Annotated in this window: 51 protein-coding genes (2 of these 51 cut by a window edge); 24 read left to right on the top strand and 27 right to left on the bottom strand. The window is 34.7% G+C overall.

Going from position 1 to position 57,671, the window contains the following annotated elements; translation table 11 throughout:
* The 14 genes from ABD792_RS14095 to ABD792_RS14030 all read left to right on the top strand — a co-directional run.
* Positions 1-625, top strand: partial view of a hypothetical protein gene (locus ABD792_RS14095; RefSeq protein WP_345006900.1) — the 3' portion only. 116 nt of this gene lie to the left of the window's left edge; 625 of the gene's 741 nt are visible here — the last part of the coding sequence; its start codon lies off the left edge, out of view; it ends in the stop codon at positions 623-625.
* A gap of 381 nt (positions 626-1,006) precedes the next feature.
* Positions 1,007-1,534: a DUF6913 domain-containing protein gene (locus ABD792_RS14090; RefSeq protein ID WP_345006899.1), complete on the top strand. Its 528-nt coding sequence runs from the start codon at positions 1,007-1,009 to the stop codon at positions 1,532-1,534.
* Positions 1,527-2,405, top strand: a complete 879-nt coding sequence (gene dapA, locus ABD792_RS14085) for a 4-hydroxy-tetrahydrodipicolinate synthase (RefSeq protein WP_345006898.1) — start codon at positions 1,527-1,529, stop codon at positions 2,403-2,405. The genes ABD792_RS14090 and dapA overlap by 8 nt, the downstream gene beginning before the upstream one ends.
* A gap of 118 nt (positions 2,406-2,523) precedes the next feature.
* Entirely contained in the window at positions 2,524-3,324 is an 801-nt protein-coding gene (locus ABD792_RS14080) for an outer membrane protein assembly factor BamD (RefSeq protein WP_345006897.1), read from the top strand.
* Positions 3,325-3,337: 13 nt separating this feature from the next.
* Positions 3,338-3,664, top strand: coding sequence for a DNA-directed RNA polymerase subunit omega (locus tag ABD792_RS14075; RefSeq protein ID WP_199115778.1), 327 nt, complete (start codon positions 3,338-3,340; stop codon positions 3,662-3,664).
* A gap of 10 nt (positions 3,665-3,674) precedes the next feature.
* A complete protein-coding gene (gene coaBC, locus ABD792_RS14070; protein WP_345006894.1) occupies positions 3,675-4,883 on the top strand; it encodes a bifunctional phosphopantothenoylcysteine decarboxylase/phosphopantothenate--cysteine ligase CoaBC in 1,209 nt (402 codons plus the stop codon).
* Entirely contained in the window at positions 4,876-5,763 is an 888-nt protein-coding gene (porD, locus tag ABD792_RS14065) for a type IX secretion system protein PorD (protein WP_345006893.1), read from the top strand. Before coaBC ends, porD begins: the two co-directional genes overlap by 8 nt.
* A 64-nt stretch (positions 5,764-5,827) precedes the next feature.
* On the top strand, positions 5,828-7,480 hold the full coding sequence (gene recN, locus ABD792_RS14060; RefSeq protein ID WP_345006892.1) for a DNA repair protein RecN: 1,653 nt from the start codon (positions 5,828-5,830) through the stop codon (positions 7,478-7,480).
* 125 nt (positions 7,481-7,605) lie between these two features.
* Positions 7,606-8,424, top strand: coding sequence for an enoyl-ACP reductase FabI (locus tag ABD792_RS14055; RefSeq protein WP_345006891.1), 819 nt, complete (start codon positions 7,606-7,608; stop codon positions 8,422-8,424).
* A 76-nt stretch (positions 8,425-8,500) separates the two neighbouring features.
* A complete protein-coding gene (locus ABD792_RS14050; RefSeq protein WP_345006890.1) occupies positions 8,501-9,502 on the top strand; it encodes a glycosyltransferase family 2 protein in 1,002 nt (333 codons plus the stop codon).
* 88 nt (positions 9,503-9,590) lie between these two features.
* Complete coding sequence (locus ABD792_RS14045) at positions 9,591-10,466, top strand: CdaR family protein (RefSeq protein ID WP_345006889.1); 876 nt, start codon at positions 9,591-9,593, stop codon at positions 10,464-10,466.
* Complete coding sequence (gene coaE, locus ABD792_RS14040; protein WP_345006887.1) at positions 10,463-11,050, top strand: dephospho-CoA kinase; 588 nt, start codon at positions 10,463-10,465, stop codon at positions 11,048-11,050. The genes ABD792_RS14045 and coaE overlap by 4 nt, the downstream gene beginning before the upstream one ends.
* 78 nt (positions 11,051-11,128) lie before the next feature.
* Complete coding sequence (locus ABD792_RS14035) at positions 11,129-12,700, top strand: sensor histidine kinase (protein WP_345006886.1); 1,572 nt, start codon at positions 11,129-11,131, stop codon at positions 12,698-12,700.
* Between the two features lie 3 nt (positions 12,701-12,703).
* The gene (locus tag ABD792_RS14030) at positions 12,704-13,408 is read left to right on the top strand and encodes a response regulator transcription factor (protein WP_345006885.1); all 705 of its coding nucleotides are present in this window, start codon (positions 12,704-12,706) and stop codon (positions 13,406-13,408) included.
* A gap of 90 nt (positions 13,409-13,498) precedes the next feature.
* Here ABD792_RS14030 and ABD792_RS14025 read toward each other — a convergent pair whose 3' ends face one another.
* From ABD792_RS14025 to ABD792_RS14005, 5 genes are read right to left on the bottom strand one after another with little or no spacing between them, the layout of a single operon-like run.
* Positions 13,499-14,158 carry an alpha/beta hydrolase gene (locus ABD792_RS14025; protein ID WP_345006884.1) on the bottom strand — a complete coding sequence of 220 codons (660 nt, stop codon included), beginning with the start codon at positions 14,156-14,158 and terminating at the stop codon, positions 13,499-13,501.
* A gap of 4 nt (positions 14,159-14,162) precedes the next feature.
* On the bottom strand, positions 14,163-14,492 hold the full coding sequence (locus ABD792_RS14020; RefSeq protein ID WP_345006883.1) for a hypothetical protein: 330 nt from the start codon (positions 14,490-14,492) through the stop codon (positions 14,163-14,165).
* Positions 14,493-14,494: 2 nt separating this feature from the next.
* Positions 14,495-15,754, bottom strand: coding sequence for a dihydroorotase (locus ABD792_RS14015; protein WP_345006882.1), 1,260 nt, complete (start codon positions 15,752-15,754; stop codon positions 14,495-14,497).
* Positions 15,751-17,676 (bottom strand): vWA domain-containing protein, encoded by a 1,926-nt coding sequence (locus tag ABD792_RS14010; protein ID WP_345006881.1) that lies wholly within the window; start codon positions 17,674-17,676, stop codon positions 15,751-15,753. Before ABD792_RS14010 ends, ABD792_RS14015 begins: the two co-directional genes overlap by 4 nt.
* 59 nt (positions 17,677-17,735) lie before the next feature.
* A complete protein-coding gene (locus ABD792_RS14005; RefSeq protein ID WP_345006931.1) occupies positions 17,736-18,743 on the bottom strand; it encodes a glycosyltransferase family 2 protein in 1,008 nt (335 codons plus the stop codon).
* Between the two features lie 101 nt (positions 18,744-18,844).
* Here ABD792_RS14005 and ABD792_RS14000 point away from each other — a divergent pair, with 101 nt between their 5' ends.
* On the top strand, positions 18,845-20,734 hold the full coding sequence (locus tag ABD792_RS14000) for a M61 family metallopeptidase (RefSeq protein WP_345006880.1): 1,890 nt from the start codon (positions 18,845-18,847) through the stop codon (positions 20,732-20,734).
* Positions 20,735-20,816: 82 nt separating this feature from the next.
* On the opposite strand, the gene ABD792_RS13995 is transcribed toward ABD792_RS14000, so the two are convergent.
* The 4 genes from ABD792_RS13995 to ABD792_RS13980 form a co-directional block, all read right to left on the bottom strand.
* Positions 20,817-22,301, bottom strand: coding sequence for a S10 family peptidase (locus ABD792_RS13995; RefSeq protein ID WP_345006879.1), 1,485 nt, complete (start codon positions 22,299-22,301; stop codon positions 20,817-20,819).
* A gap of 86 nt (positions 22,302-22,387) precedes the next feature.
* Positions 22,388-23,152, bottom strand: coding sequence for a TIGR02757 family protein (locus ABD792_RS13990; protein WP_345006878.1), 765 nt, complete (start codon positions 23,150-23,152; stop codon positions 22,388-22,390).
* 2 nt (positions 23,153-23,154) lie between these two features.
* On the bottom strand, positions 23,155-23,817 hold the full coding sequence (locus ABD792_RS13985; RefSeq protein ID WP_345006877.1) for an ABC transporter ATP-binding protein: 663 nt from the start codon (positions 23,815-23,817) through the stop codon (positions 23,155-23,157).
* 52 nt (positions 23,818-23,869) lie between these two features.
* A complete protein-coding gene (locus ABD792_RS13980) occupies positions 23,870-26,305 on the bottom strand; it encodes a DUF5916 domain-containing protein (protein ID WP_345006876.1) in 2,436 nt (811 codons plus the stop codon).
* A 353-nt stretch (positions 26,306-26,658) separates the two neighbouring features.
* On the opposite strand from ABD792_RS13980, the gene folE reads away from it, so the two are divergent.
* Positions 26,659-27,246 (top strand): GTP cyclohydrolase I FolE, encoded by a 588-nt coding sequence (gene folE / locus ABD792_RS13975; protein ID WP_345006875.1) that lies wholly within the window; start codon positions 26,659-26,661, stop codon positions 27,244-27,246.
* Between the two features lie 43 nt (positions 27,247-27,289).
* Positions 27,290-27,568, top strand: a complete 279-nt coding sequence (locus ABD792_RS13970; RefSeq protein ID WP_345006874.1) for a hypothetical protein — start codon at positions 27,290-27,292, stop codon at positions 27,566-27,568.
* Positions 27,569-27,645: 77 nt separating this feature from the next.
* On the opposite strand, the gene ABD792_RS13965 is transcribed toward ABD792_RS13970, so the two are convergent.
* From ABD792_RS13965 to ABD792_RS13945, 5 genes are all read right to left on the bottom strand, one after another.
* Positions 27,646-29,880: a TonB-dependent receptor gene (locus ABD792_RS13965; RefSeq protein WP_345006873.1), complete on the bottom strand. Its 2,235-nt coding sequence runs from the start codon at positions 29,878-29,880 to the stop codon at positions 27,646-27,648.
* A gap of 123 nt (positions 29,881-30,003) precedes the next feature.
* Positions 30,004-30,342 carry a hypothetical protein gene (locus tag ABD792_RS13960; RefSeq protein WP_345006872.1) on the bottom strand — a complete coding sequence of 113 codons (339 nt, stop codon included), beginning with the start codon at positions 30,340-30,342 and terminating at the stop codon, positions 30,004-30,006.
* Entirely contained in the window at positions 30,342-30,836 is a 495-nt protein-coding gene (locus ABD792_RS13955; protein WP_345006871.1) for a DUF6787 family protein, read from the bottom strand. Before ABD792_RS13955 ends, ABD792_RS13960 begins: the two co-directional genes overlap by 1 nt.
* A 37-nt stretch (positions 30,837-30,873) precedes the next feature.
* A complete protein-coding gene (locus ABD792_RS13950; protein ID WP_345006870.1) occupies positions 30,874-31,308 on the bottom strand; it encodes a DUF6146 family protein in 435 nt (144 codons plus the stop codon).
* Between the two features lie 230 nt (positions 31,309-31,538).
* Entirely contained in the window at positions 31,539-33,386 is a 1,848-nt protein-coding gene (locus tag ABD792_RS13945) for a sulfatase-like hydrolase/transferase (protein ID WP_345006869.1), read from the bottom strand.
* Between the two features lie 456 nt (positions 33,387-33,842).
* Here ABD792_RS13945 and ABD792_RS13940 point away from each other — a divergent pair, with 456 nt between their 5' ends.
* Complete coding sequence (locus ABD792_RS13940; protein ID WP_345006868.1) at positions 33,843-35,492, top strand: sulfatase family protein; 1,650 nt, start codon at positions 33,843-33,845, stop codon at positions 35,490-35,492.
* Positions 35,493-35,501: 9 nt separating this feature from the next.
* Positions 35,502-37,787, top strand: a complete 2,286-nt coding sequence (locus tag ABD792_RS13935; RefSeq protein WP_345006867.1) for a glycoside hydrolase family 20 protein — start codon at positions 35,502-35,504, stop codon at positions 37,785-37,787.
* 207 nt (positions 37,788-37,994) lie between these two features.
* Here the strand turns inward: ABD792_RS13935 and ABD792_RS13930 are convergent, their stop codons facing one another.
* The 5 genes from ABD792_RS13930 to ABD792_RS13910 form a co-directional block, all read right to left on the bottom strand.
* Complete coding sequence (locus ABD792_RS13930) at positions 37,995-38,801, bottom strand: helix-turn-helix domain-containing protein (RefSeq protein ID WP_345006866.1); 807 nt, start codon at positions 38,799-38,801, stop codon at positions 37,995-37,997.
* Between the two features lie 2 nt (positions 38,802-38,803).
* Positions 38,804-42,469, bottom strand: coding sequence for a phosphoribosylformylglycinamidine synthase (gene purL / locus ABD792_RS13925; protein WP_345006864.1), 3,666 nt, complete (start codon positions 42,467-42,469; stop codon positions 38,804-38,806).
* A gap of 115 nt (positions 42,470-42,584) precedes the next feature.
* Positions 42,585-43,445 carry a fructosamine kinase family protein gene (locus ABD792_RS13920; RefSeq protein ID WP_345006863.1) on the bottom strand — a complete coding sequence of 287 codons (861 nt, stop codon included), beginning with the start codon at positions 43,443-43,445 and terminating at the stop codon, positions 42,585-42,587.
* An 18-nt stretch (positions 43,446-43,463) separates the two neighbouring features.
* Complete coding sequence (locus tag ABD792_RS13915) at positions 43,464-43,955, bottom strand: flavodoxin family protein (protein ID WP_345006862.1); 492 nt, start codon at positions 43,953-43,955, stop codon at positions 43,464-43,466.
* 40 nt (positions 43,956-43,995) lie between these two features.
* Positions 43,996-45,213, bottom strand: a complete 1,218-nt coding sequence (locus ABD792_RS13910) for an RsmB/NOP family class I SAM-dependent RNA methyltransferase (protein WP_345006861.1) — start codon at positions 45,211-45,213, stop codon at positions 43,996-43,998.
* Positions 45,214-45,332: 119 nt separating this feature from the next.
* Here ABD792_RS13910 and ABD792_RS13905 point away from each other — a divergent pair, with 119 nt between their 5' ends.
* Positions 45,333-46,373, top strand: coding sequence for an oxidoreductase (locus tag ABD792_RS13905; RefSeq protein WP_345006859.1), 1,041 nt, complete (start codon positions 45,333-45,335; stop codon positions 46,371-46,373).
* Positions 46,374-46,383: 10 nt separating this feature from the next.
* Here the strand turns inward: ABD792_RS13905 and ABD792_RS13900 are convergent, their stop codons facing one another.
* The 7 genes from ABD792_RS13900 to ABD792_RS13870 all read right to left on the bottom strand — a co-directional run bounded on the left by ABD792_RS13900 (position 46,384) and on the right by ABD792_RS13870 (position 53,586).
* The gene (locus ABD792_RS13900) at positions 46,384-46,830 is read right to left on the bottom strand and encodes a hypothetical protein (protein WP_345006858.1); all 447 of its coding nucleotides are present in this window, start codon (positions 46,828-46,830) and stop codon (positions 46,384-46,386) included.
* Positions 46,831-46,845: 15 nt separating this feature from the next.
* Entirely contained in the window at positions 46,846-47,346 is a 501-nt protein-coding gene (locus ABD792_RS13895; RefSeq protein ID WP_345006857.1) for a hypothetical protein, read from the bottom strand.
* Between the two features lie 34 nt (positions 47,347-47,380).
* On the bottom strand, positions 47,381-47,923 hold the full coding sequence (locus tag ABD792_RS13890; RefSeq protein WP_345006856.1) for an RNA polymerase sigma factor: 543 nt from the start codon (positions 47,921-47,923) through the stop codon (positions 47,381-47,383).
* A 379-nt stretch (positions 47,924-48,302) separates the two neighbouring features.
* Positions 48,303-50,165, bottom strand: coding sequence for an ABC transporter ATP-binding protein (locus tag ABD792_RS13885; protein ID WP_345006855.1), 1,863 nt, complete (start codon positions 50,163-50,165; stop codon positions 48,303-48,305).
* Between the two features lie 83 nt (positions 50,166-50,248).
* Positions 50,249-51,979, bottom strand: coding sequence for a phospho-sugar mutase (locus ABD792_RS13880; protein ID WP_345006854.1), 1,731 nt, complete (start codon positions 51,977-51,979; stop codon positions 50,249-50,251).
* Between the two features lie 82 nt (positions 51,980-52,061).
* Entirely contained in the window at positions 52,062-53,009 is a 948-nt protein-coding gene (locus ABD792_RS13875) for a glycosyltransferase family 2 protein (protein ID WP_345006852.1), read from the bottom strand.
* A 46-nt stretch (positions 53,010-53,055) separates the two neighbouring features.
* Positions 53,056-53,586, bottom strand: coding sequence for a DUF4199 domain-containing protein (locus ABD792_RS13870; RefSeq protein WP_345006851.1), 531 nt, complete (start codon positions 53,584-53,586; stop codon positions 53,056-53,058).
* Between the two features lie 157 nt (positions 53,587-53,743).
* Between ABD792_RS13870 and ABD792_RS13865 the strand changes: the two genes are divergently transcribed.
* From ABD792_RS13865 to ABD792_RS13850, 4 genes are all read left to right on the top strand, one after another.
* Positions 53,744-53,995, top strand: coding sequence for a type B 50S ribosomal protein L31 (locus ABD792_RS13865; RefSeq protein WP_199114408.1), 252 nt, complete (start codon positions 53,744-53,746; stop codon positions 53,993-53,995).
* A gap of 155 nt (positions 53,996-54,150) precedes the next feature.
* Positions 54,151-55,326, top strand: a complete 1,176-nt coding sequence (locus ABD792_RS13860; protein ID WP_345006850.1) for a GlmU family protein — start codon at positions 54,151-54,153, stop codon at positions 55,324-55,326.
* Between the two features lie 66 nt (positions 55,327-55,392).
* Positions 55,393-56,304 (top strand): TolB family protein, encoded by a 912-nt coding sequence (locus ABD792_RS13855; protein ID WP_345006848.1) that lies wholly within the window; start codon positions 55,393-55,395, stop codon positions 56,302-56,304.
* 192 nt (positions 56,305-56,496) lie between these two features.
* Entirely contained in the window at positions 56,497-57,195 is a 699-nt protein-coding gene (locus ABD792_RS13850) for a lysoplasmalogenase family protein (protein ID WP_345006847.1), read from the top strand.
* Here ABD792_RS13850 and ABD792_RS13845 read toward each other — a convergent pair.
* A protein-coding gene (locus ABD792_RS13845; RefSeq protein WP_345006930.1) for an ABC transporter substrate-binding protein crosses the window boundary here: on the bottom strand, positions 57,182-57,671 show its end. 1,085 nt of this gene lie beyond the right edge of the window; 490 of the gene's 1,575 nt are visible here — the last part of the coding sequence; the start codon falls outside the window, past its right edge; the stop codon is at positions 57,182-57,184. The two genes, ABD792_RS13850 and ABD792_RS13845, sit on opposite strands and share 14 nt — an antisense overlap.

Below are 57,671 nucleotides of genomic sequence, written 5' to 3'. Positions count from 1 at the left end.
AAAATTAACATTTCTTAGTACTATTTTATTGTTCTTTCTAATCAGGCAAAATCGGGTTTGTGCCCTGCTTATTGCTTTTTTTTCGTTTTCTTTTTTAGGAGCGCTATTTTCCATTGTTGGTATGGATGAGGTTTACGAAAGAATCTTTGGTTTAGTAGGTTATTTGTGTTTGGTAGGAATAACAATACCTAAATTTAAACTATACAAATTGGATAAAATTATAAGAGCTTATCTTTTGGTTGTGTTTTTAATAAACACCTATTTTGTATATGTTCTATATGGCGTTTTAAAAGCTGTAATGGTTGATTTGGTCGATGTTACCTTATTTGCAATAAAGAGTATGTCTTTAATAGTTTTGGTATTTGTTGCTTTTGGAGTGTATTTGCATACTGAAACAAAGCAAACCATTACTTTTTTAATGGCTGGGATGAGCTTTGCTTTCTCAACCGTATTGGAGTACATAAACTTTTATTATGTGTATAATTGGGCATTTGTGTTATTAGGTAAAGTGCTATTTGCATTTGGAATCTATTTAATTATATCTTTTATGATTCAACAGAACAAAAAAGTTAAGCAAGAAAGACGTCGTGATAGAATGGCTCGATCCGAGAGTGTTTTTGCTTAATATAAAAAGCACAGGCATGAGTTGCCTTTAATATATTTTTTACTTCTTGGTTTTTTATTTTGTTCATAATTACAATACTTGCTCTTTTGTGGGGCAACCCCAATAGGTGCTGTTTATTGGGCTTTTTAACCAATGAAAGTCTTGTTACAATATCCTTGGAAATTTAGTGCCGAAAGTACTTTAAACGTATCTTTTTTAAGCTATACATGGCTATAGGCCTCTTTTTATTCAGTTTTATAAGGGATCAAGAAGAATAATGTTTTGTTGCATATCCAAAAGAAATAACAAAATATAACAAAATGAATAAATATGTGAAGCCTGTGCATTATGCATATATTTTGAACGTACTTTTGTTACCTTTGCGCAAAGTTTAAAAGCAATATGATTTTTAAAGGGCTTAAAAAAAGATCCAATAAAAGACACTTAAATAAACTCATATCAGAACGCTTTGTTAATGTAGATGATGCTAAAGTAAATAAGTTGGGCGTTATCTTAAATTTAAATGAAATAGATGATATCGAGTTGTTTAGGGGCTTGGCAGCTTATTTAAAAGTTAGACCTAACAAGTTAAAGGTTATTGCGTTTTCCTCCAATGGAAAAGAAAAAGCAAATGCTTGGGATCTTTGTTTTAACCCTAGTGATTTTGGGTGGAATGGGACTGTAAAGAATGTAGAACTAAAATCTTTCTTAGATATCGAGTTTGATGTTTTGATAAGCTATTACACCGAAGAACTATTAGAATTAAAATTGCTAACAGCATTGTCTAAATCCCGATTTAAAGTCGGCATTTTACAAACAGATAAGCGCTTAAACGATTTGATTATAAAAACAGATATTAAAGAATTTAACGTATTTAAAGAAGAACTCTATAAATACCTAACTATATTAAATAAGATTAAAAATGAATAGTAAGTTTCTAGGAACTGGAGTCGCTTTGGTAACACCTTTTAAATCAGACTTAAGTATAGATCATGAAGCATTGGCGAATATCGTTAATTATAATATTGATAATGGAACTGATTACCTTGTAATTTTGGGTACAACAGGAGAAAGTGTAACCGTAACAAAACAGGAGAAAAAAGATATTGTTGAAACAATTTCTAAGGCAAACAATAGCCGTGTGCCAATGGTTTTGGGTATAGGAGGAAATAATACAGCTCAAGTTGTCGAAGAAATTAAAACTACCGATTTAAGTAAAATAGACGCTATTTTATCAGTAGCACCATATTATAGTAAGCCAACACAAGAAGGGTTTTATCAGCATTTTAAAGCTGTTTCGGAAACGTCCCCAGTACCTGTAATTTTGTATAATGTTCCAGGACGTACAGCTAAAAACATGGAGCCTTCAACAACTTTACGCCTGGCAAACGATTTTGAAAATGTTATTGCAATTAAGGAAGCAGGAAATAATGTAGCCCAATATTTGCAGTTACTAAAACATAAACCAGATGATTTTTTAATCATTTCTGGAGATGATGATTTAGCTCTTGGTGTTGTTTTAGCAGGTGGTGCAGGTGTAATCTCAGTAATTGGTCAAGCTTTCCCTAAAGAATTTTCAGAGATGATCCGTTTAGGGCTGCAAGGCAATGCGAAAGAAGCGTACAAGCTACATTTTAGACTAATGGATGTAATTGGCTATATTTTTGAAGAAAATAACCCTTCAGGAATTAAAGCCGTTTTTGAAGCTTTAAATAAGTGTAATAGTGCCGTTCGTTTACCTCTTGTCCAAGCTTCTGGTGAATTAAAAGAAAAGATCAAAGCTTTTGTAAAACAGTTTTAAGGAGTGTTAAATATTACTTAAACCTTATGGATGCTATGTTTTAGCAATTACCTTAGCATTAAAATAATATTTTTAAAATCCATAATAATAACTTAATTTTGCATCCTGTTTAAAACCTATGAAGAAGTTTTTCTACGTATTATTAGCCTGTGCTATTTTAAGCGCTTGTAGTGAGTATCAAAAAGTACTAAAGGCCGAAGATATTGCTCCAAAGTTTAAAATGGGAGAAGATCTTTATAACCAAGGTAAATTTGCTAAGGCCAACAGATTGTTTGCTCAAATAGTACCTAATTATAGAGGGAAGCCACAAGCCGAAAAATTAATGTACTTGTATTCTAATTCTTTTTACCAAATGAAGGATTATTATACAGCAGCATATCAGTTTGAACGTTTTGTTTCCAGTTACCCAAAAAGTGAAAAGCTTGAGGAGGCCTCTTTTTTTAGTGCCAAGAGTTACTACATGTTGTCGCCAGCTTATACCAAAGACCAAAAGTCAACTAAAGAAGCGATCGGAAAGCTGCAACTATTCATAAACTTATTTCCCGAATCAGAGTATGCAAGTGAAGCTAACAAATTGGTTAGGGAATTAGACTTTAAACTTGAAAAGAAAGCCTATAGTATCGCTAAGCAATACAATCATATTTCAGATTATCAGGCTTCTATAAAATCATTTGATAATTTTGTATTCGAATTTCCAGGCTCTACTTTACGTGAAGATGCCCTATTTTTTAGGTTAGATTCTGCTTATAAGCTAGCTATAAACAGTATAGAATATAAAAAGCGGGTACGTTTGGAAAAAGCGAAAGAATATTATAATGCATTTAAAAAAGCCTATTCAGATTCTAAATATTTAGAAGACGTAAATGCAATGGCTAACGAAATAGACGATGCGTTAAAGAGTTATAGCACTAAAAGTTAAATAATTTATTATAATGGATTTAAAAAAGACCAATGCGCCGGTTAATACCATAACGTATGATAGAAATCAAATTGATGAGCCAACAGAAAACATTTATGAGGCTATTTCAATTATTTCAAGACGTGCAGAGCAAATTAATACAGAGATCAAGAAAGAACTTATTGATAAGTTAGAAGAATTTGCTACTTACAACGATAGTCTTGAAGAGATCTTTGAAAATAAAGAGCAAATAGAGGTTTCTAAGTTTTATGAAAAATTGCCTAAACCTCATGCGTTAGCTGTACAAGAATGGTTAACGGATAAAGTATATTTTAGAAATACTGAGGAAGACGCTCAGTAAAAAAGTTAAAATGTCTATACTAAGCGGCAAGAACATACTATTAGGCATTAGTGCTGGTATTGCCGCTTATAAAACGGCTTCCCTAGTAAGATTATTTATAAAAGCGGGTGCTCAGGTAAGAGTAATCATGACACCCTCTGCTAAAGAATTTATTACACCTTTAACCTTATCAACCCTTTCAAAACATCCGGTTTATTCCTCTTTTACAAACGAAGATGATAATGTCGTTTGGGTCAATCACGTAGATTTAGGTTTGTGGGCAGATCTTTTTATTATTGCTCCAGCAACAGCTAACACTTTATCAAAAATGGCAAATGGGGTATGTGACAATTTATTATTGGCCACTTATTTATCCGCCAAATGTCCTGTGTATTTTGCGCCAGCTATGGATTTAGATATGTACAAGCACGGGAGTACCCATAAATCTTTTGAGGTTTTAAAAAGTTATGGCAATACCATGATTCCTGCAACCAGTGGCGAATTGGCCAGTGGCTTAGTAGGTGAGGGCAGAATGGCAGAACCAGAAGCTATTGTTAATTTTATAGAAACAGATATTTTAAGCACTTTACCACTTAAAGGTAAAAAAGTACTAATTACAGCTGGCCCAACTTACGAAGCTATAGATCCCGTACGTTTTATTGGAAACCATTCCAGTGGTAAAATGGGTTTCGAAATAGCCAAGGCAGCAGCCAACAATGGTGCTGAGGTTGTTTTGATTTCGGGACCAACGCACCAAACGGTAGCACATAACCTAATTAATGTAATTCCAGTTGTAAGTGCTCAAGAGATGTACGAAGCAGTTCATCAATATTTCGGAACAGCAGATATTGCAATATGTTCTGCTGCTGTTGCAGATTATAGACCTAAAGAAATTGCTTCCCAGAAAATAAAAAAGCAGGAAAGTACGTTAACTATAGAGCTAGAAAAAACAAATGACATTTTAGCTTCACTGGGAGCCATTAAAAAGAAACAATTTTTAGTTGGCTTTGCATTAGAGACAAATAATGAACTGGAGAATGCAAAAGAGAAATTAAAAAGGAAGAATTTAAATTTAATTGTTTTAAATTCGTTAAATGATAAAGGAGCAGGATTTAAGAAGGATACTAATAAGGTGACTTTTATTGATAGTGATGATGTTATAACTAATCACGAATTAAAGTCTAAAAGAGATGTGGCCAAGGATTTAATAAATAAAATTATTGAACAGATTAATGCGTAGTATTTTAGTAATCGTAATATTATGCTTGGGTAATTTAGTCAATTCTCAAGAGCTTAACTGTAATGTCGTTGTTAACGCACGTCAGACAGGGAATGAGAACCAGTCTATTTTTAAAACCTTGGAAAAGCAGTTGACAGAATTTGTTAACAATACAAAATGGACCAACAGAGCGTTTGGAGTTCAGGAACGTATTGATTGCAGTATGGTAATTACTATTACAGATTACAGCGGAGAGGCTTTTCAAGGATCAATTCAGGTGCAGTCTTCACGTCCGGTTTTTGGATCTTCGTTTACAACACCTGTTTACAATTTTAATGATAAAGATTTTGCCTTCCGCTATTTAGAATTTCAGAATTTAATTTTTAATCCTACACAATACGAATCAAATTTGGTGTCTGTTTTGGCTTTCCATGTTTATATGATATTAGGTTTGGATGCTGATACATTTTCGGAAAATGGAGGCGCTCCTTATTATAAAATTGCGCAAACCATTACCAATTATTCACAACAAGATAACTACTTAGGCTGGAAGCCAGAAGATGGCCTGCAAAGTCGATTTACATTAATAGATAATATGTTATCCCCAACTTTTGTAACGTTTAGGGAAGTGATGTATTCTTACCATCGTGAAGGTTTGGATGTAATGGCAGATAACGCTAAAAAGGGAAAAGAGCAAATAGCTGAAACCCTAAAAAAATTTCAGGCAATGAACAGTCGTAGGCCTAACTCGTTTTTGCTCCGTACATTTTTTGATGCAAAAGCCGATGAAATAGAACAAATATTCAGCGATGGCCCTAATGTTAATATTGCCAGTGTTAAAGAAGTACTCCAAAAAGTGGCTCCCATGCATGCAGGTAAATGGAGGAATATTACGTTCTAATACCTTCTTTAATCAAATCACATTCATTATATTTAATTTCATTATTTAAACATTTGTAATAGTTTTGCTAACATCACTTTCAATCAAAAATTACGCACTAATTGACAAGCTTCAAGTTGATTTTAACAATGGCTTTTCAATTATAACAGGAGAAACAGGGGCAGGTAAATCTATTCTATTGGGCGGTCTATCTTTAATTCTTGGTAAGCGTGCCGATTTGAGTAGTTTGAAGGATACATCTCAAAAATGTATTATAGAAGCCGTTTTTAATATTACAAATTACAATCTTAAAGCTCTTTTCGAATCTCAAGATTTTGATTATGAAGATATAACTATTGTTAGAAGGGAAATATTACCTTCGGGTAAGTCCAGAGCGTTTGTAAACGATTCGCCAGTAAACTTAGCAGGTTTGCAGGTGTTAGGAGAACGTTTAATAGATATTCATTCGCAGCATCAAACCTTAGAGCTCACAAGTAACGATTTTCAATTTCAGGTTATTGATGCTTTAGCTAATAATGAAGAAACTATTGTAAACTATAAAATTGAATTAAAGCAATATAAGAAACTTCAAAAAGAACTTCAGGAGCTGTTGAACTTTCAGGCTGAAGCGATAAAAGAACATGATTATAATTCATTTTTACTAAATGAATTGGTTGAAGCAAATTTACAGGAAGGCGAGCAAGAAAGCCTTGAAGAAGAATATGAAACATTAAGCAATATAGAAGGAATAAAAGAAAGACTTTCGGAAGCTTATTATTTGTTGAATGATGAACAAGTGGGGGTGCTAGCAACGCTTTCCACGTTAAAGAACAACCTACAAAGATTAGCCAGTTTATCTACTAAATACAACGATTTGTGTAGACGCGTTGATAGCACCCTAATAGAGTTAGACGATGTATTTCGTGAAGTAGATATATTGCAAGATACTGTGGAAGCAGATCCTAACAGATTGGAGGTTGTAGATGCAAAATTAAAATTGCTTCATAATTTAATGCAAAAGCACTTGGTTGCCAATGTTTCAGAATTAATAGAAGTTAAAGACGCTTTAGAAGAAAAGGTAGAAGCTACAGAAAATATTGAAGGGGCTATACATAAGAAAGAGCAACAAATAGAAATTAAAGTTAATAAGCTCAATGCTATTTCAAAAGACATTAATAAGAAGCGTATAGAAGTTGTACCACAACTAAAAACACAGCTCGAAGCCATTCTAAATAGTTTAGGTATGCCAAATGCGCAATTTACAATAAACCTTGACCACGGGAAACAGTTTTTTTCTAATGGTAAAGACGAATTATCTTTTCTGTTTTCGGCAAACAAAGGCGGACAGTTTAATGAGCTTAAAAAAGCCGCTTCAGGGGGTGAGCTGTCCAGGATTATGTTGGCTATAAAATCGGTTTTATCTAAATATGTTCAGTTGCCAACTATTATGTTCGATGAGATCGATACCGGAGTTTCAGGAGAGATTTCCAATAAAATGGGAGATATAATGTTGCAAATGAGTAAAACAATGCAAGTGTTTTCGATAACACATTTACCGCAAATTGCAGCCAAGGGGCATACACATTATAAAGTTTTTAAAGAAGATGTTGAAGAAGTCACTCAAACCAATCTGGTGAAACTAAATCATGATGAGCGTATTGTTGAGATAGCTAAAATGCTTGGTGGTGTGGAAATGTCGACCTCTGCAATAGCACATGCCAAAGAATTACTCAATTAAAAATTACCAAAGTTTAAAGTTTAAAGTTTAAAGTTTAGTATTTTTGAACCGTTAAAACTGTAAATGTGTTTTTATAAGTAACGAACACACTTGCATATAGAGATTAAACATATAAACTAAAAAGTATGTCATACAATTTATTAAAAGGAAAAAAAGGAATTATTTTTGGGGCATTAGATTCTAACTCTATTGCTTGGAAAACGGCTGAACGTGTTCATGAGGAAGGCGGTCAATTTGTTTTAACTAATGCTCCTGTAGCGATGCGTATGGGGCAAATAAACGAGTTAGCAGAGAAAACTGGCTCTCAAATTATTCCAGCCGATGCTACTTCTGAGGCCGATTTACAGAATTTGGTAGAGAAATCAATGGAAATCCTTGGAGGTAAAATAGATTTTGTATTGCATTCTATTGGGATGTCTATAAATGTTAGAAAAGGAAAACATTACACAGATCAGAATTACGATTGGACACAAAAAGGAACAGATGTTTCAGCAATGTCTTTTCATAAAGTAATGCAGACACTTTATAAGGCTGATGCCATGAACGAATGGGGCAGTATCGTGGCTTTATCCTATATGGCTGCGCAACGTGTATTTCCCGATTATAACGATATGGCAGATAATAAAGCGTATTTAGAAAGTATTGCTCGTAGCTTTGGTTATTTCTTTGGAAGAGACAAGAAAGTTCGTGTAAATACTATTTCACAATCACCAACGCCTACGACAGCTGGAAGCGGCGTTAAAGGTTTTGACGGCTTTATAGCATATGCAGATAAAATGTCGCCATTAGGTAATGCAACGGCATTAGATTGTGCAAACTATACAGTTACATTATTTAGTGATTTAACAAAGCGTGTTACACTCCAAAATCTTTATAACGACGGAGGGTTCAGTAATATGGGGGTAAGCGATGCCGTTATGGAAGCCTTTGTGAATAAGGATTAAAACTGTTAATAAATTATTATAACGAAGCCACCTTTTAAAAGGTGGCTTTTCTATTAGGATTGGTTACATTTGTGATATGCAATTACAGTTTTCTTTTATTATTCCCGTCTATAATCGTCCCGATGAGATTCAGGAGCTTTTACAAAGTTTTGAAGACTTAAAGACAGATCAAGCATTCGAAATTGTTATTGTAGAAGATGGCTCTACCATTTCTTCAAAAAGTATAGTTGAACAGTTTGAAAGCAGACTGGATATAGCTTATTATTTTAAAGAGAATTCTGGTCCAGGAGACTCCAGAAATTATGGAATGAAAAAGGCAAAAGGGAATTACTTTATAATATTAGACTCAGATTGTATTTTGCCACAGGGGTATTTACAAGCCGTTGTTACAGGTTTAACTGCTGGTTATGTAGATTGTTTTGGTGGACCAGATGCAGCACACCAATCATTTACAAAACTCCAGAAAGCTATTAATTTTGCAATGACCTCATTTATAACAACTGGAGGTATACGTGGCAGTAAGAGTAGCGTTAATAGATTTCAACCCCGAAGCTTTAATATGGGGATTTCTAAAAAGGCTTTTATCGCATCAAATGGATTTGGTAAAATACACCCCGGTGAAGACCCAGATTTGTCCATTCGCCTTTGGAACTTAGGGTTTGAGACTAAATTAATACCAGAAGCTTTCGTGTTCCATAAGCGTCGTATCTCTTGGAATAAATTTTACAAACAAGTGTATAAGTTTGGAATGGTAAGACCCATTTTAAATAAGTGGCACCCAGCAACAAGTAAAATCACTTATTGGTTTCCAAGCTTATTTTGTTTGGGGGCTATTACTTCTTTGCTATTGTTTTTATTTGGAGTTAATTGGGTGTTGCAAACCTATTTATTGTATTGTATTTTTACTTTCCTTGTCGCATGTGTAACAACAAAGAGCTTACATGTTGCATTACTTGCGATGGTAGCTGTTGGAGTACAGTTCTTTGGGTATGGTTATGGGTTTTTAAAATCTACTTTAGCTGTTGGGGTTTTAAATAAAAAGCCGCAAGATCATTTTCCTGAATTATTTTTTGAATGAAATGATAAAAAAGGTAAAATCAGAATTACTTAAATCCTTAGAGAGCAAAAAAATAAATGTATTCGTTTTATTTTTATTGTTGTCTTTCATGATTTTAATCTTTACTAAACTGTCTAAGCAGTACACCAATACTATAACATTTTCTATCAATAAAGTCAATGTGCCTAAGGAGATAGTTATTTTAAACGACTCAAGTACGGTACTCAACTTAACCCTAAAAACACATGGGTTTAGATGGCTCAATTATTATATTTCAAAACCAGAGATCGAGATTGATTTTGCAAGTGATGCATATAAAAGGGATTCTGTTTTTATATGGAGTAAATCCAAGGCCTATTTAAATAACACACAGTTCGATAAAAATGTTGAGTTACTTAATATGTCACCCGATACTTTGCGATTTAGATATGATGTGAATTTAGTAAGGAAAGTACCAGTAAAACTAAATGCCGATATTGATTTTACCCCTGGCTATAATGTTGCAACAGCGTTTCGACTAATGCCAGATTCTGTCCAAATAATTGGGCCACACACATTAGTTTCCAACATAGGATTTTTAGAAACAGAACCTTTGAGTTTAACAGAGGTTAGAACAGATATATCTAAAAGTATAAAATTAAAATTACCAGTAAACCATAACGAATTAAAATTTTCTAATGCTGAGGTTATTTTAAAGGGGAAAGTAGAAAAGTTTACTGAAGGCACTTTAAAAATACCAGTTGACATTATAAATATTCCTGACCAGATTAAATTGAAATATTTCCCAAAAACAGTTAATGTTACCTATTATGTTAGTTTAAGTAACTTTAGTGAAATTAAACCAAAAGATTTCAAAGTTAGTTGTGATTATAATAAGATTATTGATAATCAAACGTTTTTAATACCAGAATTGAAGAAAATGTCAGAACTGGTAAAAAGTGCCAAAATAAATCAACAGCATATAGAATTTATAATAACAGAATGATTGTAGTTGGTCTTACAGGTGGTATAGGAAGTGGTAAAACAACTGTTGCTAAGCAGTTTGAGGAGTTGGGAGTGCCCATATATATAGCCGATAAAGAGGCAAAAAGCTTAATGCGTACATCAAAGGTTGTTAAACGAAAACTTATTGAACTATTTGGAGAAAAAGCTTATATAGATGGGCATCTAAATAAAAGTTTTATTGCCGATACCATATTTAACAATGCCTCTTATTTAAAACAGATGAATGCAATAATTCATCCCAAAGTAGCTCAACATTTTAAAAAATGGATAGCCAAGCAAAATGCAGCGTATGTTATTAAAGAAGTCGCTATCTTGTTTGAAAACGATAGCTACAAGCAGTGTGATTACATAATAACGGTAACCACTCCTAAAACATTAAGAATACAGCGTTTACTTGAGCGCGATGACACAACTTTAGAGAAAATAGAAGCCATTATGAAAAATCAATGGCCCGATGAAAAAAAGATGAAACATTCCCATTTTGTAATCAATAACATAGATTTGGAAGACACAAAAAGACAAGTACACCAAATAAATAGGGATATTCTTAAAAAAATACAGTAAATGTTAAATTTTAACATATTTGTTAATGTAAGGTTAAATGGCAACTGAGCTAAATGTTAAAATGTTAATTTTGGTCAGATGAGCAAAAAGATATTTGTCCTATTAGTTATTTTAATGAGTTTGTCACTTATAGGAATCATATTTGTGCAGGCTTATTACATAAAAGATTCGGTTGAGAATGAGAAAAAGCGTTTTGAGTTTAACGTCAATAAAGCATTAAGTTACGTTTCGAATACTATTGAAAAGGAAGAACTGAACAAATATTTTGAGCGGTACCAAAGTTTAGACAAAGAGAAAAGAAAGGATACTGCTTCCATTTCTCAATTGTTCATTTATCAAAAAAATAATAACACAAAAGAGACACTAATTTATAAGCAATCTATTAGAGAAGAGGATTATAAGTTGTCGTCGTCTTTGCTTGACATTGGGTTGGATAGCTTAATGGTTCAAGAGATTATAGGAAGTTCCAGCTCCGAAATATATAGTAATATAGATTTTTCGGAAAAAGATTTGAATAAGTCTCCTATTGTACAGCTGGCTAATAGTGTTGACATGTCTGAAGCAGAGCGAAATTTTTTAGACAAGAATTTGAAAGCAGCTTTAAGTAAAATACCAGTGCATAAACGTGTTTCAGAATTTGAAATAAAAGAATTGTTATCAAGGAAATTAAATGAGGATGGTATTGATTTGGACTATGAGTTTGCTGTTTATAGTAATGATTTGGCTACCAAAGTGCAAAGTGAGCGGTTTGAATACGATAAGGCATCCACATTTAGTATTCCTATTTTTTATGATGAAAATAACAGGAGTCGTTATAAATTATTGGTGAATTTTGCAGATGACGGTAAGTTTATCCTATCGTCTATAATGGGCATGATAATGATGTCGATTATTTTTACATCAATTATCATTATAGCGTACACTAGTGCTTTGTTCCAGTTGGTGAAACAGCGAAAAATATCGCAGATAAAAACAGATTTCATTAATAACATGACGCATGAATTTAAAACGCCTATTGCTACTATAAATTTGGCATTAGATGCTATTAAGAATCCAAAGATAATAGAGGACAAAGATAAGGTAAAGCGTTACCTTAATATGATACGTGAGGAAAATAAACGCATGCATGCACAGGTAGAAAATGTCCTTAGGATATCTAAACTGGAAAAAAATGAACTAAACATAGGGAAAGACCGTGTTGACTTACATGATTTGATAGTTGATGCCATTGCACATGTAGAACTTTTGGTAGAGGATAGGGATGGGTATATTAAAACCTATTTTGAAGCTGAAAACTCTTCAGTTTTAGCCAACGAAACGCATTTTACCAATGTAATAGTCAATGTTTTGGATAATGCAATAAAGTATTCTCCCAATACACCTAAAATTGAGGTATATACAGAAAATGTAGGTACAAATATTCTATTAAAAATAAAAGACCATGGTAGTGGTATGAGCAAGGCAGCTGCCAAACGGGTGTTCGAAAAATTTTATAGAGAGCATACCGGTAATATACACAACGTTAAAGGACACGGACTAGGCTTAGCTTATGTAAAGCGCATAGTGGAAGACCATCAAGGTTATGTGTCTGTAGAAAGCGAAAAAGATAATGGAAGTACATTTACAATCAAACTTCCCATAATAACTTAAGATATGGAAGCACAAAACAAGAAAATTTTATTAGTTGAAGATGATCCTAATTTTGGAACAGTTCTAAAAGATTATTTGGTAATGAACGATTACAATGTTGTTCATGCAAAAAATGGTATGGAAGGTTTTGAAAAGTTTAAAAAGGACGATTTCGATTTATGTATTCTTGATGTTATGATGCCCTATAAAGATGGCTTTACATTAGCCAAAGAGATACGCGAAAAAAACACAGATGTTCCCATAGTGTTTTTAACAGCCAAAGCTATGAAAGAGGACGTTTTAAAAGGCTACAAGGTTGGAGCAGACGATTATTTGAACAAGCCTTTTGATAGCGAAGTATTGTTAATGAAAATTAAAGCCATAATGCAGCGTAAGGCAACTGAAACGATTTCCGACAGTAAACAATTTGAGTTTAAAATAGGAGATTTCGATTTGAATTCAAAGCTACGTTTCTTACGTTATAAAGGCGGGGAGCCCATAAAATTATCACCCAAGGAAAATGAATTATTGCGTTTGTTAGCGCTTCATGAAAACGATTTAATGCCACGCGAATTGGCACTTACTAAAATATGGCGCGATGATAATTATTTTACTTCTCGTAGCATGGATGTCTATATAGCCAAGTTGCGCAAGTATTTAAAACTGGATGAAAAGGTTGAAATATTGAATATCCATGGTGAAGGCTTTAGATTGGTAGTTAACGATTAGTAAGAGAAAAGCATAAGCTAAGAAAGAACCAACTAAATACTCAGTCTGGTTCTTTTTTTATGCGCTATTTAGATTGGTCAATAATAGAAACTAGAGAATACGTCTCGTTAACCAATCTTTGAATTCATAAAAGTTTTGAGGAGCTACACCATGACCTACTGGGAATTCAGAATAGTTATGTTTAATTTTTAGGTCACTTAAAAAAGGCGATGTTTTTCTGGCCCAATCAACAGGAATGACTTGATCGACACTACCGTGGGAGCAATAAAAATCCAAATTAGAAAAATCCTTTTCATTTAAATTTTCAGGAAGAATATCATGGTATATATAGCCACTTAGCGCAATTATATTTTTAACTTTCTCTGGATAATTTAAAGCAACTGCATAGCTTAATATGGCTCCTTGGCTAAACCCAAGTAGCGAGATATTTTCTTTATCTATTGGATATGTCTCGGTAACTTCGTCGATAAACCTGGCTATTAAATCACGAGATGCCGTGGCTTGCTCGTTATCGTTCCATTTTCTTTGGTCGGCATCAAAATTAATGGCATACCAAGCATTGCCATAAGGATGCATGGGGTAGGGGGCTCTTACCGAAATAATAAAAAGTTCTTCGGGCAATTCGCTTGCAAACGAAAATAAATCATTTTCATCACTACCATAACCGTGAAACATAATAAGCAATGGTGCTTTTTCCTGTAAAATTGATGGCCTCGTGATGTGGTACAATGAAAGGTCTGTATTTATCATAATCCTATCGTCCTATATTAGCAAACCATTCTTGAAATTTTTCACCAACATAAGGTATTAGGGTTGCTTTACTTTGTAAGATATTAATAAAAGAAAACAACCAGGCTATTGCAGATATAAGCCATAAGATGTACCCTAGTGTACCATTTATGTATTTGTCGGTTATTTGGGCTATAAATAGCATAATAATTAGTCCTAACATTTGTCGGTTATAAAAAGAAGTGAATGCATTTTTTTTATCAGCATTCATAACCACAGATATTATTAATCCCACAAATGTAATATGACTAACAATGGCTAAGGTTCTTCCATTTTTTATGGTTGTACTGTCCATTTTTATGGTTGTTTTAAAGCAATTTTGTTATTCGAAATGATTCCATAAACATGTCCTGTCAAAGATTCATTCTCAAAAATAGCATTATGCGATTTAGAATTGATATGCCCTTTAGAGAAAGTATACGCTCCTTCAGGGTTAAAAAGGGTGATGTTTAGGGCTTTCCCTATATTAATTGGTAAGGAGTCTACTCCAAAACGTGTTTTACCTTGTGTTAAAAGTTCAATGGTTTTATCTAAGGTAAATTTGGTTTTTAGTGCACCAAAAGCACTTTCCAGCCCAATAGAGCCATAAGCAGCATGATCGAATTCTATCTTTTTATGTTCAATATCAATGGGGTTATGGTCACTTGTAACCATGTCTATTGTCCCATCTTCAAGGCCTTCCATCAAGGCTTCAATATCCTTTTGTGTGCGCAATGGAGGTAATACTTTGTAGTGGGTGTTAAACCCATTAAGTACATTGTCCGTAAAATATAAATTATGAATGGCAACACTGCAACTTACATCGAGACCTTTTCTTTTGCCTTCTCTAATCAACGCTACCGACTCTGCTGTCGATATAGTTGGTATATGTAATTTTCCACCCGTATATTCCAGTAAAAACAAGTCACGAGCAACCTGCATGGATTCAGCTAAAGTTGGTATACCCTTTAAACCAAGGGTTGTACTTGTTACATTTTCGTTCATGACACCATGTCCAGCAATTTTATTTTCTTGTGGAAACGAGCATACTAAACCGTTAAAATTACCAGCATATTGTAAAGCTATTTTCAAGAGGTTGGGATTGGATACAGGCTTTTTGTAATCATAAAAAGCAACAGCTCCAGCTGTACTCATATCATAAAGTTCGGCTAAATCCTCTCCTTTACTGCCACAAGTAAGCGCTCCAATTGGTAAAAGATTAACGGCATGCCCATTAGCTTTTGAATTTACAAAAGTAATATCAGAATTGGAGTCAATTACTGGGTAAGAATTGGCATTCATGCCTACAGTAGTAAATCCAGAAGCCGCAGCTGTATTAAGACCATTTGCTATGGTTTCTCGTTCTTCAAAACCTGGCTCCCCAAAGCATACGCTACTATCAAACCATCCTTGCGATATATGTAAATTATCTAATTGAATTTCTTGGAAACCTTTAGCGTTTTCAATGGAATTGGCAATTTTTGAGATGATGCCGTCTTCAATTAATAGATCTTGTGTTTTGTTGTGAAATTCACTACTGGGATCAATAATTGTAGCAGATTTTATAAGTATGTTCATTTAAAATATTTTAAGATGAGCATTTCAATTATCAATAAAATTAATGCAAAAATAACAAACCATTTCCACAGGGCATTAATTTTTGCATCACTTTTTATAGTATTAAAAACATCGGTAATAGAATCACCAACACTAGCTTGTTCTAAATTAGAGATATCCCTGTAAATCAAGTTACTTTCGCTTCTGTCGTAGTTATAGCTTACGTTTTTAACGGTCTTGTTTTCGTTCTTTATTTCGTAAATTCCAGAAACAGAAGGGCTTTCGGAGGTATTAATGACAACTTTGTTATTAAAGTATTGCTGTTTTGGTATAATACGATCAGTTTTATTTACCAATGTTAAAATGTCATCTTGCTTAAGTTGGGTTGCTACATCATAAGTGTTTTGTTTACCTATCGTGTAGTATATCTTTGGTGTTTTAAAGCTAGAGCGGCCTATATTGTATAAGGTTGGAACAATTAAAGGCGAGTTTTTTAAATTGGAATTTGCAGAATTCAATGCAGCCGTAAAAAGATACATGTTGTTGCTTTTTAATAAAAAGGCTTGTCCATCCTCGTATCCCAGAGCAGGGCTTTCTAAGCTACCCGAAATAGTATAAAAGCTATTTACTTTTGGGTATTGGAAATTCTTGACTTGTTTTTCAAAAACACCGTTGTTGTACAAAGGATGTGAGAAGTTGATTGTAGTTATATGTTTTTCAGTTTCCACAAAAGATTTAAATGCAGTACTGTAATTGGATAACAATGCATTGTAAGAGGTCTGGTTAATAGCTTTTGATGGGATTATAATTATATAGCCACCTTGGTTACTAAAAAGCTTTAGTGCCGAAATGAGTGCGTTTGGGATAGTTTCCAACTCATTCAAGATAATTAGATGTAGCTTGTCTAATGTATTATAGTTTAGCCGTTCCTCTAAAGTCGAGATATAATTAAATTCATCGGCTGTATAAATACGCTTCAAAAAAGAATCGTCGGAAGCATTTATGCTCAATACATTTATTTTAGTGTTATTGTCGATATTAAAAAAAAAGTTGTTGTCAAAAGTAAGGTTAACATCGTCTATTGCTATTCGTCCACTTATAGTGCCTTTTAGGGGAAGCGAGAAGTTTGTTTGGGTATTTTTCTCAATAGATATTGATGTTTTGGCTATTAGAGTATCATTATTGAATAAAGATATCGGTAAGTTCTCAATTGGGTCACCGCTGTTTTTTATATCCACCTTAAGCTCTGTGCTTGTAGCGGTTATTTTGGAAATATATACACTATCTATAGAAACATTGTTGTTGTTTACAGGTCGTAGTTTAACCATGTGCAATTTCTCTAGAGAATCTGCTAGAGGTTTAAAATCTGATATGTCCTGTTGGAAATCAGATATAAAGACTAAGTTTTTTAAGGTATTCTTTCTTTTACTAAAAAGGGTTTTGGCTTTTAATATGGCGGCTTGATTGGTTAATGAACTTGAAGTATACTCTAATTGTAACAACTCATTCTTAATAGCCTTAATAGAGGCGTTTTTGTATGTGTCATTATTAGTAATTAATGAAATGGTTTCATTATTGGGTACATTACTAATAATGTCCTGAACAGCACGTTTTAAAAGTTCTCCTTGGTTACCTTTAGCCTGCATGCTATAAGAATTATCAAGATAAATAACCGTTTCCTTTTCGGTATTATAAGTACCCTGTTTAGTGGTATAAGGTTGTGCAAATGCTAAAATAACAGCAGTAAACAGAAAGAGTCTAATGGTTAAAATAAGCCATTTTTTTATTTGTGAACTTTTACGCGTTTTCAATGTCGCTGCCTCTAAAAAAGCGACGTTGGTGAAAGCGACTTTTTGAAATTTCCGTAATTGGAATAGGTGGACAATAATAGGGATTAACAGTAAAAATAAAGCGTAAAGAAGTTCGGGGTGTTTAAACTGCATGCCTTTTATTTGTTATAAATATATAAAATGATATTTATTATTTGTTGTACAAAGCGAAGTTAACAAAAGAATACATAATCTTCTACAGGTTTCATATCAATTTGTTTAAGGTAAGCCCTAATTTCCTTTTGGGCCTTTTTGTTAGCTACTGTTATGATGCTTTGCGCATTTGTTAGCTGTTTTAAGTAGTTAAAAGCCCTAAGTTTTGTTCCGTATATGTCGCGACCAATCTTATTGGGGTTGTCACATATCCATTCAAAAGGAATGCCTTTTCTTGTTAAAATTTTAGCGATGAGTTTGCCTTTTGTTCCCGCTCCCCATATTACAAGTGTTCTTTTGGGATCGTAATCTACGTCCAAAAAATAATGGAGTTTTAGTGTGGTAAAATGGTTTTGTGCGTAATGTATATGCGTTCTGGAAGTACGTGTGTTGTAGTCTCTCCAGTAATGCAGTACATCGTTACAAGGAATACACTTATATTGGTGTTTATAAAACCGGAATGTTAAATCGTAATCTTCGGGATATCGGTTGGGGTTGAATGCATCACAAGCTATTAAATCATCTCGGTAAACCATCCAACACGGAGAAGGAATAACGCACTCTTTATATATTTCAGAATAATTACTACCGATTTCGGTTAATGTATTAAGCCATTGTTCGTAACTTTTATAACCTTCTTTAACTCCTCCATCACAAAAATATTTTACCAAGCCAACAGCAACATGTTGTTTGCCATAATTTAAAAGATTTGTTGCTAAAACCTTTAGTTTATTTGGGGGCATAATATCATCACTGTCCATCCTTGTAATAAAGTCGCCCTTGCTTAGCTTAAAAGCAAGCTTAAGAGCTTCTATAATGCCATTACCTTCATTTTTTATCAGTTTTATTCTATTGTCATTTTTAGCAAAACGTTTAACTACTTCATAGCTGCTATCGGTAGAATGATCGTCCACTATCAATAATTCCCAATGGGTATAAGATTGTTTTAAAATGGAATCCAAACATTCGGCTAGATAAGCTTCTGTATTTTTAAATGGTGTTAGTATACTTATTAAGGGCTTTTGCATTTTGCGAATATACATAATTCATCTTTTAACAGAACCTTAAGAAAAAGGCAGGTAACATAATAGTATTTTCGGCATTTACAAACAGAATATATAATTAGAAGATGAAAATTAACAGGTTTACTGTATTATTAGCAGGTGTTTTAATAGTAAGTTGTAATGTAACGAGGACTAAAAACGATTTGGCCACAAGCTTACCAATAGAAACGACCATACGTTTAGATCAAGTGAATGATGATAAAGCCCCCGTTACGATTAACCCAGGACGGTTTACGGTAGAAACGGTAACATATTATTTGCCAAAAGTGGTGCAAGGTACTTATTCGGTAAGTGATTTTGGTAAGTATATAGAGGGCTTTAAAGCTTACGATTATAAAGGAAATGAAATGGAAGTGGTTAAGGGGAGCACTAATTCCTGGACTATTACTAATGCCAAGAAGTTAGATAAAATAACCTATTTGGTTAATGACACCTACGATTTAGAAGTTGAAGGAGGTATTGGAGGAGAACAGCCATTCTCTCCAGCAGGAACTAATATCGAACCAAATAATTATGTGCTTAATCTGCACGGATTTATAGGGTATTTTGATGTTTTAAAGAACAATCAATATAAATTGGACGTAACTGCTCCCAGTAACTTTGCTAGAACATCAGCTTTACAAAATATAGGAACAAAAGAAAGTGACGACGGGAAATACACGACTAGTAGTTATTTTGCTACCCGTTATTTTGAAATTACCGATAACCCAATGATGTATGGTAATTTGGATGTTGAAGAATTTAAAGTTGGTGATATTAAAATAGTATTGAGTGTTTACTCGCCAAATAAAGTCCATTCGGCTAAATCACTAAAAGAAACCATTTTTAAAATGATGCAGGCCCAAAAGAATTATTTGGGAGCCGTAAATACAACACCGCGATATGATATATATTTATATCTGTCGGAAGGAAAAGAAGATTCACCCAAGGGATTTGGTGCTTTAGAACACCATACATCTACAGTAGTCGTTATGCCAGAATCTATGTCTAAGGAAGCTTTAGATGAAGGAATGATAGATGTGGTTTCTCATGAGTTCTTTCATATTGTAACACCTTTAAGCGTACATTCTGAAGATGTGCATTATTTCGATTACAATAAGCCTACATTCTCAAAACACTTATGGATGTACGAGGGGGTAACCGAATATTTTGCAACATTATTTCAAGTCAATCAAGGACTGATATCCGATGAAGCATTTTACACTAAGCTTATGGAAAAAATCCAATACTCCCTTGATATGGACGATACTATGAGTTTTACCGAAATGAGTGAGCGTATTTTGGAAGAACCCTATGCTTCCCAATATATTAATGTTTACCAAAAAGGAGCTCTAATAGGCATGTGTATAGATATCTTGATGCGAGAGGAGAGTAACGAGAGTAGAGGTATTTTATCACTTATGAAGGAATTGTCAAATAAATATGGAAAGAATAAGCCATTTGAAGATGACAAGATAATTGATGAAATTGTAGCAATGACTTATCCGTCTTTAAGAACTTTTTTCGACACGCACGTTATAGGAACTACACCAATTGATTATGACGAATTTTTTAATAAGGTAGGTTTGAAAACTGCAGAAGCCAAAGTAAAAACGAATTTTGTTCAAAATGCAGGCGTTTTAATTATAGGAGCCAACCCTAATTATGGAACTGTATTTTTTACTGATATGGTAGCTGATAATAGTTTTTGGGCCGAGCAAGGCGTAAAATCTGGTGATATTATTAAAACCGTTAATGGTACAGAACTTACTATGCAAAATGTAAACGAGCTTTTAACAGAGATGTTTATGTGGAAACCAGGTAAAGAGATAGAAGTTAAGCTTAATAGAAAAGGCGAGGAGGTTGTTATTAAAACAATTACAACCCAACCTTATACCAAAGGAGAAAGTATTCAAGTAAATGAAAACGCAAGTGAAGCACAAATAAAATTACGTGAAGCTTGGCTAAAAGGTTAAGAGTAAATATACAATAATAAAAACGCCTGTTGTACGTTACTACAACAGGCGTTTTTATTGATTAATATTATAGTGATTAAGTTTAGTATTTAGCCGATTTTCCATTAGATAAAGAATTTTTTATGAAGGTTCTTAGGTCATCGTTTGCAGTTACCAAGTCCTCTTGTCTAAGGTACATCATATGACCGCTTCTGTAACCTTTAAACGTAAAGCGGTCTTTCATTTTCCCACTCGGATCAATTTGCCACATAGTATATTTTGCTCCAAAATAGGTAGTAGCTCCATCATAATAACCCGACTGAATCAGCACTTTTAAATAAGGATTCACAGCCATTGCTTGTCTCAACTGATCTCTGGTATTATCATTTCTTCTATCCCAGGGGTGTACATTACCAAACATGTTATACTTTATATCGGTTTTAAAGTTGAGGTGTTTTTTAATATAATAGTTGATGGCAGGGGTGAAGGAGTGCATCCATGAAGTTAATTCTGGACTATAATCTGGGCTGTCACCAGCTTCTCTTTTGTCAATCCCCAAATATCTGGAGTCTAACCTACCTATGGTATGACCTGTTTTGTTTCTTAATAATTCTTTCCAAAAGAAACTGGTGGGAACATCTAAGTTATTTTGTAAGATAGCTGTTTTGCTCAATCCAGAGTAATAACTCATTTTTTGAGCAACTTCTTGCTTTTCATTGTTAGAAATAAATCCACCTTTAGCTATTGCGGGCATTAATGTATTGATTGTATAATCTTCGACTTCGGGTAATATGTCGAGTAAATCTTGTTGCTGTAACTCATTTGGCAATGCTTTTTGATACCAAGCTGCAGCAGTAAAGTAGGGGAGGTTTAAAGTAGAATATATAGGTTGGCTTGTGCTATAGAGTTTATAATCGGCGGGAGATACTAGAATAACACCGTTTAAGTACATCCATTGGCTACTTTGTAATTCATTAGCGAGCCCCATTACGCGCGTACCACCATAACTTTCCCCAATAATGTATTTAGGAGATTTCCATCTATTATTTCTGGTAATAAAGGTGTTTATCCATTCTGCTAAATATTTAATATCTGCATTGATACCAAAAAAAGTTTCTCTTTCTGGTAGCTTTCCTTCCTTGTTAGGAAGCATTCTTGAATAACCAGTATTCACAGGGTTTACATACACAATATCGGCTATATCCAATATAGAATTTGGATTGTCTTTTACACCATAGGGTTGAATGGGATATCCTTCCTTATCAATATTTAAAATTTTAGGGCCTGTATAAGCAATGTGCATCCATACGGAAGCAGAACCTGGCCCTCCATTAAAAGAGATGATAAGAGGTCTATTATCTTTGTTTTTAACGTTACTACGTTGGTAATAAGTATAAAATAGACTAGCAATAGGTTCGCCGTTTCCATTCCATACTGGCTGTGTACCCGTTGTAGCTGTGTACGATAAATTGATGCCTTTTATGGTTACACTGTGCGAAGTTAAAACAGTAGTATCGGCTGGTATTTTTCTATTTTGTGCATGGGTAATAGCACTAATTAGACAGAGAAAAGCGAGTAGTTTTTTCATTGATAATGGTATAAAATTAGTTTTTAACGGACTAATTTACTATTTTGAGTTTGTGGCGTAAAAGAATTAACATACGTTAACACTCTTTAAAATCCTTCAAAAACACCTAAACCAAACAAGGCAAAATCATATTTAACAGGGTCTTTCGAATCTAGATTACGTAAACTGGTGTCTAATTCTAAAAGTGCTTTTGCATCATTTTGTTTTCTGGTAAGTAGACCAAGCTTTCTTGCCACATTGCCAGAATGTACGTCTAACGGACAGGACAATTGACTTGGAGAAAGTTCATTCCAAACGCCAAAATCGACACCTGTTTGGTCATTTCTAACCATCCAACGCAAAAACATGTTGATACGTTTTGCTGCCGAATTTTTTAATGGATCACTAACATGCTTTTGGGTTCTTGGCAAATGTTCAATTTCGAAGAATATAGTTTTAAACTTGGAAATGGCCATTTGCAATGAATTGGTTTTTGCATGTTTAACAAAAACGGCTTCTAAACCATTATGATTTTTATAAACGTGTTGTAGCGAAGTAATGAATTGTATACAGTCATCTCCGTTAAATGTTCTGTGTACAAAAGATAAAAGACGTTCCAGGTCGGTTTCTTTATGATGCATTACAAAATCAAAAGGAGCATTGTCCATTAACTTCATTAAACGCTTAGCATTTTTTATAATACTCTTACGGTTACCCCAAGCAATGGTTGACGTTAAAAAACCAGCAATTTCAATATCTTCTTTTATACTGTATTGGTGTGGTACTTGAATAGGGTCGCTTTCAATAAACTTTCGATTGTTATATTGAAGTACTTTCTCATCTAGAAAATCCTTTAGGTCCTTTTGTATCAAAGTTAATCAATAATTTTACCGTCAACCATTGTAAGCTTTCTATCGGCTAGATTGGCCAGTTCTTCGTTATGCGTAACTATAACAAAGGTCTGCCCAAATTCGTCACGAAGTTTAAAAAAGAGGCTATGCAGTATTTCGGCCGATTCACTATCAAGGTTACCAGAGGGCTCATCAGCAAAAATTAAATCAGGGTTATTGATTAGTGCTCTTGCAACAGCAGTACGTTGTTGTTCGCCTCCCGATAATTCATTGGGTTTGTGGTGGTAGCGGTGTGATAAACCTAAGAAATCCAATAATTCTTTTGCTCTTTTTTCGGCATCAGCCTTTTTTGTTCCTTTGATGAATGCAGGTAGACATACATTTTCTAAAGCCGTAAATTCTGGAAGCAATTGGTGAAACTGGAAAATGAAACCAATATGCTCATTTCTAAATTTAGCGACAGCCCTTTCTTTGAGATCATTTATACTATAGTTGTTAATGTTTAGCTCAAAAGGTTCTTTTTTAGAAGCGTTATCTAAAGTGCCCAATATTTGTAGCAAAGTAGTTTTTCCTGCTCCAGAAGCACCTACTATCGAAACGATTTCTCCTTTTTTAACATGAATGTCAACACCTCTTAAAACGTGTAAATCGTTATAATATTTATGAATATTTTTTGCTTGAATCATTATCTTTTTTTCGAACAATGAAAGTAATACTTTGTGATCTATTGTACAAACTTTAACTGTTTTTGTGTTGCAACGATTTCTTAAAGTTATTGTAATTTATATAGTAAACGAAGCGCATGGAGAAAACTTGCCGCATAGGCTCATTTAAAATGTTTTTTAAACTAACTAAATAATCATCTTTAGAAGCTGTTGTATTACTTAACAACTGATTTCTGTATAAGGCAACAAGTTGACTTCCGGGAGCAAAATCCCAAGTATATTTTAAATCCAAATTCCAAATATTAAAGTTTCTGTTAGGATCGTTAATGTCATTTACAGTGTAATTATCATTGGTAGATAAAGTTCCGTCTTCTTGAAGTCTAAACAAACTAGGATCATAGGTTGCTGTACTCCAATAATTTCTAAACGATAAAGAAAGCCCATGCTTTGTGTTGAAATGATATTTTCCAGAAATAGTGTTTTCAATCGAATTTTGATTGTATTCACCAAAAATAATATCGTCATTTATTTTGGACACATAACCTCGACCACCTTCTTTGGTATTATAATCAAAACCGTAAGTAAAAATAAGTTTATCACTTAAACGTAACCTTGGACTAATTTCAAAACCATATCCTATAAAATCCCTTTCATGGTCAAATAAAGTTTCAAATCGTATACGACTATCAATTGCAAAGGTTTTGTTATAATTTGTAGAAATCCAAAACATTGTTTCCAATAGGTTTTTGTATATAAAAGCTTTGTTTTCTCTAGATTCATTATAGTCGTATTGTTTGCCAATTTCAATATTTATATCGGCTCCAAAAGCAAATAGTTTTCTCGTTTGGGCGAAAAAATCGACCATAAAATTATTTCCATTATAAGTATCGGGCTTATACCTTCTTTTGTAAGTTGAAGTAGCATTAATACTAAAATTATTGAATATTTTGGTTGGTTTGAATATTTCGTATGAAAATTTGCCCGTAAAATGGCTATAGTTATTTTGGAAATTGATTCCCAGGTCATTGATATCGTATGTTCTATTAACAAGTTCGTGTTCAATTCCATATTGAAAATTACCACTAATCTTGCCGATTTCAATCTTGGAACTATAACCATTTTGAGAATCTCCAATATCACTTAAGCGACTCATTTTAAACTGCGTCTCTATGCCAAATGTATTTTTTTTATTCCTTATATTGGTTAGTAATGCTGTAACATTGGCATCTCTAAAATTTCCTTTTCTAGTTACATTGGTATTTACGATACTTACAGAAGAATTTCTGTTAAATTGTTGATCTAAGACCACAACATTATAGTTCGCAAAGGGTTCAATAACCTCTATTCTACTATTTTTAGATATTGTATCTTGAATTTCTGCATTGGTCTTCTCTGTGAACGCGTTAAAAAAAGCAATGCCTAGCCCGCTTTTTGTCCGTCCGGATAGTTTGACTGCATTCAACATTTTTATGTTTTCTGAGGCACTGATGATTATTTCATCCTCTTTAAGAGAATTTTTTACGTTTTGATAGGCTACAGGTTTACTGCCAATACGCCTGGAGTAGAAGAGATCTCCTTTTGAAAAAAGATTAACACCTTCCTTAAAAAACTGGCGTTGTTCGGCGAACTGCTGTTCGAATGGCCCTAAGTTAAGCTGCACATCGTCAAAACCAGCTTGACTAAAATCGGGAATTAAGGTAGCGTCAATTGTAAAGTTTTCATTTATGCCATATTTGACATCCAAACCTAAACTGAAATCGTTATTGGTTTCATTATTAAAATGATTAACGAGGTAAGAGGCGAATGGATTAAAACTAAGTCGTGTGGGAGGTTTTATGTTTTTAATCCCTTTTATTTCACCGTGGTACAGTCCTTCGTATCCGGTGGTGGTATCTATAGGATTCCATGAATATTGCGCTTTGGTTTTTCTAAAGTATCTATGAAAGTTTACACCCCAGGTTTGTATGGCTTCATTTGAGAAGCGTAAAGCTGCATACGGTATTTTAATTTCAACTATCCAACCATTTTCTGCAATAGTTACAGCACTTTTCCATACAGCGTTCCACTCAAAATCATCTTTGCCTCCAGTAGTAGCTATGGCATCTGCTTGGACACCAGAGCTAAACACAATAAACTTAGTGTCGTTTTGTGAATCATTATTAGGGTTGAGGGTGACTCCAAAATAATCAGACTGACCAAAATCATCCCTACTTGTAAGCTGTTTCATAATGTTATTGGGGGCATCTTGTAAGTAGGCAGAAATATAAATGGCATCATCATCATAGGTCATCTTAATTTCATTTTTTTGATGTGCCTTTTCATTGATTCCCATATCTGGCTGAAATTGTATAAAATTAGTAGCTTCGTTGGCATTTTTCCAAGCCATATCATCAAGAATGCCGTCAATTTTTGGGGCTATATCGGTTCTAAAAACAATTAACTCTTTCTTTTCTTGAGCAAATGTTAAAAACATGTTGAATATTGAAATAAAGAAAATGAGTTTTTTCACTTGGTTTAAGTTAGAGTTAATATGAAAAAATCAGTTTTATATAAAGGAGAAAGCATTTGTGTTAGTTTACAATAGTTTAAGCTTTTTTATATTTTAAAAGAGTAAGCTCATAGTATGTTGGATATGTGTTAACATTTATAAGATTACCTATATGTTTTTGGAAGATACAATATGTTTTTGTTTAATAAGCATAAATATAACCTTATAATATTTTTGTAAAACGAATACATATCATTTTTAGTTTTCATAGCTATATGTTGAAATAACTTTTAAAATGTTAACGTTTTACAAGTTTAAAACGGAAAGTAGACTAATAATTTTTGATTATTTTTATAACTATAAATTTAAGTTAGATGCCATATAAAAAGTTAGAAGAATACAATATTCAGGTTACGGACGATGTTAAAAACCGCTATAAGAGTATTATTGAAGAATTGGGAGAAGATACGACTCGGGATGGATTATTAAAAACACCTGAGCGGGCAGCAAAGGCTATGTTGTTTTTAACCCAAGGATATCATCAAGACCCCGTTGAGGTACTTAAAAGCGCTATGTTTAAAGAGTCTTATAATGAAATGGTAATTGTTAAGGATATAGAGCTGTACTCGCTTTGTGAGCACCATATGCTCCCGTTCTTTGGTAAAGCACATATTGCATATATACCTAATGGAAATATAGTTGGGTTAAGCAAACTGCCTAGGGTGGTCGATATTTTTGCAAGGCGATTGCAAGTTCAGGAACGTCTTACAGAAGGTGTGTTAGACTGTATAAACGATACCTTAAAGCCTCAAGGTGTTGCTGTTGTAATTGAAGCTTACCACATGTGCATGATGATGCGTGGTGTACAAAAGCAAAATTCGGTAACGACCACCTCGGGATTTAGAGGACAATTTGAAAAAATTGAAACAAGAAACGAGTTTCTAAAGTTGATAGGAAAGTAAATAGTCCTATAGTATTCATAATGATTTTACAATTGGCTATTCTATGAACAAGTATAAAAAGTTAGTGCTTTGTCTTTTTTTGGATGCAATAGGATATGTATCCTTTTTAATTCCAGGAGTTGGAGAATTTTCAGATGTAGTTTGGGCTCCGGTATCGGCTTGGCTAATGACTAAGCTCTATAAGGGCAGAGCAGGGAAAATAGCAGCAGTTGTTTCTTTTGTAGAAGAGCTAATGCCAGGTGTAGATGTTGTGCCAACCTTTACGTTAATGTGGTTGTATGTTTATGTCTTTAATGCTAAATCCATAGCAGAAAATAGCTAACGAGAGCCATTTGTAAATAAAAAGGTTGCGTATGATGACTCCATACGCAACCAAACAATCTTCTCTTTACGTTGCTTTTACAGTTTGTAGGTTATACCTATATTGATGTTTCTTCCCATATTAAAGATACCATCAGTTTTTAAGCGAGATAAATGACTTATGTATGTTTTGTTGGCAAGGTTGTTACCTGTTAACATTACAGTTAATTCACGTTTTAAACACATAAAGGATCCTCCTAAACCAGCATTTAGTAAGTTATAACCAGGGGTGTTATCCTCAAAATCACCGACCTTATTCTGTTCAAATACAGATTTAAGCTTAACAAAGACGTAGCCTTTGTGTAACCACTTGTTATTTAGTTCTACTTTAACCATATTATTTAAGCTATTGGCTGGAATTAAAGGTAGATATAAACCATTGGTTTGTTTTCCGGTAACCGTTTCAAAACTTGTTTCAAAGTGTAACCAATCTAGAGGGTGAGGATGTAAATGAAATCCAAATTCCCCACCGTAAAGTTTAGCATCTTCTTGGGAGTACGTAAAAACAGGAGTATTGTCTATTTCTGTTCCGTTGGGAGCAAGGAATATATAATTATTTACTGTATTGTAAAATCCGTTAACAAAAAATTCTAGATGTTGACTTTTGTATTCTAATGAAACATCCGTTTGAAAGTTTTGCTCATTTTTTAAATTGCTATTTCCAATTTCATAGCGGTTGGCACCTTCATGTGTGCCGTCAGAAGCTAATTCAGACAAATTTGGAGCCCTAAAACCACTGGCTAGATTAATTCTACTAGTAATATTTTGGGTAATATTTGTTTTAAATCCTATGGCACCGTTAAAACTATTATAGTTTCTATTCAGTGTGTTATTGATTTCTATATTCCTATGGTCGAAACGAGCACCTAATTGAATATCTGCATTTTTAAAATGAATATGGGATGTTCCTAAAATCCCAATATCATTAGTTATCGCATTGGGAATTAGGGTTTCTTCTCCATAATTTGTATTTACCTGGTTCATACCCTGGATGCCTATTATGGTTTCAAACTTTCCTAGTTTTGGCAAGTTGTATTTAACATCATAATTTATGGTTTTTAGTTTCATGTGTAAAGCAGCTTCCAGAATATCGTCATCATGGAGTTCTTCCTCATGATCTTCTTCCTCATGGTCTTCTTCGTGTTCGTCGTGATGGTGCTCTTCAAACTCTTTACGATCATTATATATATAGCCTAAGTTAATATTTAAGCTTGAAGTATTAAAAAAGAGTTTAGTTTTAGAACTAAATACATGATTTGTTACCTCTTGGAAGGGTAATAGTGGTGACTTGTTGGTGGATTGCTCACCTATGCCTTCTGGGATACCTGGTTTTAAATTATTGACATTATATCGAAATTCTGTTTTAAACCCTTTAGACTGGTAGCCTAATCCAGCCTTAAAGTCTTGCTCTCTAAATCGGGTATTGGTAACACGGTATGATTTGGTTTTGTAATCGGAATGCTCAGCAAGACTTCCTCTAAATAGAAATTTAAAATGATCGTTGGATTGCTTATAACCTGCACTCGTAGAGTAACCATTTGTATTACTAATATAATTGGCATTAATATCGCCCGAATTGGTGTTTTGTTGAGCAAAACGCTCGGGGTTTAAGTATAAAACTCCTCCAAGTGCATCACTACCGTAGAGTAGTGAAGCAGGCCCTTTTATAACTTCTACACTTTCTATGCCCGCATCGTTAACTCCTAATCCGTGTTCATCTCCAAATTGTTGGTTTTCCAATCGAACACCTTGCGTGTATACTAAAACTCTATTAGAACTAAGTCCCCTAATTACAGGTTTTCCAATACTTAAGCCAGTAGAAATGCTTTCTACCCCAGCAATATTGCTGATACCATCTGCAAGGGTTATAGCGCCATTAGATTTTAGATCACTTACGTTTGCCTGTTCCACTTTCATAACATTTTCACTTTGTAGTTTGTGAAATGGTGTAGAAATAATAACACTTTCAATTTCTATGGCAGAAGGTGTTAATGATATGGTAAGGGGGGCATTTGAAGGTATTGTCGTTCTTAAAGAAAAGGTTTCGTATCCTAAGGCAGAAACAATCAAGGTGTAGTTGCCTGAGGGCAGACCACTTATGTTGAAAGAACCGTCTTCGTCTGTATAAGTCCCTTTTTCTAAATCAGGGAGGTAAACATTTACAAAAGCTAGACCTTTTTGGGAAGTCGTCTCGACCACGCTTCCTTCTAGTATATTTTGGGCTTGTACACTAGCTATGCTTAGGCATAGCAGCATATTTATTATTAATTTCATATTTCTGTTTATATAAAAAGTACTGGAAATTATAGGTATTTCATTCATATATTGAAAACCTATAATTTCTGTTTATAATTGATTTTAAGGGCTGAATGATTTCTTATTTCTTCAGCGGGTGCACTATAAAATTAATGTTGTAGGAGGACCTCGAAGAGCGGTGTGCCTTGATTGGTATTCACTTAAAAAAGTATAATGTGATTCTATTTTTAAAGTAGGCTCTTCAACCGAAAACAACTCAATGCTATATAACGAAAAAGTATAGCTGTTGCTTAATTTAAACTTATAAAAAGCACAATCTACATCTACCTTGTGCAGGTGTGTTGTAGATTCACCTAAGCAGACTTCGTGCTTGTGGTGCGAAAAAATATGAGCAAACTTTATGGTAGCTGGAAGCAACAGAGTTACTGCCAATAAGAAGGTAAAAGATTTAAAAACTATATGTGTTCTTAATTCTTTCATTAATCAATAAAACGCTTAAAGCCTAAACGACGGAGCATCTTTTTCTCAAAGTCCCAAAAGAACTTAAATTGACCAAATAACCATCCCATTAATACCAAAGTAATTTGGTAAAAAACAAATCCAATTACTATATATAGACCCCAATAAATAGCTAGAGGTAAGTTGTCTTTTGTTATTCCAGCCAATTTTATAATGGGACGGCTTACAAAAACAGAAGAAGAGCCAGTAAAGGCAAAGACTAGAAAAATAGTTATAAGTTCCCAACGATACGTTACTTGCCATTTCTTTTCTAGTTTGTTGAAGATGGTAAGCACCAGTTTTAGTAGCGCAAAAAATAAAATTACTGTTAAAATGTAAATGTAACTACTATAAACAGGGGCAATAAATACACTAGATAATTTATATGCCGAATAAATCAATGCTATAAGCCCAATAACAGGGAAGAGCAATTGCCAGTTTTTATGTATCTCCCAACGTTCTTTTAATCTTCTCACAGAAATAATTTAAAATGCAAAAATAGCCAAAAGAGATTTAAATCCTAGGAATAAAACCAGCTAATCGTTGATTATAGGTTAATTGAAAGTATATAAAATAATTGTATAGTTTATAGTTAACGTCGTATCCATAATCAATATGGGGTTGATAGTCTATTTGCATTTCATATAGATTAGGGTTAAAGCGATTTGGACTTAAAACCCTTCTGTTCCATTCGTTTACGTAAAACATGTTTCTATTTTCCATAAACTGTTGGGAGTAGTAACCTTCAGGTCTTGCTCTACTAGCCAACCAGAAATTAAACCCTGGTTCTATAATAATAATCTCGTATTCAATCTCATCGTTTGCAATGCGTACCGTATCATTGACGGCCTCTTGTTTTGCGACATGGTCTTTAGTTGCCATAGTCTTGGAGCTATTGCAACCTATAAGAATGCCTACAGTTAATACTAAATAAACTAAAGTTTTCATACGTTTTAATTTTAGAAGTACTTTTATCATTAGACGTATATAAGCTATTGAAATTTCAATAAACTAAAAATATTTAAGTCTAATAACTTATTTCGTATTTAGTATCAAAAATCATTCCTTAATTGCTTAATTATCAATTAAATGAAAAGTTTGTAGTCAAAAAAAATTCTCGATACTCTTCCCTATGAAATAGTTTGTTTCAAGAAATTCTTTTGTTTTGATAAACAGAATTATTCTATAATAATTTCATCTATAAAAAACCAAGCAGGAAATCCATCACCAGGATGCCCTTTGGGACAGGAGCCAATACCTTGTATTTTAATTTTTAAAAATCTACTTTTTTTATCGATAGACATTGTAAATAAATCAACAAACTTGTTTTTGTTAGAGCTATTGGAAGGGAGAAGGCCTTTTTGTGGCTGTCCAAATGTTTTGCCATCATCAGAAAAATGTAATTCAACAGACTTAGGGCTAAATATCCAATTTCCAGGTTCATGCATATAACCAACACTAATTCGGGAAAGCTTCTTTATAGCCTTTAAATCAATAATAAATTCTAAATTTTTACCTTCTTGCCCTATCCATTGTCCAGAAGCATAATCGTTATAGCCCCGTTTGCCATCAAGCAATACATCAAGGTTTTTGTATTTGTTATGCAGGGGCGTTGTGGCATTTATGTTGGCTTCGCTACCTAAATGTATAACTTTTTGCATTTTTTTGGGAATGTCATTTTTGGCTCCGTGTTCCCAGGAAAGGTATAGATCAATTAGTTCTTTTACTACATCGGGGTGCTTTTCGGCTAAATTTACCATCTCGGAGACATCATTGCCTAAATTAGACAAAAATAAAGCATCGCTTTCCATGTTTAGTTCTCCTTTGTGAGAGGTGTCTTTTGGATAACCAATAAGTTTCCAATTTCCTTTTCTAACAACCCACTGGTTTCCATATTTCCAGAAAGCATTGGTTCTGGGAGATGATGTGTTTGGGTTTTGAAGCATTTTAGACATATCGATACCGTCTAAATTAGGTGCCAGTTTCTTCAAGTTACATAACTTAGCTAAAGTTGGCATCCAGTCAATATTTACAAGAAATTGATCATTTACTATATTCTCAGGAAGGTGGTCTTTCCAACTGATGATGGTTGGAAGTCGTATGCCACCTTCAAATAGACTACTTTTAGCCCCTCTGTAAGGACCAGAATCGCCACCACCACCAAAAGCTCTTATCTCGGTAGAATACCCATTGTCTGATTGGTACACAATAATAGTATTCTCTAAAAGTTTTAGTGATTTTAATTTATCTATTAAGAAGCCAATACGCTCATCGATGGTTGAAATAAATGCTCCGTAATCACCTCTTGGTTTTTCTACGTCTTTATAGTAGTCACGCCATTTTTGTGTTGGTTGGTAAGGGTAATGTGGCATATTAATGGCATAATACATAAAGAACGGTTCATTTTTGTTCTTTTCAACAAAATCCAAAGCTCTATTTGATGCTAAATCAGGAAAGTATTGACCATCATAAAACACTTCCTTGCCGTTTTCGTAAAGATCGTGTATGTTAGGGCCTTCCCAGTAAAAATAATGTGAATAGTTATCAATACAACCACGAAGGTGTCCAAACGAATAATCAAAGCCCTGAGCATTGGGGCCAGACGCTTCGCTCATACCCAAATGCCATTTTCCTATATGCCCTGTCTTATAACCGTTGTCCTTAAATAATTCAGCCAATGTATACTGTGCTTCTGGCAGACCATGAGACCCGGGTGTTGCCGATGTATTTCCTGTTACTCCAGCATTTTGGGGATATTTACCGGTTAATAAAGCAGCTCTGGAAGGTGCACATACAGGAGCGGCTACATAAGCTTGGGTAAAACGTGTCCCCATTTTGGCTAATCTGTCGAGGTTAGGTGTGTAAATATCTTCGGAACCATAACTTCCCAAATCAACAGAACCTTGGTCATCTGTGTAGATTACAATTACATTGGGTCTTGTATTGGTTTGCGAATAAAACTGAAAGCTTAATAAGAAAACAAGAATATTAAAAATGTTTTTTAGCGTATTGGAAAAACTATTCATTTTAATAGGTTTAGTGTTTTAAAAACTAATTAAAAGTATTATCTACTGCAATTTAAAAATTTAATGCTTGCTTCTTTATTGTTTTTAGACTAATAGCAGTGATTGGCTCACGAATAGCAGATTTTAATTAAAAAGAATTCCTCGACGCTCAGGGTCGTGCTTTCCGTTGAAATTGTTATTCCCGTTTTAACGGGATTGGCCTTGTGAGGTCAAAATGAAACGAGCGAAACCTGTACAGAGCATCTCGACAAGCTCGATACAGGCTCATTCTAAGTATACCCCTATGGCTCTGACCAGGGATAGTTCGTTTCAAGAAATTCTTTATTCAAAGATTGCGTTTTATCATTTAAAAAAAGTGAAAATATTCAAGTTTAGGCAAAAATAATACATAGTTGTTATTAAATTATTGGATATATTGCAGGGTTACTATTAAACATAAATAACTAAGTTATATCTATGAAACAAATGCCTTTTAAACGTTTTAGAAAAATAATTGTTACAATAAAGTCTGGTTCGCGTATAATAGCGTTGGCTTGCCTGATAGGAATGATGTTGATGGGATGCAAAAATAAGGATGACAGGCAAGAAAGCGTAGAAAAATATAAACAACCAAACATTGTGTTTATTATGAGCGATGACCATGCTTATCAAGCAATAAGTGCCTACGGACACGGACTCAATAATACACCCAATATTGATAGAATAGCTAAAGAAGGAGCTATTTTTAATAAAGGGTTCGTTACCAATTCCATTTGCGCACCAAGTAGAGCTGTTATGCTAACAGGAAAACATAGTCATATTAATGGAAAAGTGGATAACATTCAAGAATTTAATTGGGATCAAGAAAATTTTGCAAAGTCGCTTCAAAAGTCGGGATACCAAACAGCTATGGTTGGAAAGATTCATTTAGATGGTTTACCGCAGGGATTCCATTATTCTAATGTTTTACCGGGACAAGGCCAATACTATAATCCAGATTTTATCGAAAATGGAGTCAAAAAAAGATACCAAGGTTATGTAACCTCGGTTACAACAGATATTGCTTTAGATTGGCTTAATAACAAGCGAGAAAAAGACAAACCTTTTTTATTGTTGTATCACCAAAAAGCACCACATAGAACCTGGATGCCAGAACCTAAATACTTTGATCTTTTTAAGAATAAGGATTTTACGCCGCCAGCTAATTTTTTTGATGACTATAAAGGTAGAGAAGCAGCTGCAAAACATGAAATGGGAATTTATAAGCATATGGATGTGGTTTACGATTTAAAAATGTTGGACAAAGAAGGTGAAATAAAGACTAGATATCGAAACGCTTTCCAAGGTCAGTATAACCGAATGGATTCCATCCAGAAGTTGGCTTGGGACGCCCATTATGATCCGATTATTTCCGATTTTAAAGCGCAAAAGCTAGAAGGTGAAGCTTTGGCCTTATGGAAATACAATCGCTATATGGAGGATTATTTAAGTACCATACAGTCGGTTGATGATGGTGTAGGCGAGATACTCGATTATTTGAAAGCTAACGGGTTAGAAGAAAATACAATAGTTGTTTATACATCCGATCAAGGCTTTTATTTAGGAGAGCATGGTTGGTTTGACAAACGTTTTATGTACGAAGAGTCGTTTAGAACACCGTTGTTAATGAAATACCCAAGAGAGATCAAACCGGGTACGGTAATTAATGAAATGGTACAGAACTTAGATTTTGCGCCTACTTTTTTAGATTATGCAGGTGTAGATATTGCGTCGGATATTCAGGGAGAATCGTTTAGAGAATTGGTAAAAGGAGAGACCTCCGACTGGCGTGATGCTATTTATTATGGGTATTATGAGTTTCCGGGTGAGCACCATGTAAAAAGACATTACGGTGTTAGAACAGACCGTTATAAACTAATTCACTTTTATTACGATATTGATACCTGGGAATTATACGATTTGGATAAAGACCCTTCCGAAATGCATAATGTCTATGATGATCCTGATTATCTGGAAGTTCGCAAGACTATGCATAAGAAGTTAGAAGCTATACGCATAAAATATAAGGATAGTGATGCCTTAGATCAGGCCAATTTAGAACGTTATTTGAAGGCAAAAGGCGTTTAAAATTTTAAGATGAATTGTATTAAAATATGTTTTGCAGGTGTTTTATTTCTAATAATATCCTGTAAAAATAATGTTCAGTTACAAAGTGGTGTTATACCACAGCCTTATTCTGTTCAATATGAGAAGGGGTACTTTCATATAAATGAAGAAACCGTTATCGTCGTTGACGATACCGTTAAAGGAAAAAAAATAGTAGAAGAACTAACCGCGTTTTTACAATCAAACTTTAATTTAAGGTTAAGTGTTGGATCTGAAGCCAATGTTAATACGATCCAGCTCATTTTACAGGAATCAGGAAACACCAACGGGGGGTATCAGCTTGAGGTATCTAGCAGAGGTATAGTAATTTCAAGTGGAGCATATCGGGGTTTGTTTTATGGCATTCAAACCTTAAAACAGTTATTGTCTCCCAAAATAGTTTTAAAGGAGCCTATACTTCAATTGGTAAAGATCAATGATAGTCCGGAGTTTTCTTGGCGAGGTATGATGCTGGATGTATCCCGGCACTTTTTTCCAAAGGATTCCGTGAAAAAGGTAATAGATATAATGGCCATGCATAAAATGAATAAGTTTCATTGGCATTTGGTAGATGGTATTGGTTGGAGAATTCAGATAGATGCCTATCCGGAATTAACAAACAAGGGAGCATGGCGAAAAGTAAAACCCAATAAGAAACCATGGGAGGATTTTGAATCTTGTTATAGGGATGATGAAGCATCAGTATATGGAGGGTATTATACTAAAGAAGATATCAGGGAAATAGTGGCTTACGCTTCCGATAGGTACATTGATGTAATTCCGGAAATAGAAATGCCCGGACATTCTGAAGCGGCTTTACAGTGTTATCCAGAACTCACCTGTGTTGGAGCAGAAGGAGCAGGTGTTTACTGTGCGGGAAACGATAAGACCTTTGCGTTTTTGCAGAATATTTTAACGGAGGTTATAGAGTTGTTTCCATACCAATATGTCCATATTGGAGGTGACGAGGTAGGAAAGGGAACCTGGCTTCAGTGCACGCGATGCATACAAAGAATGGAAGAGGAAAATTTGAGTAATGGTGAAGCATTACAGAGTTATTTTGTAAAAAGAATGGAGGCCTATATTCATTCAAAACAAAGAAAATTAATAGGTTGGGATGAGATTCTTGAAGGAGGATTACCGCCTAGGGCCACCGTTATGTCTTGGCGAGGCGTTACTGGGGGAATTGAAGCAGCGAATGATGGTCATGATGTGGTGATGTCACCGGGATCCCCCTGTTATTTTGACCACAGTCAGGGCAAAAGTGAATTCGAACCTCCGTCTTGGGGAGGCTATAATAACCTGTTGAAAGTGTATGATTTCAATCCAGTTCCTGAAGCTATTTCTAAAGATAAGAAGCATCATATTTTGGGAGGGCAAGCGAACTTATGGACTGAGCAAATTAAAGATATGAAACACCTTCAATATATGATGCTGCCAAGAGTTTGTGCACTTTCTGAAGCCCTTTGGTGTTCTTCCGACAAAAAGGATAAAGAACAATTTATAAAGAAAATGGATATTCATTTTGACCGATTGAAAGAATTAGGGTATAACTATGCTGAAAGTGCTTTAACCCCCGATTATAATGTTGGTTTTGATAAGGATACAGGGGATTTTAGGCTTACTTTAACCAATGAATTAAACCTTTATGAAATACGATATACCTTGGATGGATCACAACCTAATGCAGATTCACAATTATACGATGCCCCTATTCTATATCGTAGTCCTGTTAACTTATATGCCTTGTGTTTTAGACAAGGCAAACCAGTCGGTTACCCATTAAAGCGTATGTTTTCTACGGGCTTTGGTGATAAATGCCAGATTAAATACTTAAACCCATATAATGAAACTTACAGTGGTGGAGGGGACAAGGCCTTATTTGATAATAAATTTGCTATTGCTCGTGGTGATGACCCTAGTTGGCAGGGAATTTCTGGAAAAGATTTCGATATTATTATTGAATTAGGGAATTTGACCTACATGTCGTACATAAGCATGAACTTTTTTCAGCATATAGGAGCTACATCTGTAATGCTGCCAACACAAGTGCTGGTGTCTGTTTCGAGCGACGGAAAGAACTATACTACTGTGTTAGATGAATCGATAAGCACCGATAAGAGTAGAGATCCAATTATAAAGCGTATAGAAACCGAATTCAAAAAGCAACCAGTAGCCTTTATAAAGATCGTAGCTAAGAATAGGGGAGAGCTGCCTGATTGGCATATAAGAAAGGGAGATGCTTGGTTGTTTTTAGACGAAGTATCCATAAAATAAAAGCCCAGAAAGTTTTATGTTTTTGAGATAAAAAGAGTCTAAAACTCTGGGGATAATTTGGGTAAAAAAAGAGGCGATAGCAACGCCTCTTTTTCTAAATTGATTAATAGCATTCTAATGTTTCTCCCATTAAAATTATCTCTATTCAAATTTAATGCTCTTTTGATGAGTTTTCATGTAAAAAATCGTCAAAATGTAAAATTGATATTAAAAATCGATTTTTTTATACAGAATTTCTCTCATGTTTGAATGCTTATCTCGAAAGAATTGTTTGGGGGTTTGACCTGTAAATTCTTTAATATTTTTAGAAAAATGAGAGTAGTCGTAATACTTGTAATTTTCTATTAGAGGTAGAATGTTGGTTGTTGCGTTTTGTTCGATATGCCTAATAATATAATTGACCCTAATGAGTCTTAAGAATTTATTGGCGGTCATACCAGTAATCTTTTTGAAATGCCTGTTAAGCGTAGAATGCGAAACATGGAAATGCTCTATTAAATCGGTAACATTCAACATGCCGTTGTTTTTTAAGATATACTCAAGGATTGTTGAAATGGCAGTTGGTTTCGACCATTTGGAGTAATAAGTACTTAGATGCTTATCCAATACCTTAATATGATCATTGACATTAGTACAATCTTGTAGTTCCAATAAAAGCTTATGGCATATTTCTTTAGGAATAACTTGCTCCAGATTGATACGGGTATCGGATTTGGATAGGTCACTTCCTGTAATTTTATGGAACTTATCGGGGGCAAGACGAATAGCCAGAAAAGTATCTCCTTTTCTGGCTGATAGTTCGTAATAGCTTGAAGAAGAATTTAAAAAGTATTTAGATAAATAGCGTTCTCCTTTCTCGTCTTTAATTTTAAAATCACCAGATAAAATAAAGACCAAATAATTATAGCCTGTAGAAGCAACTATGGAAGCGTCATCCAGTCGATAGTTAACCTTTACAATATTTAAAAATAAAGGGTGGTTTTTTATTAAATTGGAGACAACTAACTTTGGCAAAACTATTGGTGTTTTTCAATCCACTTCCTTGCATTTACAAAAGCTTCAAGCCAAGGTGATGCTTCATCATTTCTGTCATCGGGATAATAAGCCCAGTTCCACTGAAAAGTAGAGCGTTCAATGTGGGGCATAGTTACTAAATGTCTGCCTGTTTTATCACATAGCATGGCTGTATTATAGTCGGAACCATTGGGGTTATGTGGGTATCCTTCATAACCATATTTAGCAACAATCTTATATTGGTCTTCGGCATGTGGTAGGTTAAATTTACCTTCGCCATGACTAATCCAAACCCCTAGTGTGCTACCAGAAAGTGATGAAAGCATTACCGAATTATTCTCTTGAATCTTTACAGAGGTAAAGTTGCTTTCGTGTTTGTGGGAATCGTTATGGAGCATCTTTCCGTGAACTTCATGATCTGGGGTGATTTCTTCCAATTCCATAAATAACTGACAGCCGTTGCATATACCAACAGATAAGGTGTCTTCTCTATTGAAGAAATCTTGAATAGCCTTGTTTGCCTTTTCATTATATTTTATGGCTCCTGCCCAACCCTTAGCAGATCCGAGTACATCTGAGTTGCTAAATCCTCCAACTGCACCTAAAAACTGAATATCTTCAAGTGTTTCACGACCAGAAATTAAATCCGTCATATGTACATCTTTCACATCAAAACCAGCTAGATACATGGCATTTGCCATTTCGCGCTCACTATTGCTTCCTTTCTCTCTAAGGATGGCAGCTCTAGGGCGTGGTTTGCTATCGTCTATTACGGGAAGCTTACCTGAAAAATGTTTAGGAAAACTGTAATTTAAAGGCTGAACTTTATAGTTTTCATAGCGCGTTTTGGCCAGGTCATTGGCTGTTTGCTTTTGATCTAGTAAGAACGAAGTTTTATACCAGACATCTCTTAGTTCGGAAACATTTAGGGTAAACACATCAGTATCATTCGTAATGTTTAAAGACGTGCTTTCAGTAACTTTACCAATTTTATGGAATGCTATATTTGATGCAGAAAGGACATCTTCTATAGAGTTATCTGCTGCCTGAATAACAATACCAGTGTTTTCAGCAAATAGTAGTTTTAGAGTATCTGGCTCATTTATGCCAGAAAGGTCGAGTTCTGCTCCAAGCTCATTGTCAGCAAAGCACATTTCCAACAAAGTGGTAATCAAACCACCTGAAGCTACATCGTGACCTGCAACAATTTTATCATTTTGAATTAAAGTTTGAATGGTATTAAATACAGTTTTCACATAAACGGCATCTTTAACCGTAGGGGCTTCATTTCCTATTTTGTTAAGGATTTGAGCAAACGAACTACCTCCTAACTTAAAGTTGTCTTGGGAAATGTTGATATAATATATAGCGCCTTTATTTCTCTTAAATACAGGCTCAACAACTTTTGAAATATCAGTACAATTAGCGGCTGCAGAAATGATAACGGTTCCAGGAGCAATAACCTCTTCGTTAGGGTATTTTTGCTTCATAGAAAGAGAATCTTTCCCAGTTGGTACGTTAATGCCCAAATCGATAGCAAATTCAGATACTGCTTCTACAGCTTCATATAGACGTGCATCTTCACCTTCATTTTTGCAAGGCCACATCCAGTTGGCCGATAGGGACACATTTTTTAAACCTTCTTTTAGAGGAGCCCAAATGATGTTAGTCAACGCTTCGGTAATACTATTTCTACTTCCGGCTACCGGATCGATTAATCCCGAAATAGGTGAGTGGCCAATAGAGGTGGCAATACCTTCCTTGCCTTTATAATCCAAAGCCATAACACCAACATTGTTTAAAGGCAATTGCAAAGGTCCTGCACACTGTTGCTTGGCGACTTTACCACCAACGCAACGATCTACTTTGTTGGTTAACCAATCTTTACAGGCTACGGCTTCTAACTGTAGTACCTGTTCCAAATAGCTGTTAAACTTATCTGATGTATAGTTAAGGTCTTTATAGTTTACACTAACTGTTTTATCGTTCATAATTGTTTTGGGAGAACTACCAAACATATCTTCCAATGCTAAGTCCATAGGCGTGTTGCCTTTGGTTTTAGACTGAAAAGTAAAGCGGTTGTCGCCAGTTACATCTCCTACAGTATAGATAGGAGAGCGTTCACGTTCTGCAATGCGCTCCAGAGTATCTATATGCGTGTCGGCAATTACCAATCCCATACGTTCTTGCGATTCATTGCCTATAATTTCTTTGTCGGAAAGTGTGGGGTCACCAACAGGGAGTTTATCCAGATCGATATTGCCTCCTGTTTCTTCTACTAGTTCTGATAAACAGTTTAGATGTCCACCAGCGCCATGATCATGGATGGAAACGATAAAGTTCTCATCGCTTTCCACCATGCCCCGAATGGCATTAGCAGCACGCTTTTGCATTTCGGGATTGGAACGCTGAACGGCATTTAATTCGATTCCTGAGGCAAATTCTCCTGTGTCGGCCGACGAAACTGCAGCGCCTCCCATACCAATACGGTAATTCTCACCACCAAGGATAACAATTTTATCGCCTTGTTTTGGCGTGTCTTTTAAGGCTTGCTCTTTTTTGCCGTAGCCTATACCTCCGGCTAGCATGATAACTTTGTCAAAACCAAGTTTACGCGCCTCTTCTTCGTGTTCAAAGGTTAATACCGACCCACAAATAAGTGGTTGACCAAATTTATTACCAAAATCGGAGGCACCATTAGAGGCTTTAATTAAAATGTCCATTGGAGTTTGGTATAGCCAATCGCGTTCGGCAAAGGCCTTTTCCCATGGTCTGGTTTCCTCCAGTCGGGAATATGAGGTCATATAAACCGCTGTACCCGCTAACGGGATGGCTCCTTTTCCTCCTGCCAAGCGGTCACGTATCTCACCACCAGAACCAGTAGCGGCACCGTTAAAGGGTTCTACTGTTGTTGGGAAGTTATGAGTTTCTGCTTTTAACGAGATAACCGATTCAAAACCCTGTGTAGTATAATAGTCGGGAACATCGGCACGTTTTGGTGCAAATTGTTCTACTTTAGGTCCTTTTATAAAGGCTACATTGTCTTTATAGGCAGACACAATATCGTTTGGGTGTTGCTTTGATGTTTCCTTAATAAGTTTAAATAAAGACGATGGTTTCTCTTCGCCATCAATAATAAAGGTCCCGTTGAATATTTTATGGCGGCAATGTTCGGAGTTTACCTGTGAAAAACCAAAAACTTCTGAGTCGGTTAAAGGCCTTCCAATCTTTTTAGAAACGTCTTCCAGATAAGCTATTTCCTCGTCGTTAAGTGCTAAACCTTCCTTTTGGTTATAAGCCGCAATATCTTCTATGTTAAGGATGGCTTCTGGTTGTATGTCGATGGTAAAGGTATCCTGATCCAGTCCCTTGAATTTTTGGGAGATCATGGGATCATACGCTTTAAAATCTTCAGCAACAGCTTGGAACTCTTCTATTCTTATGATATCTGAAATCCCCATATTTTGGGTAATTTCAACAGCATTGGTACTCCAAGGCGTAATCATGGCTGCTCTGGGACCAACAAAAAAAGCATCTAGGGATGCTTGCTCTATTTTGGGTTGATTTCCGAATAACCAGTTAAGTTTGGAAATACTCTCAGTTGATAATTCTTTTGTTGTTTGAACGGCAAATACCTTGCCGGTTACGTTTCCAAAGAAATGAATCATTATGTACGATTTGTGTTGTGTTTAACAAAGTGCAAAAATACACTTTTTTATGCATTTAAGCTTGCTTTTTTTATGAAAGGATAGGCTCTTATTAACAGTATTTTTAACAAGTGTTTTAAAAATATTTTTTAAGAATCTTTATAACAGAATGATAATAGGATGTACCGAATAGGTTAAGGTGTACCAACAGGTAATACAGTTGGTAAATATCTATGCGGGATTGGGTGTTGGCATCTAGTTTATGGACTTGAAAATAGGTGTCATAAAAAGTAGGGGCAAAGCCGCCAAAAAGTTTGGACATGGCGATATCCACTTCGTTATGGCCGTAATAAGCTGCTGGATCGATAAGGTAAGGACTGCCGTCGGTTGCAATGATGTAATTACCGCTCCAAAGGTCGCCGTGAAGTAATACGGGTTTTATCTCAGAAAACAAGAGCTGTAGTGATGCCTGTATGGTTTCTTGTGAGGGACATTCGCTCTCTGAAAGTAAATGATGCTGTTTAGCCAATTTCAATTGGGGCAGGAGTCTTTCGCAGGTATAAAAATGGATCCATGATTGATGTCGGGTGTTGCTTTGATGAAGGCTCCCAATAGCATTGTCCTGTTCCAGACCAAAGTTAGCGGCGGTATGTTTGTGTAGGGCAGCAAGTTGAAGGCCAAGATTTTCGAAGTCTTTGGGAGAAGCAGATTTATTTTCAATATACTCCAAAAGGAGAAATGAAGTGCCATTAAATGTATCGCAAGCCAAAACTTTTGGTGTTTTAATAGTATTGGTACTGCTTATTAAATTTAGAGCATATGCTTCGGATTGAAACATATGTGCTGCGTTCGTGGCCATATTGACCTTTAGAAAATGGGCATTAGCAGATGTCTCTACTTTATAGGTATGTGAGATGTCTCCTCCAGAAATAGGTTTGATACTTAGTATCTGTTGGTTTATAATATGACTTAACCATTCCTTGAATTTTGAATCCATAGGTTAAATATAAAGCATTTATTTACCAACAAGTTTGATGAAATCGGCAATTTTTCGTTTGCTGCTTTCCCCAGTAATTGTGTGGATGTTTCCAATGTATTCCATGCCTAAATATTTTGCTGTTTCTAAAAAAGGAAGCCAAAAATAAGATCCTAGATTTTCACCTGTTGAACAACTAATTACAGCCATTTTCTTGCCTCGTAATTTTCTTCCTAGCTCTTTTTCCCTAGTTAATAAATCGGTAAAGCGGTCGAAGAACACTTTCATAATTCCACTCATTGCATACCAATAAACAGGGGTTGCAAAGATTAATGTGTCATATTTTTCGATAACTTCTTTCATTAAGGACAGGTAATCATCGTTTTTATTTTCATGATGATAGTCGTAATAGCTGAAATTAAAATCTTGCAAATTGATTAGATCCCATTTTGATTGTGCAATCAACTCTTTGGTAAACGTTGCTGTATCACCATCATTTCTTGAGCTTCCTACAATTACAACTTTTTTCATGTGGCAGTTTTCATCTAATATAGCAGGTTTCTCTACAATATTACGCTTTATTCTTCTCCAAAAGTGCCATATAGAAACCATCAAACCCCGATTGGTGCGCCAATATTTTTTTATCTTTTACTAGGATAAAGTCCTTACCGACTTCAGAGCTTAAAAATGTTTTTACCTGTTCTTGATTTTCTGATGGCAGAATAGAGCATGTGGCATATACCAACTGGCCACCAGCTTTGAGCATTCTTGAATATTGTTGTAGAATGTCTTGTTGCGTGCGCTTTATTTGTTCAATAAACTCCGGTTGCAACTTCCATTTGGCATCGGGATTTCTACGTAAAACACCCAAACCAGAACAAGGTGCGTCAATTAGCACACGATCGGCTTTATTGTATAATTTCTTAATAGTTTTTGTCGATTCTATAAGACGGGGTTCTATATTATGGGAGCCGTTGCGCTTGGCACGACGTTTCAATTCGTTTAGTTTGTTTGCGTAGATATCCAAGGCGATTATCTGTCCCTTATTTTCCATAAGAGAAGCAATATGAAGTGTTTTGCCGCCAGCACCGGCACAGGTATCGACCACACGCATACCCGGTTTTACATTTAAGAATTCGGCAACCAACTGAGATGAAGCATCTTGTACTTCGAAGTGCCCATTTTTAAAAGGTTCAGTGGTAAATACATTGGAACGTTCCTTTAATTTAAGTGCATCTGGATAGTCTGGTAAAACTTCTGTTTGGATGTTTAAATCGTTGAGTTGAGCTTGTAGTTTTTGTTTGGATGTTTTTAATGTATTTACTCTTAAAATAACATCGGCTTGTTCGTTTAATGCAGCAATTTCTTTGGTCCAAGTGTCCTTACCCAATTCTTCTTCTCCCAATGCATCCATCCAATCGGGAATGGATTCCTTGAATTTTCTGATTTTAGAAAGCTCATCAAACCTACCTTTTATTTTTCTTGCTGGTGTGTTTTCAAAATATTTCCAATCGGGTAATTTTATGCCTTTTAGTATAGCCCATACAGCAAACATACGCCATAGGTTATCGCGATTGTAAGGTGCTTTTACTTCGGCTATTTCTGCATACAAGCGTTTCCATCTTACGATGTCGTATGTGGTTTCGGCAACAAAAGCTCGGTCTCGGCTGCCCCAGCGTTTATCGCGTTTCAATAGTTGTTGAATAACCTTGTCGGCATAATTGCCCTCATTAAAAATAAGGGTAAGTCCGTCAATAACAGCAAAGCATAAATTTCTGTGTAATCGCATGGTATAAAATTAAGCATGCAAAGTTACATTTAAAATGTCGATTTGTTAGCTTATTTGAAAAAGTTTAAATAAGGACGGTTTATTAATTAGGCTTTTCTATTTTTATGAAAAATTTTAACGTGAGACATTTAATATTCCTTTGTATTGGCATGTTGTTTTTTTCTTGTAAAAAGACAGACAAATTTGTGCCCAGAGACTTTTCATCTATTACAATCGAACCTATCTATACAGATTCTTTAATTAGCATTCGGGCCATTGACATCTTGGATGATGGTAGTTTGGCATTTGCAGCTAACAACGGTACTTTTGGTCTGTATAATCCGTCCAAGGAAGTGTGGCGTACTTCCATTCAGGAGCACGACAGTTTAAGATTGCATTTTAGAGCCATTGCGCATACTACTACCGATTTTTTTATGCTTAGTATTGAGTCGCCGGCATTGTTATATAAAACGGGAGCAAGAGGTAATATGGAATTGGTGTATAAAGAAGAAGGGGAGTTTGTTTTTTACGATGCCATGGCTTTTTGGAACGACACTGAAGGTATTGCCATAGGTGATAGTTTTGATGGGTGTTTGTCTATAATCGTGACCAAAGATAGCGGACGAACCTGGACAAAGTTAGCTTGTGATGTTTTACCCGAAGCAGAAGAAGGAGAAGCTGCTTTTGCAGCCAGTAACACTAATATAAAAGTATTAGGCAATAAGGCTTGGATTGGAACCTCTAGTGGTAATATTTATTATTCCAACGACAAAGGACGTTCATGGCAAAGTATAAAAACACCGATAGTACAGACCCAAAAAACAGAAGGTATTTATTCAATTGATTTTTACGACGAGCTAAATGGTTTTGGAATTGGCGGGGATTATACTAAACCAGATGGTAATACATCCAACAAAATACGAACGCAAGATGGTGGTATAACTTGGCAATTGGTTGCACAAGCTCAGGAACCAGGTTATCGCAGTTGTGTTCAGTACATACCTAATAGTAAAGGCAAAGAATTAGTAGCAACTGGATTCAAGGGAATCGATTTTTCTAACGATTCAGGGAATACATGGAAACACTTAAGTGATGAAGGGTTTTATACAATCCGTTTTTTAAACGACAGTACGGCCTATGCTGCAGGTAAAGGGCGCATTGCAAAGTTGTTATTTAAGTGATTTAGGTTAATCATTTTTTGGAAGGATTGTGCCGTCTATTTTTAAACTCTTCAAAGAGTTTTCGTGTAAAATCTTCTTCGGCCACTTTAAGCAAAAGTATTTTTTTGGGAGAAATAATGTTTTTCAACTTATTGTTTAGCTGAATTTGCTCACGATGTAATTTGTTTTCTGCATCATCAAGTCTGTCCAATAACTCTTGTGCTTTAGCATCTGTAAGCGTTTCAAGGCTATCCTTTATTTCATGGCGTATTTTACGTAGCGTATGGTATTTTAATTTTACGGTATTTTCGTCGTACGCATTGTATACGGGCCAAAACTTTTGGGCTTCACCTTCTGTTAGGTTTAGCCTTTCGGTTAAAAAGGAAACTTTAAGTGCTTTAATACGATCTCTTTTGGATTGTGCATGGCTACCTACTGTAAATAGTAGTGTTAATGTTAGTATTATAAGTAGTCTCATGATCAAGGTATTTTATTATTCAATAATAAGGTTTTCAATATTTAAATGATTCAATAAATAGGTTTCTAATGTTTCCTCGTTAAAAGTATAGTTTACAATATCTACTGATTCTAAATCTTCTTCACTAAATAGGGAGGCTATTTCATAGGTTTCTAAATTTTCATTAACAATGTAGTTCTCAACGGTTTCGATGTCCAATGAATCCCATGTTATTTTTGTATTTAAAAGAGGGGAATTAAGTAATAGTGCCAAACAAGCTGCTGCACTAGCAGCATAAAGAAGGCTTTTTCTATTGAAAAGTTGAATGATTTTTGGATTATTGTTAGTTGAGGAAATCTTATCCATGATATGATCCTCTATAGCATCCAGATAGCCTTCGGGTACTTTAAATCCATGTCTTTTTACGGTTTGCTTGAGTTTTATTTCGTTTAAAAGATGTTCTTCAAAAGCATCAAAGTAACCTTCGGGAAGATTAAAACCAGGAGATTTTATATTATGTAGTTCATGTTTTTTCATACTATTTATTAAGACTGTTCAATTGTGTAAAGGTTTAATCTTTAGTTAAATAGGTTTCTATTTTTTTTACGGCAATATGGTAAGAAGCCTTTAGGGCACCTTCGCTTTTCTCTAGGATTTCAGCCATGTCTTTGTATTTTAAATCTTCAAAATATTTCATGTTAAAGACCAATTGTTGCTTTTGTGGCAAGGAGGCAATAGCTTCTTGCAGTTTCATTTGAATGTCATTGCCCTCAAAATAAACATCAGAAGTTAAATTGGTTATGGCCAATTGCTGAACTTCGTTATTTGTTATTTGCAATCGTTTAGCGTTGTTATTGATGAATGTTATGGCTTCGTTGGTTGCTATACGGTACATCCATGAAAACAACTTGCTGTCACCTTTAAAGCTATGGATATTTTTATAAACCTTAATAAATGTGTTTTGAAGAACATCATCGGCATCGTCATGTAACTTTACAATGTTACGTATATGCCAATACAAACGTTCCTTATAAAGTGAAACTAAAGCTTTAAAAGCTTCCTCTTTATTACTTTCCGATTTTAGGCTTTCTACTAACTGTACTTCTTCTATCACAAAAGTAGTTTAATATTTAGACTATTAAATATATTAAAAGTTTAAGTGTTAGATGCTTTTTTTTAAATATGAACAGCAATATATTGTTATGATGCTTTTAAGAAGTAGAATTGTAGAAGTCGTTAATTGCTAATTAATAGAATTTTAAGAATTTAAGTTGAGTGTTCAAGGGAATTAAAATTTTTAAAACATCGATGAAATGCATTTAAACACGATAAAAAACATATTTTTCTTGTTTACTGTGCTTTTTTGTAGTATGTTTGCTTCAGAAACCTACTTATGATGTTAGTCGTCCCCAAGTCTAACAGTGAATAAAAAAAGGATAGAAACCCCAAATCTCTATCCTTTTTTATTTTATACCTTTTCAAGTAGTAAGCACTTATGAAAAACTTTGCATGTCTACCAGTTTTTGGTAGACGCCTTTTAGAGCCATAAGCTCGTCGTGTTTACCTCGTTCAACGATCTCTCCTTTGTTTAGTACGATAATTTCGTCGGCGTTTTGAATGGTCGATAATCTATGTGCAATGACAATAGACGTTCTGTTTTTCATCATATTTTCCAATGCCACCTGAACCAAACGCTCACTTTCGGTATCAAGTGCCGAAGTTGCCTCGTCTAAGATCATAATAGGGGGGCTTTTAAGAACGGCACGCGCAATACTTAAACGTTGTTTTTGTCCTCCAGACAATTTAGTACCCGCATCACCAACATTGCTATTAATGGTGTTGGGAAGTTCTTTAACAAATTCCCATGCATTGGCTACTTTTAAGGCTTCAATGATTTGTGCATCGGTAGCCTTGTCATTACCTAATTTTAAATTGTTTTTAATACTGTCGTTAAACAAAATGGCATCTTGGGTAACAATACCCAATTGTTGACGAAGGGATTTGGTTGTTAAATCCCGAATATCGATATTGTCAATTAAAATAGCTCCTTTGTTTACGTCGTAAAACCGTGTTACCAGATTAGCAATGGTAGATTTGCCGCTACCGGATTGACCTACCAACGCTACAGTCTTTCCTTTGGGAATGGTTAGCGAGAAGTCTTTTAGCACATATTTGTCTTCGTATTTAAAGGAAATATTGTCAAAGACAATGTTAGTATCGAAACCAGTTTTAACAATGGCATTTGCTTTGTCTTTCAACGGATTTGGTGTATCGATAATCTCCTGAATACGCTCGGCTGCTGCACCGCCTTTTTTAATGTTATATAAGCCTCTGGAAATGGCTTTGGCAGGTGTTAGGATGTTATACGATAATCCCATATAGACTAAAAACGTACTACCATCTAACATGGAATTAGCGTCTCCTTGAAGTACTAAATTGCCTCCATACCATAAAATAACCGAGATCATACATATACCCAAGAATTCACTGGTAGGAGAAGCTAAATTTTGCCGGTTCATTAACTTATTTGAAAACCGGTAAAACCTCGAGGTGGATTCCTGAAAATTAGCATTGAATTTTTCCTCGGCGCTAAATCCTTTTATGATACGTAAACCAGATAAGGTCTCTTCTAAAGTCGATAAGAAAATTCCTTGTTCTCTCTGTACACGGTCCGATTTTCGCTTTAAACTTTTCCCTATTCGCGAGATGATGGCCCCCATAACAGGTATGAAAACAAACACAAACAGTGTGAGTTGCGGACTTATTATAAGCATAGCTGTGATGGTGAAGATAATAGTTAGTGGCTCTCTTATAATAAGTTCGAGTACAGATAAAAAGGAATACTGTAGATCTAAAACATCACTGGTTACCCGAGATAAAATATCGCCTTTTCTTTGCTCGGATAAATAGGATAGAGGTAACTCTACGGTTTTTTTGTAAACCTTATTTCTTATATCCCTTATAACACCATTACGCAGAAATACCAGAAAATAGTTTGCTAAATACCCCGAGATGTTTTTAAGCAAAAACATAATGATAATTAGTCCGATAACAAACATCAATGCTTTAGATTTGTCGCCTCCTGTAAACTCATACATGTAATAAGCTAGTAGGTTTTCGGTATAATGTCCAATTTCAGTCAACCCTTCATATAAAGGTTTTACTGGCACCGCGTCTACAATAACTTCCTTTGTACAAGGATCGACGCTCTTTTCAAAGATCACATCAAGCATGGGCTTTAATGCAACGAACGAGAGGGTGCCAAATAAAGCGAAAAACACATTGGAAATAATATGACCAAAGGCAAAGCGCTTGTATGGCTTAGCGTACCGTAAAATATTTAAAAAGTGATTCATTTAGGGATATCGGTAATTGGTTTAAGGGTTTTATAAAGCTTTAGAGGCGCTAAATTTAGCGCCTCTTCTTTTTTTATCTTCCATTAGTTGAGCTTCATATCTTTTAAAATAGCGTCTATTTTAGAATTCAGTAGGGTTTCTGTTTCTTTAAAAGCATTGGCAGATGTTAAAGGGGTATTTACGCTGATATAGAATTTTATTTTGGGCTCTGTACCACTGGGGCGCAATGCCACTTGTGTACCGTCTTCGGTGTAATAGATCAATACATTCGATTTTGGAATATCAATATTTTGTTCTTCACCTGTAAGCATATACTTTGCTATCGATGACTGGTAGTCTTCTATTTTAACAACTTTCGAACCGTTTACTTCCGTAAGAGGGTTTTCACGAGCATCGATCATCATTTGGGCTATTTCCTGAGCACCTTCTATGCCTTTTTTGGTTAAGGAAACCAAATGTTCTTTATAAAAACCGTATTTTGTATATAATGCAATAAGGTCTTCGTAGAACGAACTACCATTGGCCTTAGCTTGAGCAGCTATTTCACAAGCTAAGAGGGTAGAGGTTACGGCATCTTTATCACGCACAAAATCACCTACCATATAGCCAAAACTTTCTTCTCCACCACCTACAAAATTAAGCTCGGGGAAATCCTTAATTAATTTGGCAATCCATTTAAATCCGGTTAATACAATTTTACTTTCTACTTTATAGTCTTTAGCCAATTTATTTAGCATAGGGGTAGATACTATAGTAGATGCTATAAATTCTTCACCTTTTATTTTTCCTTCATTTTGCCATTGCCTTAAAAGAAAATCGGTCATCATTAACATGGTTTGGTTACCGTTAAGTAATTGTAGCTTGTTTTCGGAATTACGTACGGCAATCCCCAAGCGATCACAGTCAGGATCTGTACCTATAACGATGTCTGCATTTACTTTTTCGGCTAATTCCAAAGCCATTTTTAAAGCAGCTGGTTCTTCAGGGTTAGGAGAAGCTACGGTAGGAAAATCACCGTTAGGAACTTCTTGTTCTTTTACAATGTGTACATTTTTATACCCAGCACGTTTTAAGGTTTCGGGAACTGCAGTAATAGAAGTACCATGAAGTGAAGTAAAAACAATACTTAGGTCATCTTTTGCTGCTTCTGGTGTGTTAAAACTACCATTACTTACTGATGTGTCAATAAAGGCATCATCGACATCTTTACCGATATAGTGGATCAGGTCGTTGTTTGCTTTAAATTTGATATCACTATAATCCAAATCGTTAATCATTTGGATAACGGCATCATCGTGGGGAGGGACGAGTTGCCCACCGTCTTCCCAATATACTTTATAGCCATTGTATTCTGGCGGATTATGGGAAGCGGTTAAAACAATACCACAATGACAATTTAAATGTCTAACAGCAAAAGATAGCTCAGGAGTTGGACGTAAATCTTCAAATAAATACACTTCAATATTATTTGCCGAAAATACATCGGCCACAACTTTTGCTAAAGTTTTACTATTGTGCCTACAATCGTATGCTATAACAGCTTTGGGAGTCTCGTTAGGAAAAGATTTATGTAAATAATCGCTTAGTCCCTGAGTGCTCTTTCCAAGGGTGTACTTGTTAATCCTATTAGTTCCAACACCCATAATACCACGCATGCCTCCAGTTCCAAATTCCAAGTCTTTGTAAAAACTTTCTTGAATATCTTTCGGGTTGTTCGCTATACTCTCCTTTATAAATGCTTGTGTTTCTTCATCAAAAGCGGGGGTTAGCCATGTATTGATCCTGTCTAAAATTTTTGGTTCGATATAAATCATAGTGTTGTTGTATATAAAGTACAAAAATAAGCAATTACCTATTTGTTAAAATTTAAATAAGGCTTAATTTACTGTAAAAAGATTATAAATTTAATTTATCCTTAATCAAATAGCGTTTTTTGTCTTGTCTTGATCGCAAAATAATTTCACCTAAAAAACCAGCTACGAAAAATTGAGTACCAATAATCATGGTCGATAAAGCCAAATAGAATTGCGGACGTTCAGTGATAAGTCGTCCTCTGGGGTTAAAAAACACTTTATCTAAACCAAGGTATAAAGAAAAACCAAACCCAATGATAAACATAAGGACTCCCAGGGCACCAAACAGATGCATGGGGCGTTTACCAAAACGGGAGATAAACCAAATAGTAATTAAATCTAGGAAGCCATTAATAAACCGATCCATACCAAACTTGGTTTCACCATATTTTCTGGCCTGGTGTAATACTACTTTTTCACTTATTTTGGTAAAACCTGCATTTTTAGAAAGCACGGGAATGTAGCGGTGCATTTCACCATTAACATCAATATTTTTAATAACGTCTTGTTTGTATGCTTTTAATCCGCAATTAAAATCATGCAGTTTTACTCCAGAGGTTTTTCTGGCAGCCCAATTAAACAATTTTGAGGGTAAGTTTTTAGCAATAACCGAGTCGTAACGTTTCTTTTTCCAACCAGACACTAAATCGAACCCGTCATTAACAATCATATTGTAAAGTTCGGGGATTTCATCAGGATTGTCTTGTAGATCTGCATCCATGGTTACAACAACCTTGCCTTTAGCTTTTTCAAAACCTGCGTGCAGTGCTTGCGATTTCCCAAAGTTCTTTAAGAAACGAATGCCTTTCACATTGTCATCACGTTTTGATAGTTGTGTAATAACTTGCCAAGAACCATCTGTACTACCATCATCAATAAAAATAATTTCATAAGAAAAACGATTGGATTGCATAACCTTTGCAATCCAATCGTATAATTCTATTAACGACTCTTGTTCGTTGAGTAGTGGTATGACTACTGATATATTCATTTAAAAATTTGCTGTGTTTCTATAATCAAAAGTAAAGAAATTATTTTTAGGAATTTGGATTAGTTTTTTTCATAGCGGCAGCAACTAACAATCCTATAATGCTTAGAGGTAGCAAATAATTGATAGCTAATGCTGTTAAGTTGTTCTTTAGGGAATACAGGTCTTCCGATTCCATTTTTTCTACAATTTCGGCTAATTTATCCTGAGGTAGATTGTTATTTTCATAAACAGATACCATTTTATCGATAGACTTTTCTTTTAAAACTACTGCTGCCTCTGTGTCAATAAAATTAAATAATACGAACGAAACAGCTGTGCTAATGGACAAACCTATTAAAATGGTTATAAAATAGGCAGTAAAAGCATCTTTAAATGTAGCGTAGCCATTAAAGTTTTGTTTTACTTTTGCAACAGCAATAATACCTATTACTATTATAAGTAAGTAAATAGATAGTCCAAACCAAAAGTTAACAAATAAGTTTAAATTAACGGCATAAGCAATAACAGTTAACAATGCCAGTAAGGCTCCTAAATAAAGGCCATAATTTGAGGCAATAGATTTTAAAGTTTTTTCCATTTTATTTGATGTAAGATAATGTTCACTAATAGGTGTTCAAAGATACTAAAACGTTACATAATGCCTTTAAATAAAAAATATTAAAAAGTATTGTGGATTTGTAAAAAATACTTAAATTTGCAGCTCCAAAATTATAAAGAATAAAAAGCGTTTAGCGATGAGAAAAGGTATACATCCAGAAAATTATAGAATAGTAGCATTCAAAGATATGTCTAATGATGATGTTTTTTTAACAAAATCTACGGCAGTTACTAACGAAACTATTGAAGTAGATGGTGTTGAATATCCGTTAGTTAAAATGGAAATTTCAAGAACGTCGCATCCTTACTATACAGGTAAATCTAAATTAGTAGATACTGCTGGACGAATTGATAAATTCAAAACAAAATATGCTAAATTCAAAAAATAATTTAGCTATTAGATATAAATACAGAAGCCTTTCTAAATTTAGAAAGGCTTTTTTTATGGAATATATTTAATGTTATCGAACACAAAATTTAACTAAGTTTCTATAGTTATTTCTTAAAGAGATATCTATAATAGCAAGCAAAAAAACTAAACTTTATGAATTATATTCTTTTTGATGGCCCTTCAAGGAACAATTTACTGCCATTTACCTATACAAGACCAGTTGCCGATCTTCGAATTGGTATTTTAACTATTCGAGAAAAATGGGAAGTCCTTTTGGGTAATACTACCACAACAGTTACCGAAGTTTATTTGTCGGAGAAATACCCTATGGTAGAGTTGGATACTAACGTGATGATAAATGCTTCATTTTTGCCGAATCAAGATTTAGTGGACTTAATAAAATCATTAAAAGAAAATCAGGCTATCTTTAAGAATGAAGATGTTATTGCTTTTTATACCAAGAACACTCAAGAAGAAGTTGAACTAGATACTTATGAGGCGTTAGAATTTGACAAAGATGTTATAAAGATCGAGCACACCTGGGATTTGTTTTCTAAAAATGACATGGCTTTGAGGGAAGATTTTAAGCTTGTAACAAGGGACAGGGAGTCGCAACCTATATCGGACACTAACAATGTTGTTAATGCTGAAGATATTTTTATAGAACCAGGAGCTACGGTCGAGTTTGCGACTTTGAATGCTAGTACAGGGCCTATATATATAGGTAAGGATGCCGAAATTATGGAAGGGACTCTAGTTAGAGGGCCTTTTGCTTTATGTGAAGGTGCAGGTACAAAAATGGGAACTAAGGTATACGGCCCCACTACTATTGGGCCTTACTGCCGGGTTGGTGGTGAAGTTAAGAATATTGTCATGTTTGCGAATTCCAATAAAGGGCACGAGGGTTATTTAGGAAACTCTGTTGTTGGTGAATGGTGTAATCTTGGAGCCGATACTAACAGTTCTAATTTAAAAAATAATTATGCCGAAGTAAGGTTGTGGAATTATGATACCGAAAGTTTTGCTAGAACTGGCCTGCAGTTTTGTGGACTCATGATGGGAGATCATAGCAAATGCGGAATCAATACCATGTTTAATACAGGTACGGTTGTTGGCGTAAGTGCTAATATTTTTGGAAGTGGCTTTCCTAGAAATTTTGTGCCAAGCTTTAGCTGGGGAGGTAAGAGTGGTTTTACGACCTTTTTAACTAAAAAAGCCTTTGAAGTGGCTAGGGTGGTCATGGAGAGACGAGGTTTGGAATTTACAGATACAGATGCACGTATCTTAGAACATGTTTTTGAATTATCTGCTAAGTATAGGAGAGATTAGTATCGAAGGACTAAGTTGAAGGCGTTGTTTTTGCAAATTATTATATTTGTTTAAAACTTATTTTTTATGATAAAGTTATTTTGCCTATTAACTTTTTTTACGGGATTTTTTGGACTTTCTCAAGATCAATCCTATTCAGTCACAAATTCGAAGATAAATAATGAATATCCGCATTTTGGATTAATGTACCTGGGAAGTAACAAAATTATGTTTACTTCCTTTCTTTTATCAAAAAATGGTAAAGTAAAAAAAATAGGTGGGAATCCTGTACTTACTATTTATGAAGGTTTGCTATCCGATTCTGGGGAGATTCAAAATAGTCTTCCTGTTAAAATTAATAGTGAACACGGTGTTTTGAATATTACCAGTGCAACACTTTCACCAAATGGGAAGCAAATATATATAGCAACTCAATATACCAATAGTAATAGACCTAAAGGTGAATTTAAAGATAGTAATTTTCATTTAGAGGTAGGAGAGTATGTCGATGGTGTTGGATGGACAAATTTTAAGGTTTTGCCATTTTGCAACCCTAAGTATTCGTATGCTCATCCTGCCTTTAGCTCTGATGGTAAGACTTTGTTTTTTACGGCGAATATTAGGGGAGGGAAGGTAACTACCAAAGGTGGATCGGATATCTTTAGAGTTGCTATCTTAAAAAACAATACTTTTGGTAAACCCGAGAATTTAGGAAAAGCGGTTAATTCGTATAGCCGTGAAATGTTTCCGTTTTTAAGTTCAGATAATACTTTATACTTTGCTTCTAACCGCCCTAATGGTTATGGTGGGTTCGATATCTATAAAAGTAAAATGAATATTGATGGAACATTTGAAGCGTCTGAAAAATTACCAAAACCTATAAATAGTGATAAAGATGATTTTTCCTTAATTATGAATGAGCAAAATAATAGAGGGGGCTTTTCATCAAAAAGAGCCGGAGGAGCAGGAGATGATGATATTTACTATTTTACTCGATAGTGGAGACTTATCAGTCTCTAGCCTTTATCTTTAAGATAAAGGCTTTTTCTTTATAAATGCTAAATCAGGGCTTGAATTTGTTTACTAAAGACAGGATTGATTTAAAAAAAGTGCTTTTCATCTAAAACATCTCTAATAGATGTGCAATTGAGATATTTTTTTCTATTTTTAACTAGATTAATAGCTCCAATAATGATTAATAGCATATTTTCTAGCCAAAAACGGTTTACTTTTCTCTTTTTTGTAGTTCTTTTTGTGGATATTTGGGTTAAACTAAACTGTCCAGTATTTCCTTATAGATTTATTTCAAAGCCCTTAGTAATACTTTTTCTACTGATGTTTTATAATGTGAACAAAAGAGGAAGAGGGATTAAGTATCATTTGTGGGTGTTTTTGGGATTAAGCTTTTTCTTGGTAGGTGATTTATTGATAATAAATGCTGCAAATATTATTTTTTTAGGACTGAGTTTGTTCTTTTTCTCATTGGGTAAAATATTTTTTTGCTTAAAGTTTTCCCATAAAAAGGATTTTAATGTTTTAAGACTGGTACCCTTTTCGATTATTATGTTTTCATATGCCGTTTTTATTATTGGTATAGTTCTTAACGAGCTTAAGGAATTTTTGGTTCCAGCACTGTTGAGCTTTTTTTTATCATTATTAATGATTCAGTTTGCTTATTTAAGAAAGGGCGTGTTTAACAATAAAAGCTATTGGTATGTTCTATTAGGAGTTACAGCGTTTATAATAAGTGAAAGTATTATGGCGGTTAAAACCTTTAAGCAAGATTTGCCGTTTCAGGATTTTTTAATCATGATGCTTTATGGTACGGCTATGTATTTCATAGTTTTGGGTATTGTAAGTGAACGTCGTTACAAAATCAGTTTTTCTTAACTTGTTTTAAGTCTAGAACGTACGTTGGGTTTAGCTTTAGCCCATTTAACTGTTTTCTTGTAAAATAAATAACTTCATCATAAAAAAGAGGAACGATAGGAGCTTTTGCCATTACCAAAGAATCCATTTTAGTATATAGAGATACTCTATGTTTATTATTGGTTTCGGTAAAAGCCTGTTCGTAGAGTTTGTCGAACTGCTCATCTCTAAAATGTGTATAATTAGGGCCGTTAGGAGCAAAGTTCTTGCTGTAGTATAGGGAAAGATAATTTTCGGCATCTGGGTAATCGGCTACCCAACTGGCTCTAAAGAGGTCTAATTTTCCATTTGCTTTAGCTTCTTTTAAGGCAGCTCCGGGAATGACATTAATTGCAACCTGAAGACCTATCTTTTCTAATTCACGTTGAATATATTCAGAAAAACTTAAGTAGTTTCCTGTAGTGGTAATGGTAATTTTTGGTGTTGGATCCCCTGTC

Source organism: Snuella lapsa, from assembly GCF_039539345.1.
GTDB classification, from domain to species: domain Bacteria; phylum Bacteroidota; class Bacteroidia; order Flavobacteriales; family Flavobacteriaceae; genus Snuella; species Snuella lapsa.
Note: the sequence above shows the minus strand (reverse complement) of the source record. Positions and strands in the feature narration are given on the sequence as shown.

Bases quoted from the DNA above. Each gene is read 5' to 3' on its own strand.
- ABD792_RS13860 (WP_345006850.1), top strand. From the start codon at position 54,151: ATGAATTATATTCTTTTTGATGGCCCTTCAAGGAACAATTTACTGCCA.
- ABD792_RS14020 (WP_345006883.1), bottom strand. From the start codon at position 14,492: ATGGACAGTACAACCATAAAAAATGGAAGAACCTTAGCCATTGTTAGT.
- ABD792_RS13885 (WP_345006855.1), bottom strand. From the start codon at position 50,165: ATGAATCACTTTTTAAATATTTTACGGTACGCTAAGCCATACAAGCGC.
- ABD792_RS13910 (WP_345006861.1), bottom strand. From the start codon at position 45,213: ATGCGATTACACAGAAATTTATGCTTTGCTGTTATTGACGGACTTACC.
- ABD792_RS13965 (WP_345006873.1), bottom strand. From the start codon at position 29,880: ATGAAATTAATAATAAATATGCTGCTATGCCTAAGCATAGCTAGTGTA.
- porD (WP_345006893.1), top strand. From the start codon at position 4,876: ATGCGTAGTATTTTAGTAATCGTAATATTATGCTTGGGTAATTTAGTC.
- ABD792_RS13935 (WP_345006867.1), top strand. From the start codon at position 35,502: ATGAATTGTATTAAAATATGTTTTGCAGGTGTTTTATTTCTAATAATA.
- ABD792_RS13865 (WP_199114408.1), top strand. From the start codon at position 53,744: ATGAGAAAAGGTATACATCCAGAAAATTATAGAATAGTAGCATTCAAA.
- ABD792_RS14055 (WP_345006891.1), top strand. From the start codon at position 7,606: ATGTCATACAATTTATTAAAAGGAAAAAAAGGAATTATTTTTGGGGCA.
- ABD792_RS13875 (WP_345006852.1), bottom strand. From the start codon at position 53,009: ATGAATATATCAGTAGTCATACCACTACTCAACGAACAAGAGTCGTTA.
- coaBC (WP_345006894.1), top strand. From the start codon at position 3,675: ATGTCTATACTAAGCGGCAAGAACATACTATTAGGCATTAGTGCTGGT.
- ABD792_RS13855 (WP_345006848.1), top strand. From the start codon at position 55,393: ATGATAAAGTTATTTTGCCTATTAACTTTTTTTACGGGATTTTTTGGA.
- ABD792_RS14000 (WP_345006880.1), top strand. From the start codon at position 18,845: ATGAAAATTAACAGGTTTACTGTATTATTAGCAGGTGTTTTAATAGTA.
- ABD792_RS13945 (WP_345006869.1), bottom strand. From the start codon at position 33,386: ATGAATAGTTTTTCCAATACGCTAAAAAACATTTTTAATATTCTTGTT.
- ABD792_RS13960 (WP_345006872.1), bottom strand. From the start codon at position 30,342: ATGAAAGAATTAAGAACACATATAGTTTTTAAATCTTTTACCTTCTTA.
- ABD792_RS14010 (WP_345006881.1), bottom strand. From the start codon at position 17,676: ATGCAGTTTAAACACCCCGAACTTCTTTACGCTTTATTTTTACTGTTA.
- ABD792_RS13880 (WP_345006854.1), bottom strand. From the start codon at position 51,979: ATGATTTATATCGAACCAAAAATTTTAGACAGGATCAATACATGGCTA.
- ABD792_RS13985 (WP_345006877.1), bottom strand. From the start codon at position 23,817: ATGATTCAAGCAAAAAATATTCATAAATATTATAACGATTTACACGTT.
- ABD792_RS13950 (WP_345006870.1), bottom strand. From the start codon at position 31,308: ATGAAAACTTTAGTTTATTTAGTATTAACTGTAGGCATTCTTATAGGT.
- ABD792_RS14080 (WP_345006897.1), top strand. From the start codon at position 2,524: ATGAAGAAGTTTTTCTACGTATTATTAGCCTGTGCTATTTTAAGCGCT.
- purL (WP_345006864.1), bottom strand. From the start codon at position 42,469: ATGATTCATTTCTTTGGAAACGTAACCGGCAAGGTATTTGCCGTTCAA.
- dapA (WP_345006898.1), top strand. From the start codon at position 1,527: ATGAATAGTAAGTTTCTAGGAACTGGAGTCGCTTTGGTAACACCTTTT.
- ABD792_RS13995 (WP_345006879.1), bottom strand. From the start codon at position 22,301: ATGAAAAAACTACTCGCTTTTCTCTGTCTAATTAGTGCTATTACCCAT.
- ABD792_RS13900 (WP_345006858.1), bottom strand. From the start codon at position 46,830: ATGAGACTACTTATAATACTAACATTAACACTACTATTTACAGTAGGT.
- ABD792_RS13920 (WP_345006863.1), bottom strand. From the start codon at position 43,445: ATGGATTCAAAATTCAAGGAATGGTTAAGTCATATTATAAACCAACAG.
- ABD792_RS14050 (WP_345006890.1), top strand. From the start codon at position 8,501: ATGCAATTACAGTTTTCTTTTATTATTCCCGTCTATAATCGTCCCGAT.
- ABD792_RS13850 (WP_345006847.1), top strand. From the start codon at position 56,497: ATGATTAATAGCATATTTTCTAGCCAAAAACGGTTTACTTTTCTCTTT.
- ABD792_RS13870 (WP_345006851.1), bottom strand. From the start codon at position 53,586: ATGGAAAAAACTTTAAAATCTATTGCCTCAAATTATGGCCTTTATTTA.
- ABD792_RS13970 (WP_345006874.1), top strand. From the start codon at position 27,290: ATGAACAAGTATAAAAAGTTAGTGCTTTGTCTTTTTTTGGATGCAATA.
- ABD792_RS14035 (WP_345006886.1), top strand. From the start codon at position 11,129: ATGAGCAAAAAGATATTTGTCCTATTAGTTATTTTAATGAGTTTGTCA.
- ABD792_RS14045 (WP_345006889.1), top strand. From the start codon at position 9,591: ATGATTTTAATCTTTACTAAACTGTCTAAGCAGTACACCAATACTATA.
- ABD792_RS14015 (WP_345006882.1), bottom strand. From the start codon at position 15,754: ATGAACATACTTATAAAATCTGCTACAATTATTGATCCCAGTAGTGAA.
- coaE (WP_345006887.1), top strand. From the start codon at position 10,463: ATGATTGTAGTTGGTCTTACAGGTGGTATAGGAAGTGGTAAAACAACT.
- ABD792_RS13940 (WP_345006868.1), top strand. From the start codon at position 33,843: ATGAAACAAATGCCTTTTAAACGTTTTAGAAAAATAATTGTTACAATA.
- ABD792_RS13915 (WP_345006862.1), bottom strand. From the start codon at position 43,955: ATGAAAAAAGTTGTAATTGTAGGAAGCTCAAGAAATGATGGTGATACA.
- ABD792_RS13895 (WP_345006857.1), bottom strand. From the start codon at position 47,346: ATGAAAAAACATGAACTACATAATATAAAATCTCCTGGTTTTAATCTT.
- ABD792_RS14005 (WP_345006931.1), bottom strand. From the start codon at position 18,743: ATGCAAAAGCCCTTAATAAGTATACTAACACCATTTAAAAATACAGAA.
- ABD792_RS14075 (WP_199115778.1), top strand. From the start codon at position 3,338: ATGGATTTAAAAAAGACCAATGCGCCGGTTAATACCATAACGTATGAT.
- ABD792_RS14090 (WP_345006899.1), top strand. From the start codon at position 1,007: ATGATTTTTAAAGGGCTTAAAAAAAGATCCAATAAAAGACACTTAAAT.
- ABD792_RS14025 (WP_345006884.1), bottom strand. From the start codon at position 14,158: ATGATAAATACAGACCTTTCATTGTACCACATCACGAGGCCATCAATT.
- ABD792_RS14030 (WP_345006885.1), top strand. From the start codon at position 12,704: ATGGAAGCACAAAACAAGAAAATTTTATTAGTTGAAGATGATCCTAAT.
- folE (WP_345006875.1), top strand. From the start codon at position 26,659: ATGCCATATAAAAAGTTAGAAGAATACAATATTCAGGTTACGGACGAT.